This window comes from Vibrio sp. V38_P2S17PM301, from assembly GCF_009904845.1.
Classification (GTDB): Bacteria; Pseudomonadota; Gammaproteobacteria; order Enterobacterales; family Vibrionaceae; genus Vibrio; species Vibrio proteolyticus.
Window position 1 is genome coordinate 11204 of the sequence record NZ_WXWO01000019.1, and the last position, 57671, is coordinate 68874.

Genomic DNA, 57671 nt, shown 5'->3' on the forward strand with positions numbered 1-57671 from the left:
GTCTCGGGCGGAAATGGAAATGGCTTACTCATTGTCACCTCAATCCTTTGAAATAAGAAATCCATTGCGCAAAAAACATACCAACAAGTAAAGTCATTAAAATTCATACGGTTAAACAACAAACATTATCATCAAAGATCAACTTATTGTTCTTATTACCAATTTTTAATTAAATCGAACAAAAAATTAGCACAAAAAAAGCCAGCGTTTCCGCTGGCTAGATATCAGAGTCTATATTCACTTGATACTGGTGATCCGACTACTCCGCTCACCACTGGCAGACACTGAGCGAATAAAGACCTCTCCACTCACTTCTGGACGCTGTGAGTCGATGTAGGTCTGCCACTGCGTGCCGTCCAGAGAATATTGCAACTCAACCCCGGGAAATTGCACATTCATTGCCAGTTGCCCTTGCTCAATTCTCGCCCCCGGAACGGGCAGACGATAATCAATACCCGCCTTTTCCAGTTTCGCCAGTTCACGTTGCCCTAACAGGTTAGCAAACCGGTTGTAATCCTGATTTAAAGCCAGTTTATCGACAAGGTTGGTTTGCTGTGAATACTCCACACCCACCTTGTAGTCGTTCTCCCAACCGGCACGGTGCCAGGCACGTTCAGCCGCTGCGAGTACTCGAGGAAAAACCATGTACTGATACTGCTCGTCATTACGTACGGTTTCAGACCATAACTGAGCCGATAATCCATAAAATGGTTTAGCCTCGATCTCACCTTTTCCCGAGAAGCCATTGCCGTCTCTATCGAACGATGTTTCTGCGTTCTGCGGCAGGTTTTCCGGAGCAAAGCCGAACATCTTACGAGTGTCCGTTGCTCGCGTTGCCCAATAATAACCACGCTCTTTCGGATCCGCTTCATAGGGCATGTCCATGTAGACATAATCCGGGTTCGACACTATCACGTCATAACCCTTTTCAGCCCATTCATAGGCTGATGAGGTGCCGCCCCAATACAATACATCCCAGAAGTTGACGCGGGTTGTTTCCGTCGCAAATGAATCAGCACCAGCGTCACTGTACTTTAGCCCATCTTGCCAGGCCTGGAAGTGGGTAATGCCTTTTTCGGCCACCAGCTTGGATACCTGTTCAGCAAAATGGCTTGGCAGATGCGCGAAATCGCTGACTTCTCCGCTATTAATCAGGGTCTGACACTGAGGGGATTTGGCAAACGGTTTGTCCTGCTTTGACAAATCAATCGTTCCTTTCCAACTGACTTTGTCTTTTGCATTCAGATCCTGGAATCCCGCTCCCAGCTTAATATTCTTCGCTTCGTCACCGCCAAAATGCCAGGTTGTCAGTGGCATACCAGCTTGCTTATGCATCGCAGCGACTTCAGAGATGACCTTGTCAACAAAACGGGTGGAAGATTCCAGACATGGGTTAATGAAGCTTTGCTTATTGTAGAACTGAACCGTGGTGACATTGGACGTATCCTGCGGATCCATTAGGCGGAACTCATTCGCCAATGCTTCCTTACCTTCCGCCATCAGACGTGTATAACGCGCTTCCATTGCAACAACTGCTGCACGCGCATGCGCCGGCATGTCAATTTCCGGTATCACTTCAATATTGCGCGCTTTGGCGTATTTTAATATGGCAATGTAATCCGCCTTACTGAAATACCCACTACCAAAGTTATCGCTTGTCGGCCCAGAGCCTAACTGAGGTAGCAGACAACGTTGCTCATCAGTATCAAAACAGCGCTTTGAGCCAATCTCTGTTAGTTCAGGCAAGCCCGGAATTTCGATACGCCACCCTTCATCATCGGTCAAATGAAGATGCAATTTGTTCATCTTGTATGCAGCCATTTGGTCCAGAGTCGCCAGAATCGCCGCTTTGGAATGGAAGTTACGTGCAACATCCACCATGATCCCTCGATAGTCAAAACGAGGAGCATCTTGTATCGCCAGTTGCGGCAACGATGTCGGATTCTGGCTGTCCGTCAGGCCAAAAATCGATTGTACCGCGTAGAAAGCGCCGGCCTGGTCAAACACTTTGATTCTGATGCCATCACGCTTAATGTTCAGCGCATAGGCACCGGTTCGGGCAAATTCAGTCGAAAAATCATCCGGTTTAATTGAGATGGTCACGGGGAATGCGCCGTTGATGTTCAGGCCAAGCACATTCGCTCTCGCTTCAAGGGCAGCAAATTGATCCGCATTGAAGACCGACTTTGGCAATGCTATCCCCTGGGCAATGTCCACACTGCCCGAACCAACGTTCACTTGCTGCGGAGTGGGCAATAACGTGGCGGACACATCTTGAGGTGACAGATCGGTGTTGTTATCAAAACGCGACTCCGCCGTAGCAAACACATTGTTGTCATCCGGTGTGCGCTTGAGGTTGTCACCTGTCAGACCTGACACAAACGTGCCCACATCTTCACTGTCGAGCGATGCCATCACTTTCGGTTGCGCATTGGGCGCTGTGACAAACGCACCAGGCAGAAAGTCGGTTTCGAATAATTGCCAATACTCACCAATCAGCGGCAACACCACTTTTTCGCCGGGCGCAAAACCGTCGAATTTCTCAGTGGGCTCCAGTTTATGCAAATCCCCGGTCACTCGGGTTACTTTAAACTGATCGTTATCCACATCCAGAATCAGTCGGATACTGTGGAAGTAGATTGCCCAGTCAGTGGCGTTAATCGCATCTCCCTGATTGACCAGCGTCATATTCACCTGATTACAAGATGCCCATTCCGCTCCTAAATCCTGACACGCCAAACCTTGATTTGCACCGTGATTGGTGATGACCTGATACTGAATATCCAAATTGTCGGCCAGAGCATTTACAACCTGCTGCTCCGTACTTTGCATCGACGCACATCCTGCCAACATCGCAATCACTGAAGCCGCTACAACACTATGTTTCAACATCCTACTTCCCCCCAAACAGTGAAAAAACAGCCGCTAGCCCGGCTTTTCTTCACCATACAAGAAGTTATTTTTTAGCGTAAAATTATTCAGATTGAGACGTGATCCGTATCAAAATTAGCTTGGAACTAAAAAATAAAAAACATAAATATCAAAAGGTTATAGAATACGTTAAAAACGAAAAGAGTAAATTAACGAGATTACTGCGAACAATGTCACTTATTTGCTTACCACAGCAAGAGAAATGATGATCCACATCACTCTCATCATTAAGCAATGCATTGGTGCTATAACAAGCAGAGTGCCATTTTGTGAAATGACTCTCACTTAACAGTGCGTCAATTGCGATTAAATAGTCGCAAAATGACGTTTTTTCCGCACTGGCATTCGGACAAAAACAACAAGAAAGGATTATTGATATGTTGAGGCTACTCGCCATTACACTGACGTGCTTATGGAGCGCAAATCTATTTGCCCAGCCACTTTTCTGGTCTGCACAAAAAGGCGACCTCCACTACTTCATTCTCGGTTCGGTGCACGTTGGTGACGAAAGCATGTATCCATTACCAACAGCCATCACGCACTTTCTGGTCAAGAGTGACGGCTTGATTATCGAAACGGATGTACGCAAAACCGATGGCGCAGTCTACCCGCCAGCAACGTTACTCACGAAGCAGGTCACTTCTGAACAAGAAGCAAGCCAAATTGCCCGAATTGCAAAAGAAACCGGGCTCTCTTATGAAGTCCTGATGCAACTCCCGCCCTGGCAAACCGCCCTAAGTATCCAAATGGCACAATTTTCTCATCTTGGCTACAACCCGGGAGATGGGGTTGATATGAGATTAATGTCCAAAGCGACCATCAACAATGTTCCGGTGCTGAGCCTTGAACCTTTGCAGTTTCAGATTGACGTACTCACCGGCCAGCCGCAGGGAGGTAAAGAGCTACTGACCTCCATACTCAGTGACTATGATAAAGGAGAGCAACTAACGGATTGCCTGATCAACAGCTGGAAGGCTGGCGACGCGCAAAAGCTGGTCGAGTCTGCGGATCTGTCATCGGTCAGCGACACGTTCACGGAACAATTTCTCTATCAGCGTAATCGTGACTGGGCCACCAAGCTCGACAATGGCACGATATTGCCCAAGCCGGCTGGTCGCTATCTGGTTGTAGTCGGTGCGCTTCATTTGGTCGGTAAAGATAACCTGATCGACCTACTCACACAAAAAGGCTTTCAGATCGCTCAGCTTTCGGACAGCCAAATCGCACACTGCATGCTGTGAACAAGACGAAGACACCAATATAAGCCCCGACATCACTGTCGGGGCTAAGCAATATGGTCGCTGAAGAGGGATTCGATCGGACTGGCGCTCCAGCCCACGACCCGAGTCGCGGCCCTACTAAACCTAAACACCAAAAACGAAAAAGCCCCAGCATTTCTGCTGAGGCCTTAAATGTGGTCGGTGAAGAGGGATTCGAACCCCCGACCCTCTGGTCCCAAACCAGATGCGCTACCAAACTGCGCTATTCACCGAAAAAGTTGTTCAGGCTATTGCCCGTCAACGGATGCGTATATTACGGATTCTCATGTTGAACGCAAGTGATTTGGCTCAGTTTTTCTGAATTTCAGTTTGTTCGGCTAAAACATCATCAACGGGCCACAAATTGTGACAAAAAACACACCCGAAGAAACATATTATCAACCTATGCAACACAATTGATCCAGATCAGTGTCGCCGAGCCAAGCAAGCATTAACGTAAACCCCGTCTTCGCAACTTTGGAGGAAACATGGACTTTTGGCTTGATCTCCTATTTGGTAATGCAGTGGGGCTATCTTCAATGATAGTAATCTTTGGCGCTTTGGGTCTGATGCTGTTCTACGGCGGTTTCTTCATTTACAAGGTTATGAACGACAAATCTCCTCACTAGATCGCTTAGCACCTATTCGTAGAGTAGTGTGACGCTATGCACCGGATTAGATTGCTTGTCTAATCCGGTTTTTTATTGCCTTTAAGACTGAATTGAAAAGATAAGTGATCACTCACCTTTTTCGGTTGGTATAATCCTGTTATTGATCCCTACCAGTGAGATGCCATTATGTCTCATGACGATGATTTTGCCCTCTTCCATGAAATGATGGGAGACGTCAAACCGCTCAAAAACGATACCGCGGAACTGAAAAAAAGCCACAGCGTGACCGAAGCGCAACTGGCCAAACGTGAGGCCGCAATCTGGCTTACCGAAGATGACCCTGAGTATCTGTCGACCGAACATGCCAGTATGCTCAAGCCGCAAGACGTGATCGAGTTTAAGCGTGACGGTGTGCAGGAAGGCGTCTATCGCAAACTGAGGCTCGGGAAGTACCCGATTCAGGCTCGGCTGGATTTGCACCGAAAAACACTGAAAGAAGCCCGTGACGAAGTCATTTCCTTCTTGCGTCAATGCATCTCTATGGATATCCGCACGGTTGTGATCGTGCATGGTCGGGGGGAAAAATCCAACCCGCCAGCTCTGATGAAAAGCTATGTGGCAACCTGGCTGACACAAATACGCGACGTGCAGTGTGCTCACAGTGCACAGCGCTTCCACGGCGGCACCGGGGCGGTGTACGTCTTGCTCAGAAAGAGCAGCGACAAAAAAATGGAAAACCGGGAGCGCCACCAAAAACGCATGGGCTAACAGCACCATTAATGGTACACTCCGCGCAGATAGTGAGCAGCTTTAATAGCTGCTCTGTTTTTACCGATTGCCGTTGTGAAACGTAGAGAGAACAACATGTCACAAGATTCAGCAAAACGCCTCAATAAATACATCAGTGAGACAGGTTACTGCTCTCGTCGCGAAGCCGATAAACTGATCGAACAGGGTCGGGTAACCATCAATGGCACCGTTCCGGAAATGGGGACAAAAGTCCTTCCCGGAGATGATGTCTGCATCGACGGCAACCCGGTTAGCGCCAAAGAAAAGCCGATTTATATTGCGCTGAATAAGCCGACCGGTATTACCTGCACCACCGAACGCGATGTTCCGGGCAACATCGTCGACTTCATCGGGCATAAAAAGCGTATTTTTCCAATTGGCCGTCTCGATAAGCCGTCTGACGGTCTGATTTTCCTCACCAATGATGGTGATATCGTTAATAAAATTTTACGCGCCGGGAACAATCACGAGAAAGAGTACGTTGTTCGAGTCGACAAACCTGTCAGTGATGAATTCATTCGCCAAATGAGCGCAGGCGTCCAAATTCTCGATACCATCACCCTGCCATGCAAAGTGACGCGTGAAACCAAATTTTCTTTCCGTATCGTCCTGACACAAGGTCTTAACCGTCAGATTCGCCGGATGTGTGAAGCTTTGGGGTACGAAGTGTTTAAGCTGCGTCGGGTACGCATTATGAACATCACTCTGGACGGTATTCCTAACGGCCAGTGGCGCTACCTGAGTGACTCGGAAGTGAATGACATTCTGGCGATGTGTGAAGACTCCAGCAGCACCGAAGAAGCATCAAAAGTCGACAGCCAGGGTAAGCGCATTCGCAAAGCCACGGATGCTAAGCTCTTTGACAGCCGGGAAGAAAATCAAAACTCCAGTGCTCGCCGAAACCCAAAGAGCCGCACGTTTAAAGGCAACAATGCCGACGCATTCCGCCACGCGCCGAATTCGAAAAAAGGTCGCGGCCCACAAAAGCCAACATCCGAAAGTCACAAACCGTACCGAAAACCAGCAGCAGGTCACTCGGCGCCACGGCCAAGTGCGAAACCTCGTACCGGTGGTACTCTCAGCCTGAAAAAATAAATCACCAATAAAAAGGGGAGCGTCATGCTCCCCTTTTCTATTCAAGGTTATCGCGTGTTATTTCGTACCAAAAATCTTATCACCCGCGTCACCCAGTCCCGGAACAATGTAGCCTTTGTCGTTCAGCTTTTCGTCGATCGCAGCAGTGTACAGCTCAACATCCGGGTGTGCTTTTTCTAACGCTTCAATCCCTTCCGGCGCCGCCACCAGCACCAGCACTTTGATCTGATTACAGCCCTGCTCTTTCAGAAGGTCGATAGTGGCGATCATCGAACCACCAGTAGCCAACATCGGATCCACCACCAGCGCGATACGCTCACCGATGTTCGAAGCTAGCTTGTTGAAGTACGGAACTGGCTCCAGGGTTTCTTCGTCACGGTAGATACCGACCACACTGATACGTGCACTTGGCATGTGCTCCAGAACACCATCCATCATACCCAGACCTGCGCGCAGAATCGGTACAACAGTCACTTTCTTGCCTTTGATCTGATCGACTTCTACCGGGCCGTTCCAGCCATCAATGGTTACTTTCTCAGTTTCAAAGTCCGCGGTTGCTTCGTAAGTCAACAGACTACCTACTTCTGTTGCTAGCTCACGAAAACGCTTTGTGCTGATATCACCTTCTCGCATTAGACCGATCTTGTGCTTCACTAGAGGGTGTTTAACTTCAACAACTTTCATTTCCATCTCCGGCTTAGTATTGGCAATTTTTAAACAAACTTTCCGATTATAAACGATTTCCCTCTCAATATCTTGATCTGAGCTAAGATAAAAAACTAGCGCAAACGTTTGCTCTTTGTGTTTAAGCACTGGTAGAATAGCGCCGTTTTCATATCCAACTTAAGTTCGAGGACTTTCCCGTGAGCGGTAACAACTCTTCTCTTAGCTACAAAGACGCTGGTGTAGACATCGATGCAGGCAATGCGCTTGTTGACCGAATCAAAGGTGCAGTAAAACGTACTCGTCGTCCTGAAGTGATGGGCGGTATCGGCGGTTTTGGCGCTCTGTGCGAACTGCCAACGAAATACAAACAGCCGGTTTTGGTTTCCGGTACCGATGGCGTTGGCACGAAACTGCGTCTGGCTCTGGATATGAACAAACACGATACCATCGGTATTGACCTGGTTGCGATGTGTGTCAATGACCTGATTGTTCAAGGTGCTGAGCCGCTGTTTTTCCTAGATTACTACGCGACCGGCAAACTGGATGTCGATACCGCGGCCGACGTGGTCACCGGGATCGCCGATGGTTGTGTTCAGGCAGGTTGTGCCCTGATTGGTGGCGAGACCGCTGAAATGCCAGGCATGTACGAAGGCGAAGACTACGACGTTGCAGGTTTCTGCGTTGGTGTTGTTGAAAAAGAAGACATCATCGACGGTACAAAAATACAAGCCGGCGACGCACTGATCGCGGTTGGCTCAAGCGGCCCGCACTCAAATGGTTACTCGTTGATCCGCAAGATTCTGGAAGTCTCTTGCGCGGACAAAAACGAAGAGCTGGATGGTCGTACCATCGGTGAACACCTGCTGGAACCCACCAGAATTTACATCAAGTCAGCGCTGAAAATGATCGCCGAACACGACATTCACGCCATTTCTCACATCACTGGCGGCGGCTTCTGGGAAAACATTCCACGTGTATTACCACAAGGCACCAAAGCGGTGATTGATGGAAACAGCTGGGAATGGCCAGTCATTTTTAAATGGCTGCAAGAAAAAGGCAACGTCACGACACATGAAATGTATCGCACCTTCAACTGTGGTGTTGGCCTGATTGTCGCACTGCCAAAAGCGCACGCCGATGCTGCGGTTGCTCTGTTGCAGCAGGAAGGAGAAAACGCTTGGATCATCGGTGAAATCGCTGATGCTCAAGCTGGAGAAGAACAGGTAGAGATCAACTGAGCATGAAAAGTATTGTTGTTTTAGTTTCAGGAAATGGTTCCAACTTACAAGCGATTATCGATGCTTGTGAAACCAGCATTAATAATGGCAAAGTGACCGCTGTTTTTTCAAACAAAGCAACTGCTTATGCTTTAGAGCGTGCCAAGAAAGCCGGGGCAGCAGGTGTCTTTCTCGATCCAAAGTCATTCGATACCCGTGACGCTTTCGATCATGAACTGATGAAACAGATTGACGAGTACAGCCCGGATTTGATTGTTCTGGCTGGTTACATGCGCATCCTTAGTGGTGAATTCGTTCGCCATTACATGGGGCGCATGATCAACATTCACCCCTCACTGCTACCGAAATATCCGGGCTTAAATACCTATCAACGCGCCATTCATGCGGGTGATGAAGAGCATGGCACCAGCGTTCACTTCGTGACTGAGCAACTGGATGGCGGGCCGGTGATCCTCCAGGCAAAGGTGCCCATTTTCGATGACGATACCATCGACACGCTGACTGAGCGGGTTCAAACGCAAGAATACAAAATCTACCCACTGGTGGTGGAATGGTTTGTAAACGACCGCCTGGAAATGCGCGGCGGTAAAGCGTTTCTCGATGGCAAGCAGCTTGGTATTCATGGCTACGCCAGCGAGTAAAATACTCACGCGATCAAAAAAGGGTTGATGTCTTATCAACCCTTTTTTCTTTTCCTGGAATTATTCCAGAGGCTCAGTCGGCGCCTGATTCCCCGGCTTGGCCGCTGCAAACGGCACATCATGCAGCTGTGCCGCATTGCCATCGATCAATTCACCGAAATGAAACAGACCGTATTCGCCAGGCTTCATCCGATGCCAGTTTTCGTTATCGGTCAGTGGCTGGGTCGCGATCACCGAGACAATGTCATTCGGGGTGGTTTCTTCCTGAAAGTTGATGGTCACATCTTCATCAATCAGGGTCGCCTTGCCAAACGGAGCCCGGCGAGTAATCCAGTACAGATGATTGGTACAGTAGGCCATGACATATTCCCCGTCAGAAAGCAGCATGTTGAATACTCCTTTCTCTTTGAGGACGCCACAGCGCGCTGCCACGAACTGGAAAACACCAATCATGTCCTGAGGTGGCTCTGGGAACTTCTCTTCCATCTCGTTGAGCAGCCAGCAAAAAGCCAGCTCGCTGTCGGTCTGGCCCACCGGCCTAGTCCGACCGGTGTCCATGTCCAAATAACCTGACAACTGCCCATTGTGCGCAAATGTCCAGTAACGTCCCCAAAGCTCGCGAGTGAACGGATGGGTATTTTCCAGATTCACGCCCCCACGGTTCGCCTGTCGGATATGACTCACAACCGCGCAGCTTTTGATCGGATAGTTCTGCACCCATTCCGCGATCTTAGACTGGCAGCTCGGGTTAGGGTCTTTAAAGGTACGAAACCCTTTCCCTTCGTAAAAGGTGATCCCCCAGCCATCACGATGTGGCCCGGTTTTTCCTCCCCGCTGCATCAGTCCGGTAAAGCTGAAACAGATATCGGTGGGTACATTTGCGCTCATGCCGAGCAGTTCACACATGGTTTTTAAAACTCCCTGACCGCCCTATAAGGCTTATTCCATTTCTTTTTCAATCAATTGAATCACGATGTGGATGATCTTGATGTGCACTTCCTGAATACGATCTGCGTAACCAAAATGCGGTACCCGAATTTCCACATCCGCCAGACCAGCCATCTTGCCGCCGTCTTTGCCCGTCAGAGCTATGGTTTTCATCCCTTTGGCTTTAGCCGCTTCAATCGCTTTCAGAATATTGCCAGAGTTACCAGAAGTCGATAAACCGAACAGTACGTCCCCTTCAGAGCCGACCGCTTCGACATAACGAGAAAAGACGTAGTCGTAGCCAAAATCGTTACTGACGCAAGAAAGGTGGCTCGGATCGGAAATCGCAATACCAGGGTAACCCGGACGATTGTCACGGTAACGCCCCGTCAGCTCTTCAGCAAAGTGCATCGCATCGCAGTGAGAGCCGCCGTTGCCGCAAGACAACACTTTGCCGCCTTGTTTGAACGAATCCGCGATCACTTTGGCCGCAGCTTGAATCTGAGCGATATTGTGATCATCGCTCAGGAATTTATGCAGAACGTCGGCCGCTTCGTTTAATTCACTTCTAATCAGATCCTGGTACATAGGTTCATCTCTTATTTGTTATTTCGTTTACGCTCCGGGGAGAGCGCACGGTTAATCTGAGTTTACTCAAACAATTCTCACTGTCGATAGTGAAGCGGTAAGAATTCTGTCTTTCTCGCTATTTCTGTTACCTCAGGGTCTGCCACAGCTCACCTATTTAGAATATTCACTCTACTGAGATCACTTTTTGCACACTTTCATGTTTTACATTTCATTAATATTTTGATTACACTTATAACTGGTTAGACCACTTATAATACGTCACATATCCAAACAGCGGGTATGTTTCAGAAGGAACAATAATTATGGACATCTTGCTCTCTACACTTGGTTTCCTCGCGGTACTCTCTGCGTGCCTTTATCACAGGACGTCGATCGGCACCGCGCTGACCGTCCTGACGGTTACCATGGCGGCATTAACCATCTTTGGTAGTGTCGGCCCAATCAGCTGGGTGGTGTACCTTGCAGCGGTGGCACTGCTGGCCGTCCCATCAGTACGTCAAAAGCTGATCAGTGCGAAAGCCCTGTCACTGTTTAAGAAAGTCCTGCCAGCGATGTCACAGACAGAAAAAGAAGCTCTCGATGCAGGCACGGTATGGTGGGAAGCGGAGCTGTTCAAAGGCAAGCCAGAATGGAACAAACTGCATAACATTGCCGCCCCGACATTAAGCGCGGAAGAGCAGGCTTTCCTGGATGGCCCGGTCAACGAAGTGTGTGCCATGGTCAGTGACTATCAGGTCACGCATGAACTGGCCGATCTGCCTCCGGAAGTCTGGCAGTACCTGAAAGACCACAAATTCTTTGCCATGATCATTAAGAAAAAATATGGCGGCCTGGAGTTTTCAGCTTATGCCCAATCGCTGGTGCTGCAAAAACTGACTGGTGTTTCTGGCGTATTGTCTTCCACCGTCGGCGTTCCAAACTCTCTGGGTCCCGGTGAACTGCTGCAGCATTACGGCACTGAAGAGCAAAAGAACCATTACCTGCCGCGCCTGGCGGAGGGGAAAGAGATCCCCTGTTTTGCACTGACCAGTCCGGAAGCCGGCTCTGATGCTGGCGCCATTCCCGATTATGGTGTGGTGTGCAAAGGCGAATGGGAAGGCGAAGAAGTACTGGGTATGCGCCTGACCTGGAACAAGCGTTACATCACGCTGGCACCGGTAGCCACTGTGCTTGGCCTGGCATTCAAACTGCGCGATCCTGACGGCCTGCTGGGTGACAAAGAAGATCTGGGGATCACATGTGCCCTGATTCCGACTCACTTGAAAGGCGTCGAAATCGGTAACCGTCACTTCCCGCTGAACGTGCCATTCCAAAATGGTCCGACTCGCGCGAAAGACATCTTCGTGCCTCTTGATTTCATCATCGGTGGTCAGGAAATGGCAGGCCAAGGCTGGAGAATGTTGGTGGAGTGTCTGTCGGTCGGACGCGGCATCACCTTACCATCCAACTCTACCGGCGGTGTTAAAACGGCCGCTATGGCGACCGGTGCGTACGCCCGTATCCGTCGTCAGTTCAAACAGCCGATTGGTCACATGGAAGGCATCGAAGAGCCATTAGCGCGTCTGGCGGGTAACGCCTATGTGATGGATGCTGCCAGCAATCTGACGGTCGCTGGTATCGACTTGGGCGAAAAGCCGTCGGTTATCTCGGCTATTGTGAAATACCACTGTACCCACCGGGGCCAGCGCTCGATCATTGATGCGATGGACATCGTGGGCGGTAAAGGGATCTGTATGGGGCCGTCCAACTTCCTGGCCCGATCTTATCAGGGCGCACCGATCGCCGTGACGGTTGAAGGCGCGAACATCCTGACCCGTTCGATGATCATCTTTGGCCAGGGGGCGATTCGCTGCCATCCATATGTGTTAAAAGAAATGGATGCCGCTTACTCTGACGCCTCCGACGCAGTAGAACAGTTTGACAGCGCGCTCGCCGGCCATGTTAGTTTTACGATGAGTAACCTGATTCGCAGTGCGTGGCTTGGTCTGACGGATGGTCGTGGCTCTTCTGCCCCGACCAAAGACACTACTAAGCGCTACTATCAGCAACTCAACCGTTATAGCGCTAACCTTGCCCTGCTGGCCGATATTTCAATGGCCGTGCTTGGCGGCTCACTGAAGCGTAAAGAGCGCTTGTCTGCGCGCCTTGGTGATATTCTCAGTCAGCTGTACTTAAGCTCAGCCACACTCAAACGTTTTGAGCAGGACGGGCGATCAGCGGACGATCTGCCTCTGGTGCACTGGGGACTGCAAGACAGCCTGAAACAAGCGGAAGTCGCGATTGACGAGTTTCTGGCGAACTTCCCGAATAAAGTCATCGCAAAAGCCTTGCGGGTATTGATCCTGCCATTTGGCCGCGTACGTAAAGCGCCAAATGACAAACTGGACAACCAGGTTGCACAGATCCTACAAACACCGTGTGCGACACGCTCTCGTCTGGGCCGATTCCAATACCTGGAGCCAACCGAGCACAACCCGGCTGGTAAAATTGAGCAGGCACTGACAGTGGTTCTGGAAGCAGAGCCAGTCTTCAACAAACTGTGTAAAGCCCTCAACGAGCGTCGGCCGTTCATGAATCTGGACAGCCTGGCAGAAACAGGGCTGGAAAAAGGACTGATCAGTGAAGCGGAAGCTCAGCTACTGAAAGACGCCGAAACGCATCGCCTGTACACCATTAACGTGGACGACTTTGCCCCCCAAGCTTTGGCCGCAAAGCCACAGTATCCGGCCATGGATGACGTGGCATAACCAAATCACCGCCATGAAAAAGGGCTGCCCATGGCAGCCTTTTTTATTGCTCTGGTCTTCACTTTTTCGTTGGCATATCCAGTTGCATTTCAGGAATGGCCGCTCGCTTCATCCGAATTTTGCGCAGCACCAACCACACAATCAGGCCTAAAGCGATAGCCGCAATATTGCCGATAAGTATGATCATCGTGCTGCGTTGGCGCTGTGCTTCCCGCTCTTGCAACAAACGAATCTGTTCCAGCATCTCATCCCGCTTGGCTTGTTCTTCTTCCTGCAACCGACGCGTTTCCGCGATATTCACATCGTCCACTACGCTGTATGTTTTCTCCGTCAACGGGAACACTAACGGGCGACGCGTAGACAACTCTGACGCATACACTACCCCACTCCAGCGAAAATTACCCAGCTCATCGGCCTGCGGTACAATCAAGGTAACTTTCATCGCATCCTGGCTGGCCGCCTGTTCCACATCCAGTTTGTCACCCTGGGCGTTTTCATGTTCAATATGCGCGGCGATCGTGCCGGGCTCTATCATGCCCTGCTCTCCGGAGACGACGATCTGATGCGCCTGTTGTTTCTCACGAGCCTGAATAAAGGTAGCCTGAACTGGCGTTGGGTACACCAGCACTTCCTGCTCCTGAGCTCGGAGGAAGACTCCGTTTCCAGATGTAACCCGGACCCGATATTTGCCAGGTTGAGGGGAAATGGGCAGCGAGACCGTAAATATACCGTCACCCGGCCGCTCATCCAGACCGCGCCCATCGTCGGCAAATTCACCGATCACTTCCGGCACTGGACGGGCTTCGTTGGCCAGTGAATCTTCATTTTCAACAAACTTGGTAAAAGTGACTTTGAGTTTGACCCGGTCGAGAAAATCCCTCAGCACCACAGGTTTATCTTCTGAGGTCAAACGCGCGGTGAACTTGATCTGTTCACCATGAAACAAACGACTGGGGAAAGTATCTGTGGTCAACTTGAGATGCGAGAGCAGCTTGATTTTGTTTTTCGGCGTTACTTTGCCAATCGCCTGCCAGGGGCCTGGCATCGGATCGTCAATGGTTACGATGTCCATCGCCGACTCCTGATACCAGTTGACATTGTCCGGGCTTTTCCACGAATAGTACTTCTTACCGTCGGGACGCACCAACACCACAGGCTGGGAGCGCTCAGCCCGATAAATCACAAAAGTAATCTGCTTGATGGTCGGATCAACTCGAAAACGGTTATCGAGCAGTGACAGGGAGGATTCCTCACTCGCCAGACTGTGTGTCGCTAACAATGCCCCAACCAGGGCCAGAAAAATCCTCAACATCCTTTCTCCTATTGACGCCAGAGGCAGTTACCACTCTTCGCTACGATGTCTAATCGCTGTTGATGTGCTTCCATTTCATCGGCCGATGCACGTAGAACCTTTAGCGCTTTTCGGCCACTGCTGGCCCGTCGGATCGACTCACCGGCCCCGCCATCGCTGCTGCCGGCATTAAACTGGAGCGTCGTTTGACCGCCAGTCATCAGCAGATAAACATCCGCCAAAATTTCCGCATCGAGCAAGGCCCCGTGGAGCGTCCGGTGTGAATTATCAATGCCGTAACGGTCACACAAGACGTCGAGGTTGTTGCGTTTGCCCGGGAAGATCTTCTTCGCCATGGCCAACGTATCGGTCACCTTACAGAAATCATCTGTTTTACCGATGTCTGGACTCAACATACCGAACTCGTAATCCATAAAGCCCACGTCGAAGGGCGCATTATGGGCAACCAGTTCGGCGCCTTTGATAAACTCTAGAAATTCATCGTGGATTGCCCGGTAGTCGGGCTTATCGACCAGAAACTCATCGGTAATACCGTGAACCTCAATCGCCTCCGGCTGGATTTCCCGATCCGGTTTAATATAGACGTGAAAATGACGACCGGTCAGTTTGCGGTTGATGATCTCAACAGCACCGATTTCGATAATGCGGTGTCCCTGATAATGAGGGCCACCTTCGCGGTTCATACCTGTGGTTTCGGTATCGAGTACCACTATACGTCGCTGGCTGGAATTGTCGCTGGTATTCATAACAAAATGTGTGTCAGACTATGCAAATAATGTGCTTAAACCAAATAGTATCAAATCATGACGAAACAGGTGGAAATTTTCACTGATGGTTCCTGTCTTGGCAACCCCGGTCCCGGCGGTTATGGCATTGTATTACGCTACAAGCAGACCGAAAAAACCTTAGCCAAAGGCTACACACTGACCACCAATAACCGGATGGAAATGCTGGCCACTATTGTGGCACTGCGAACGTTAAAAGAGCCGTGCCACGTGATACTGACCACCGACAGCCAGTATGTTCGTCAGGGGATCACGCAATGGATTCACAATTGGAAAAAACGCGGCTGGAAAACCGCGGACAAAAAGCCGGTCAAAAATGCGGATTTGTGGCAGGAGCTCGATAAAGAAACTCAACGCCATCAGGTGGAGTGGCATTGGGTTAAAGGACATGCCGGCCACCGCGAAAATGAAATCTGTGATGAACTAGCCCGAGCCGCCGCTGAAAACCCAACGGAAGAAGACACTGGCTACGTCCCTAGCTGATCCGATGAATTCTGCCGTCTGAGCCGATAATTCACACTCACCGGTGACAGGCGGCGTTTAATGCGCCAGTGCGGTTTGATCGGTTTAAGCGGATACGTCCGTTTGCGTGCCACGATAAAATACAAACTACCAAACGGCGAAGCCCAATCACCAAACCCACCCTCCAGCCAGGTCCACATCGTGCGGTATTTTTGCATTGGAAACAACGCATAGCAGTCACAATGGATCACCTGATAGTTGAGCAGCCCCAGCCAGTCTTTGATGCGATTGGGAGTAAACATCCGTCCACTCCACGGCAAATTATTCTTGCGCCATGGCATCAGACTCGCGAGCCCCGTCAGACTAAGCGGGTTAAATCCAGTCACAATCAGATAACCATCGTCTATCATCACCCGGTCTACTTCTCGTAAGATGCGGTGAGGATCATTACAGTAGTCCAACTGATGAGCCAAAATAGCCGCGTCAAAACTTTTTTCTAAAAAGGGCAAATCGTAACCATCGGCGATCACATTATGCAACGGGTTATGGATATCGAGATTTACTTGGTGTTGAATGTTACAATTACCGCTGGAAAGCTCACAGCTCAACCCGCCCAGTTTGAGCATATGGTAGCCAAACAATTTGGGACACCACTCGTCCAAACGGGTTTGAATGGATTCACTCACCCATTGACCGTTCTTAAGCTGCGACCAAGAATGTGGCTTTTCTAGCTTTTTTTCACTGCGAGCTGGCTTCATCAAATAACCTGTTTCACCCTGGGTGACTGGAGATTTAACAATGTTACATATCAAAAGCATACCTGCATTTAACGATAATTACATCTGGCTGATTCAAAATGATGATCAGCGGTGTGCAGTGGTCGATCCGGGTGAGGCGCAACCAGTTCTCGATTACCTCAAACAACATGAACTGCAACTGGACGCCATTCTTATCACGCACCACCATCATGACCATATCGGTGGCGTACCAGACTTGGTTTATCACTTTCCAACCATTGACGTGGTTGGCCCCAAACAGGAACCAATCCCCACGCTGACTCACCCGGTGGAAGCAGGCGATCAAATCGAGCTGTTTGATGAGGTGTTTATGGTCTTAGGGTTGGAGGGGCATACGCTCGGACATATCGGCTATGTCGGCGACGGCAAATTGTTCTGTGGCGATACGCTGTTCTCTGCCGGTTGCGGACGGGTTTTCGAAGGAACCATGGAGCAAATGTTCGCCTCACTGAACAAGCTGGCTGCGCTGCCGGAAGAAACCGAGGTCTACTGCGCCCATGAATACACTGCGGCCAATGTCGCCTTTGCTATGGCCGTTGAACCTGAAAATGATCAGTTGCGCCAGTACCGTGATGAAGTGATTCGCCTGCGTGCGCAAGACAAGCCTACTCTACCAAGCACCATCCGCCGCGAAAAATGGATCAACCCTTTCCTGCGCTGCGATCAACCGGCGGTGATCAAGTCCGCTTCCAGTCGCACATCAAAAGCAGATCCAGTCGCCATTTTTACTGCGCTGCGTGAGTGGAAAAACGAATTTTAACGATTTGCTGCTTGCCACTTGACCAAAGTGGCAAGTATTATCAGCAGCCGTTCAAAAAAAGGGCTGTAGAATGCGAGTAAAGTACAGTTGGGCGTTGGCTCTGCTCTTAGCAGGCTGTCAACTGACCCAGCAAACACAGACAGACACAACGAAAGACACGAATAAACCCATAAAACCGACGCCAGAATCGGTCACAAAAACTCCAGCAAGTGTCCCTTCAGATAAACCCCTAGTCACGATCACTCCTCAGGATCAACAAGATGTATGGCAACGAATTGCAATGCAACTTGAGATGCGCGTACCTGATGAACAGAAGGTCAATTATTACCGGACCTGGTATCTGAAACACCCGAACCACTTAAAAGTGGTGTCCGAGCGTGCGAAGCCGTTTCTGTACCTGATCACGACCAAAATTGAACAACGTAATATGCCAATGGAACTGGCGCTTTTGCCAGTAGTAGAAAGCTCATTTGATGCATTTGCCTACTCGCATGGCAGCGCAGCCGGGCTTTGGCAGTTCGTTTCAGCCACGGGTAAAACCTATGGCCTGGAACAGAATTTCTGGTATGACGGACGTCGGGATGTGGATGCCGCCACAGATGCCGCACTGGACTATCTTGAAGCCCTGAACAAACGTTTTGACGGAAACTGGGAACACGCCATTGCAGCGTACAACAGTGGCGGCGGCCGGGTGTCCCGCGCCATTCGCAAGAATCAGAAGCTGGGCAAGCCAACGGATTTCTTCTCGCTGGATCTGCCGAAAGAGACCAGCAGCTACGTACCGAAATTGCTCGCGCTGGCAGACGTTATTGCTAATCAGAAAAAATACGGCATCGGTCTTCCAACTATCCCGAACAAACCTGTTGTACAACTGGTCGATCCAAAAGAGCAACTCGATCTGGCCATTGCCGCGAACTACGCGGGTATTTCGGTCAAAGAACTGCAAAGCCTGAACCCAGCCTACAATCAGTGGGCCACTTCTCCGAACGGACCACAGCAGTTACTGCTGCCGATCGACTCTGTGGCACACTTTACCGCAAACGTGAGCAAAAACCGCGGTAAAGGGATGAAACTGGTACGTTATAAAGTGAAATCGGGTGATACTCTCAGTGTCCTAGCAAATCAATATAACACCACCAGCAAAGTGATTCGAAAGGCCAATAACCTATCGAATAACAATATTCGTATCGGTCAGTATCTGATGATCCCGACCTCGACCAAAGATGAACAGGCGTACACCCTAAGTGCAGCTAACCGCCTCAAGCAGACTCAGCAACGCAGCCGTGGCCAGTTTAAACTGACACACACGGTTAAATCCGGGGAAAGTCTGTGGTCCATCGCCAAAGCCAATAAGGTGTCTTCCGGCGCCTTGGCTAAATGGAATGGCATGGGCCCGAGAGACACGCTACGCGTAGGGCAAAAGCTGGTCATTTGGAAGAATGCCAGCGACGGCGCAATCATCCGTACGGTGTTCTACTCGGTGCGTTCCGGTGACACCCTCAGCGGCATCGCGAAGAAATTCAAAGTACGCAGTCAGGATGTCGTGAAGTGGAACGGTCTGAGTGTCGGTCGCTACCTGCAACCCGGACAGAAGCTTAAACTGTACGTGGATGTGACCAAGGTAAGTGTATGACCCCGTCAAGTAATCCGTTGATCATGTTGGTGGATATTTTCCGCTCCCCATCGGCAGCGTTGGTCGCGCTTTATCAAAGAGGAATGTGGGGATGGCAACCGTATATCGTCTTACTGCTGACCCCTTTCCTGTTCTGGGGCGCGTATTTTGATATCGTCGATTTTGCCTGGCTGAAAGCCGCTCTGACGCAGCAGTTACCCAACGTCGACCCCAGCCAGTTGGAGCTACTGGATAAAAACACCCTGATGGCGAGTGAAATCATCAGTGATGTGTTTGGCCGCACCCTGACCATCGCCATGCTGGCGCTGTGGTTTAACCTTGCGACCAAAGCCAGCCAGCATCAACACGGATATTGGCGCTGGTTTGCTGCCAGTGCTGTTATCACGTTCCCGGCAGTACTTGGTGATTTGGCCAGCTACGTCAGCGTCCTGCTCAAACACGGTCAGGTAATGTCATACGCGGCGGATCTCAACAGCCTGAACGGGTTGATTAAACTGCCTCTGACCAGTGACTGGGCCCAGTTTGCCAGTGCATTTCCACTGCTCTTACCCTGGTACATCGCGCTGGGGTATGCCGCCGTCGGAACCTGGACCGAGTTCGAGCGCGGTCAGGCTCTGGTGATTGCTACGCTACCGTGGTTGGCATTTTATCTCATCTGGGCGTTGTATATTGTTCTGTTTTAAAGACTGAACTGAACCATCAGCGGATTGTGATCAGAGGCGTCAGTTGAAGGCGCCTCTGCCTTTTCAAACTTCAGACCTTTATAGAACACGTGATCGAGCGGCAGACCATTAATAAACTGCTTGCGGTGATCCGGTAAATAGCTCACTTCATGTACCCCAATCATCTCCAGTGTCTTTCGCATCACCTGCAGACGCTCTTTACTCCAGCTGTTGAAGTCTCCAGCAATGATCACAGGCCCCGGATGCTGCATCAGCGCCTCAGTCAGTGTGTTCAGTTGGCGTCGATACTCTTTAGTACCATAGGTAAAGTTAACCGCATGGATGTTAACGACGGCTAACTGCGCACCATTCGATAGCTGGTATGTGGCGTATAACGCCGATTTGGGTAAACGAATCCAGGGTTCCAATTCAGTGTACGCGCAGGCTTCCACCGGCAACTGCGGCGCCAGGTTCAACACTCCCGCCGTCTTATCAAACGCTTTAAATGCATCGACCTGATTGCCGTTCCACTTACCCTGATTGATCCAGGCTTTTAGCTCATCGCCCATGCTGGCTTCTTGCAACAGCACCAGTTGTTTATCGGCAGAAAATTTGTTCAATGCCCGGCGCCAGTTGGAGCGGTTCTGTTTGTAGATGTTCCATACCAGAATATTCAGCCGACCATTGTCATCTATGGCAACAGGTGCAGGGTTGTCATAGCAGCGCAACGCCAGCTCAACATCACTATTGGTAATGGTAGACAATTGAGGCTGTTCCGGAAGGGAAAATACGACCTGATAACCGATCGTCATGCCAGCCGCGACCACGGCCGGTACACCAAATAGTAGCTTTTTCTTCATATAGGGAGTCTTACCAATAACCAGTCACCATCAAGCTGGGTTGGCTGGTGTTAACATCGCTGGCCTTGGTAGAAAAAAGAGCCTTGCGGCTCTTTGGTAAAATCTGTTTAGATTGCGTCTTCGTCTTCTTCGCCAGTACGGATACGCACCACGCGTTCCACATCGGTAATGAAGATTTTACCATCGCCAATTTTGCCAGTTTGTGCTGTTTCAATGATCGTGTCTACACACTGATCCGCCACATCATCCGTAACGACAATTTCCAATTTCACTTTCGGCAGAAAGTCCACCATGTACTCTGCGCCGCGGTATAACTCCGTGTGACCTTTCTGGCGCCCAAATCCCTTTACTTCAGAGACTGTCATACCGGTAATCCCAACTTCGGCCAGCGCCTCACGAACATCATCCAGTTTGAACGGCTTGATAATCGCTTCGATCTTCTTCATGTTCATCCCTTAAACTTTGTTATTTTGGCTATTATCTGTTAGCTGACAACAACAATCAATAAAAAGCCCAAGCATCAGCCCGGGCTTTTCTCGACGATTGCACTGCAAAAATTATTTCAGGCTGGCGAAGTACGCAGCCACGTTTTCGATGTCTTCATCACTGAGCATCGCAGCCTGAGCTTGCATCACTGCCGCCAGACCGCCAGTACGTTCTTTATTTTTGTAGGCTTTAATCGAACTGACTAAGTATTGCTCACTTTGTCCCTTCAGGTTCGGATACCCCGGGATCACCGCAATACCATCCGCACCGTGACACGCAGCGCATACGGCCGCTTTCGCTTTCCCTGCTTCAATATCACCAGCAGCCATGGACTGAGAGGCCAACAAACTCATTCCAAGCACCATTCCTAGAGCGACTTTATTCATTGCTTTTCCTTATGTAATCGTGGTTTTTATGCGTTTTTATTGTACGATTTTGACACAAAAACGGTTTACTTGTCCCAAATCAGTTCACAATCTTGACCTTTAAATGCCCGGTCGACAAACACACCGGCCACACAAACAACCTGCTCCTGATACATCAGGATCGGCGTACGCCGTCTCAGCCAACTGGGCACTCCGTACTCCTGAAACAGTTTTTTCAGCTTCCGACTGTGGGAGCGCCCTGCCGGGTGCGCACTGAGCCCTGTTGGATCAAACGTCACCCAGAACTGACTCGGGTCGCAATGCGACAAGTTGAGATGCCCCTGGCCTTCGGTATGTATTATTCTTAACTGGCCCAGCCCTTGCGGTAAGCTTAAAGGCTGATCTGGTAAGATTGGATGTTGCCAACCAGACACATCGGCACAATGGGCCACCAGATATAAATGCCCGGCGAAACGACGAACTTCAACTTGGTCGATTTTGAGGCGAGGATTCGCATCCTGCTGTGCACACGCGACTTCCGACCAGATCAGCGCCAGATGAGCGTTGCCCGGCATACGTTGCTGGTGCACGGCGAACCACATCCGGAGAAGGCGGTTACGCATCACCGTACTGCATTCATCCAATGCAGAGATACTCAAGCTGTCGTCCTTCGCGCTGATCATCTGATACTTGTCGGCAAGCAATTCATCCAGCAACGCTTCCTGCTCTGCACACAAACGGGCGCTGCGCTGCACCGAGCGGCGAAAAACTGGCCAACGCTCCGTTAGTTGTGGCGTCAGTTGATGGCGAATAAAATTACGTTCAAAGCGGGTATCCTGATTGCTCTCATCCTCCACCCATTCCAACGATTCACTCAGGGCCAGAGCTTCGATCTGCTCACGAGTGACCTCCAGTAGCGGGCGAATCAACATGCCTTCACCAAAAGATGACACTGGCGCCATGCAAGCCAGCCCTTTCGGCCCACTGCCGCGCTTCAATGCCAGCAGAAAGGTCTCAACCTGATCATCGGCATGTTGGCCCGTCAACAGTAAATCGCCAGGGCGAATATGGCGGTGCAGCGCCTGATAGCGTCCGTCGCGGGCAATCTGCTCCAGACTCTCCCCGCCCTGACGCGCCAGTGTAATTCGCTCAACCACCAGCGCAATCCCGCTTTCCTCACACCAGTGCGCACACTGACAGGCCCAGTCGTCGGCATTGAGACTGAGTCCGTGATGCACGTGAACCGCCACACATGGCACCTGATGCTCTCGCCCATAACGCGCAGCCAGCGCCAACAACACTCGAGAGTCAACACCACCGCTTAGCCCCACCACAAGGCGTGATGAAGGTTGGCAGTAGGGTGTAACGGCAGCGCAAAAACGCGGATAAATATCTAGCATGGGGCTTGAGGGTCAGACAAACGATGAGTGCCATCTTACAACGCCAGTAACGGCTTGTCGCGCGCGGGTTCCGGGGAAATAAAAAAGGCCGGCAGAAGCCGGCCTTTCATGAAACCAAACCAATTATCAGCAGTAACCGTAGTTCATCAGACGCTGGTAGCGGCGCTCACGCAGCGAGTCCTGATCCAGCTGCTCCAGATCTTCCAACTGACGTAGCAGAGTGGCTTTCATGTTGGCCGCCATTTGTGCATGATCGCGATGTGCACCGCCGAGTGGCTCTTCGATGATTTCGTCGATCAATTCCAGCTCTTTCAGACGCGGCGCAATCAGCCCCATGGCTTCTGCTGCCTGAGGTGCTTTGTCAGAATCACGCCACAGAATCGACGCACAGCCTTCTGGTGAAATCACAGCATAAGTTGAGTATTGCAGCATGTTGACGTAATCACCGACACCGATCGCCAAAGCACCACCAGAACCGCCTTCACCCACGACGTTACAGATAACCGGCACTTTCAGGCCTGCCATCACTTTCAAGTTGGTCGCGATCGCTTCTGACTGACCACGCTCTTCCGCACCGACACCCGGGTAAGCACCCGCCGTATCAATAAACGTGATGATTGGCATACCGAAACGCTCTGCCGTTTCCATTAAACGCAACGCTTTACGGTAACCTTCCGGTTTTGGCATGCCGAAGTTACGTTTCACTTTCTCACGCGTTTCACGGCCTTTTTGATGACCGATGATCATCACCGGACGGCCATCCAAACGAGCGACACCACCCACAATCGCTTTATCGTCAGCGTACGCACGATCACCAGCCAGTTCATCAAACTCGGTAAAGACATGCTCAATGTAATCCAGTGTATACGGACGCAGCGGGTGACGGGCCAGTTGAGCGGTTTCCCAGGCACCCAAGTCACTGAAGATTTTTTTCTTCAGCTCCAGGCTTTTCTTTTCCAGTTGCTGGATTTCTTTCTCCAGATCGACGCCTGACTCACCACCGTGACGAGAAACATCACGAAGTGCTTCGATTTTGGCTTCAAGTTCGGCAATAGGTTTTTCAAATTCCAAAAAATTTAGGCTCATCTAGGGATCCTTTTCTACTCGACTCTTTCTGCTTCAGAATCGAATTTTAGTTAAATTCGAGTTCTACCTGGCTTTTGCCAAGTAACTGTTTTAATTCATCTAGCAATGTATCTGATGGCGTAATGCGCCATTCGGTACCCAGCGTCAAACGCGCCCGGGCATCGGCCTTTTGATAGTATACATTGACTGGGACAGTGCCTGCCCGGTGAGGCTCCAGGATCTGACTAAAGCGCTCAAAAAACTGATCGTCAATCTGCTTTGCATTGATCGATACGGACAAGGCACGAGCGTACTTTTCACGTGCGGCACCGAGATCCATAACCTCGCGCGCCGACATTTTAAGACCGCCATTGAAATCATCAAAGCTGACCTGTCCGGAAACGACCAAAATTCTATCTTTTTCCAGCAGCTCTGCATACCTTTCCAACGCATCAGAGAACAGCATCACTTCCATACGACCACTGCGGTCATCCAGGGTCATGATGCCAATTCGCGTACCGCGTTTCGTCGTCATCACTCGGGCCGCAATGACCAGCCCGGCCACGGTAACGCTTTGATCGCGCCGGGTCGGAGTGGCGTCTTTTAGTCGACAACTGGTGTACTTACCGAGTTCCTTGATATAGGCGTTAATTGGGTGCCCGGTCAAATACAGGCCCAGTGTATCACGCTCACCTTCCAGCCAAACTTTTTCCGGCCAAGGTGGCACTTTGGTGTACTTGTGCTCGACTTCTTCCGGTGCGTCGGTCAAAACACCGAACATATCGGTCTGACCAAAAGCCTCTGCCTGATGGTGCTGGCTGGCCGCTTTCACCGCATCATCCAGTGACGCCATCATCGCAGCACGGTGAGGGCCAAGGCGATCGAGGGCTCCGGCATAAATCAGTTTTTCTATCACTCGTTTATTGACTTTCTTCAGGTCGATGCGAGCACAGAAATCGAACAAATCTTTGAAATAGCCATCTTTGTTGCGCGCTTCAAGTATCGCTTCAATCGGACCTTCACCAACGCCCTTGATAGCCCCGATGCCGTAAACGATCGCGCCCGTTTCATCAACGTTAAACCGATACAGACCCGCGTTGATGTCCGGTGGCAGCACTTTTAGCTTCATGCGGATACATTCGTCAATCAGGCCAACCACTTTTTCGGTATTATCCATATCGGCCGTCATGACCGCCGCCATGAACTCGGCAGGATAATGCGCTTTGAGCCATAAGGTCTGGTACGACACCAAAGCATAGGCGGCGGAGTGCGATTTGTTAAAGCCGTAACCTGCAAATTTCTCTACCAGGTCAAAGATTTTCATCGCCAGTTCACCGTCGATGCCATTATTTTCGGCCCCTTCCTGGAACACCGCGCGCTGCTTGGCCATCTCCTCCGGTTTCTTTTTACCCATCGCACGGCGCAGCATGTCGGCGCCACCCAAGGTGTAACCGGCCAGCACCTGAGCGATCTGCATCACCTGCTCCTGATAGAGAATGATGCCGTAGGTTGGCTCCAGAATTTCTTTTAATGACTCATGTTGCCATTTTTCATCCGGATAGGAGATCGCTTCCCGGCCGTGCTTACGGTCGATAAAGTTATCCACCATACCAGACTGCAGCGGCCCCGGACGAAACAGGGCCACCAAAGCAATGATGTCTTCAAAACAGTCCGGTTGTAGACGTTTGATCAGCTCTTTCATCCCGCGAGATTCGAGCTGGAAAACCGCGGTGGTTTCGGAGTTTTGCAGCATCCGGAATGATGCCTCATCCACCAGCGGAATCGATTCGATCCGCACCGGTTCACGCCCTTCACTCTCCAGACGCGGGTTGATCAGGCCCAGCGCCCAGTCGATGATGGTCAAGGTTCTCAGGCCAAGAAAGTCAAACTTCACCAGCCCTGCCGTTTCGACATCGTTCTTATCAAACTGAGTCACCGGGAAGTGCCCTTCTGCATCTGCATAAATGGGCGCAAAGTCGGTGATGGTGGTCGGAGAGATCACCACGCCCCCGGCGTGTTTACCCGCGTTACGGGTACACCCTTCCAGGATCCGGCATTTGTCGATCAGTTCTTTAACTTCTTCATCGGCGTCGTACAGTTCCTGTAACGCCGGTTCCGCTTTGAACGCTTTCTCAAGCGTCATGCCCGGATCCGGTGGCACCAGTTTGGAAATCCGGTCAACAAAGCCAAAGGGATGTCCCAGCACCCGGCCAACGTCGCGAATGACCGCTTTGGCCGCCATGGTACCAAAAGTAATGATCTGAGATACCGCATCCCGGCCGTACATCTCGGCAACGTGATCAATTACCTTGTCCCGCTTGTCCATACAGAAGTCGACGTCGAAATCGGGCATCGACACCCGCTCCGGGTTAAGGAATCGTTCGAACAGCAGATCATATTCCAGCGGATCGAGATCGGTGATTTTCAGGGCATACGCCACCAGTGAGCCGGCGCCGGATCCCCGCCCGGGTCCTACCGGAATGTCATTGTCCTTCGACCACTGGATAAACTCCATTACGATCAGGAAGTAACCAGGAAATCCCATCTGGTTGATCACGTCCAGCTCAATCTGTAGGCGCTCGTCGTAAGCAGGACGTTGTTCTGCACGCACTTGCTCGTCAGGGAAAAGGAACTCAAGGCGCTCTTCCAGCCCCTCACGAGACTTCATTACCAGGAAGTCAGTCTCCGCCATCCCTTCGGTCGGGAACGCGGGCAGGAAATATTCGCCAAGCCGCACGGTCACATTACAACGTTTGGCAATTTCTACCGAGTTCTCCAGCGCTTCCGGAATGTCGGCAAACAGAGCGCACATTTCCTCTTCACTGCGCAGGTATTGCTGCGGACTGTAATTCTTCGGCCGGCGCGGATCTTCCAGAGTGTATCCATCATGAATTGCCACACGAATCTCATGCGCTTCGAACAGCTCCTGATCAAGGATCACCACATCGTTCGTCGCCACTACAGGCAATTCTGCCTGCTGTGCCAGCTCAAGAGCAAAATGCAGATAGCTCTCTTCGTCGGGGCGTCCGGTACGGGTCAGTTCAAGGTAAAACCGCTCAGGGAAATACTGCTGATAAAACGCCACGCAACGCTCAACCTGCGCCGTATTGCCTTTCAGCAACGCTCTGCCGACCTCACCGCTCTTACCGCCGGAAAGCAGGATCAGCCCCTCGGCGTGCTCTGCCAGCCACTCTTTATCGATCACCGGTTGATGTTGAATGTGACCACGTAAGTAGGCTTTCGAGATCAGCAGTGTCAGATTTTTATAGCCGACGTTGTCGGCCGCCAGCACTGTCAGACGAGTTAGATCGTCTCCAAACTCTGGCGACTGCATGGCAAAGTCAGCCCCGATGATCGGCTTGATCCCGCAGCTGTGTGCGGTGCCGTAAAACTTCACCAGACCACACAGGTTGGTAAAATCGGTGAGCGCCATCGCCGGCATGCCCATTTCGGCGACTTTTTTGACTAACGGCGGCACTTTGGACAGGCCGTCAATCATGGAGAAGTCGCTGTGAACACGCAGGTGGATAAACTTAGGGTCTGACATTAACGGTTTCCGGGGTAACTCAAATTTCCGAACATAATCAGGCTATTTTACGTGAATAGCCTGCAGAATAAAGCACTAGTCCAAGCCAAGTGCCTTTTTGACTGGCTTGAAACTCTTGCGGTGTTGATCGATCACACCGTGTTGCTCGATGGCCTCAAAATGGGCTTTGGTCGGATAACCTTTGTGCTGGGCAAAACCGAATTGCGGATAGAGCACATCCAGCGCTTCCATTTCCTGATCACGCACCACTTTGGCAAGAATCGAGGCCGCACTGATCTCAGCAACGCGCAGGTCCCCCTTGACCACCGCCTGAGCGGCCATGGGCAACTCTGGTGTACGATTACCATCAATCAATGCCATATCCGGCTGAATCGCCAGACCAGCAATCGCGCGTTGCATCGCCACCATCGTTGCCTGGAGAATGTTCAGTTGATCGATCTCCTGCGGTGAGCAGCGTCCGACTGACCATGCCAGCGCTTTTTGCTTAATTTCCGGCAATAAGGCCAGACGCTTTTTTTCTGAGAGTTTTTTGGAATCCGTCAGTCCTTCAATCGGGTTGTTCGGGTCCAGGATCACCGCCGCGGTCACCACATCTCCAACCAACGGTCCACGCCCGACTTCATCCACACCAGCAATAAGCTGGTAGCCTTGAGGGTATTCAAACGGAGGAAGCGGTTTTTTTTCTACTGCCATGGGTTACTTCTGCTTGTTAATGAGTGTCAGGACGGCATTCGCCGCTTGGGCATCCGCGTCTTTACGGATCCAGTGATGCATTTCGGTAAACTTATCCAGCATGATGCGGTTGTCGGACTCCAGTAAGGTGACCACTTCACGATAAAGGTTATCAGCGGTGCACTCCTCCTGTAGCAGTTCTTTGACCAATTCACTGTCAGAAAGAATGTTGGGCAGTGATACGTACTTGGTTTTGAGTAGCCGCTTGGCGAGAAACGCCGTCAGTGCGTTGACCCGGTACCCCACCACCATCGGACGTTTTAGTAGCATGCATTCCAGTGCAACCGTTCCGGACGCCAGCATCACCGCATCGGCCGCGGTAATCACGTTACGGGCCGTATCATCGACCAAGCGGAAATCCAACTCAGGTGCCAGCGCTTGCCACGCAGCTTCGAACTGTTCACGGCGTTTCGGATTGACCACAGCCACCACAAAACCAAGTTGCGGATACGTCTGATGTAGCTTTTTGCACGTGTCAATAAACGGCTCCGCCAGCATTTTCAGCTCGCTGCCTCGACTGCCTGGCAAGACCGCCAGCCATTTACGATCCTGATCTAGCCCCAGTAGTTCTCGGGCCGGCGCTTGCTCAGAGACCAGCGGAATCGCATCCGCCAGCGTATGGCCAATAAACTCACACGGCACATCAAACTGGTCGTAAAACGCCTTTTCGAACGGCAGGAATGCCAAGACCAGGTTAGTCGCGTCGGCTATCTTGTGAATGCGTTTTTGACGCCAGGCCCAGACTGACGGAGAGACATAGTGCACGGTTTTGATCCCGGCCTGTTTGAGATCTAGCTCAAGACGCAGGTTAAAATCCGGCGCATCAATGCCGATAAAAACATCCGGTGGATTGTCAGTGAAGTACTTCACCAGAGAAGCTTTGACGTTCAGCAAACGCGGCAAGCGCCCGAGGACTTCAACCAGTCCCATCACCGCCAACTCTTCCATATCAAACAAAGATTCGCAGCCTTGGGCGATCATTTTCGGACCGCCAATGCCGACAAACTCGGCATCCGGATAGTACTGTTTTACCGCTTTGATAAAGCCTTCACCCAACGTATCACCCGACAGCTCGCCGGCCACAATACCAATGCGTAATGGTTTGTTCATCTTCCGTTCCGTTTGTCCTGTTGTATTTTATGCCTAACGCTCAAACCTTAAGCGCTTGCCATAAAACACAAAAAGACCGCCATCGTGAAACGGCGATCTTTTGTGTGATATCAGTATCCGATGTTAGCGGATAATGCCACGCTCAGTGTTTTCCAGCATGTCAGAGAAACGGGCCACCGACGGCCACTCTTGTGCCATCTCTTTCAGCACCGGTTTGACTTCTTCCAGCGTTTTACCTGAGCGATAGATTTCCTTGTACGCTTTCTGCAACGCACGAATTTCCGCTTTTTCAAATCCGTTGCGTTTCAGGCCAACCAGATTCAGCCCAAATGGTGATGCGTGATTCCCTTGCGCCAGTACGTAAGCCGGTACATCCTGAACCACCGCAGAACATCCACCGATGTACGCGTAGGCTCCCACGGTGCAGAACGGATGGATCGCAGACAAGGCCATGACCCCCGCGTAATCGTCGACCGTAACGTGCCCACCCAAGATCGAGTTGTTGCCGATATGAGTGTGGCTCCCGACAATAACGTCGTGCGCAATATGGGCATTAACACAAAACAGGTTGTCATCGCCGACAACCGTTTCGCCTTTGTCTTGCGCTGTTCCCCGGTGGATCTGAACACTTTCACGAATCACGTTGCGATCGCCAATGATCACTTTGGTGTCTTCGCCGCCGTATTTCTTATCCTGGTTTTCTTCGCCAATCACCGCTTGTGGGAAAATACGGTTCTCTTTGCCGATCACTGTATTGCCCTTGATCACCACATGCGACATCACTTCGGTCCCTCCACCGATCGTCACACCCGAAGTGATATAAGTAAATGGCCCGACTTTCACATTGGCGCCAATGACGGCCCCGTCTTCGACCACCGCTGCCGGGTGGATTTGAGCAGTTTCATGAATCATATCAGAACTCTCGGCGTGCACACTTCAATTCAGCAGAACAAACAACGTCACCATCAACTTTCGCAACACCGTTAAATGCAGCGATGCCACGGCGCTCTTTCACAAATTCAACTTCGATCACCAGTTGATCACCGGGTGTCACTGGCTTGCGGAACTTGGCGTTATCGACGCTGGCAAAATAGTACAACTCGTTTTCAGATGGTGCGCCAAAGGATTTAAACGCCAGCAGGCCAGTGGCCTGTGCCATCGCTTCCAGGATCAAAACACCTGGAAAGACAGGAAATTGTGGGAAATGACCTGTAAATTGAGGTTCATTCACTGACACGTTCTTGATTGCCGTCAGGTATTTTTCTTCCTGAAAGTCGGTCACGCGGTCAATCAGCAGGAAAGGATAACGGTGAGGTAATAATTCCTGAATTTCAGTGATGTTCATTGTTTTGTTTTCAGTACTCAAAGTCATATTCCTAATTCAAATCTTCTAAGGATTGAGTGGCATTATAGATGAAAAAGACTCGCGGTTCGCGAGCCTTTTATGAGCGAGTCAGGAATCCTCACGATTCCTGTTTCGGCTCCAGCAGCTTCTCAACCGCTTTCAGGCGTTTGTTCATCTCATCAATACGATGAACCCGAGCTGCTGTTTTACGCCACTCTTTGTTTGGCTGTAGTGGAATACCAGATGAGTACATGCCTTTCTCTTCGATACTCCGCATTACCATACCCATACCAGTGATCGTTACGCCGTCTGCAATTTCAATGTGACCATTGATGACCGACGCACCACCAATAATGCAGTATTTACCAATTTTGGTACTGCCTGCGACAATAGTACCACCAGCCATGGCTGTACCATATCCGATGTGCACGTTATGGGCGATTTGCATTTGGTTATCGAGGATCACATTGTCTTCAATAACGGTGTCGTCCAGCGCACCACGGTCAATAGTGGTGCCGGCACCGATTTCAACTCGGTTGCCGATACGAACGGTGCCAATCTGAGGAATTTTGATCCACTCCCCTTTCTCATTGGCGTAACCAAAGCCATCGGAACCAATCACTGTGTTGGCTTGCACCAGACAATCAGACCCAATCATCACATCGTGATAAATCGACACATTCGCCCACAACTTGGTGTTGGCGCCGAGCGTGGCATTCTTACCGATAAAACAACCCGCTCCAATCACCACGTTATCACCTAGCGTGACCCCAGACTCAACGACCGCATTTGCTCCGATCGACACATTGCTCCCCAGCCTGACGTCCTCAGCGATGACCGCTGACGGTGCAATGTCACTGGCCGGAGACGGCGTGCTGTCAAGCGCTTGCGCGACTTTTGCAAACGCCACATACGGGTCATCCACTACCAACACATTGCCCTGGCAAAGCTCACGCTGAGCCGCTTTCACCATCACAACCGTTGCCTTGCAATCAGCCAGATGTTTGGCGTATTTCGGATTTGACAAGAAAGTCACGTGACCTTCAGCCGCCTTATCCATCGGAGCCACCGTCGACACAGTTGCCTCTGCGTCGCCGTGTAGCTCCCCCCCGGTAATAGTGGCCAAGTCGGCCAGAGTCAGAGTTGTCATATCGCTATTATTTTAGTGCTTTGATTACTTTTTCAGAGATGTTGTTTGCAGGTTTGGCGAAACGCACGGCTTGCATATCAATCACCATATCGTAGCCGTCTTGATTGGCCACTTTCTCAACCGCATCCTGAATCACTTTAAACAACTTTTGTGTCTCTTCTGCTTCACGTTTCTTAGACGCTTGATCCAGTGCTTGCGCTTTGATCTTGTATTCGCTGTCCAGACGGCCGATCTCGATACGCAGCTTTTCAACCTGATCCGCTGACATCAGCTCGCCATCACGCTTGAGCTTGTCGATTTTCGTCTTCGCCTGAGACTGAATTTTCTTCAGTTCATCGGCTTTGCCTTTAAAGTCTTTCTGCATTTTCTGCATCACAGCTTCACGTTGAGGCAGAGCCTGAAACACCTGAGCTGTGTTGATGTAGCCAATCTTCTGAGCAGCTTCTGCGGCATTAGCAAAGAATGAAGACGTAAGAACGATAAGGCTTACACCAGCCGCTTTAATCATTTTATTCAAAATATATTCCTCTGTTAGAAGGTTCTGCCGATAGTGAAAGTGAAGAATTCCTCATCGTCACCTTCGTAAATCTTAATAGGTTTCGCAAGTGAGAAGACCAGTGGTCCCATTGGTGACATCCATTGCAGGGCTACACCGTATGATGCGCGATAATTCGTTGGATCTGAGTAGTCATAGTAGTACTTGTCACCATAGTCTGCACCGCCACTGCGGTAATCAAACTCAGTATCCCAGACACTGGCAGCATCCAGGAACACGCTGGTACGGATCTGGTTACGCACTTCATCCGACGCAAATGGCGTAGGGACGATCAGCTCCAGACTGGCCAGTGCCACCGCGTTACCACCGACCGAATCATCCGTTGCTGTATCCGCACCGTTGTTCGAGCCGGAGTAATCTCGGTACACCGCTTTCGGGCCAGCGCTGTTCGAACCGAAACCACGCAGCGAGGTAAAGCCACCGGCATAGAAGTTTTCATAGAACGGGTACAAATTATCGTTGCCGTCGGTTTCGCCGTAACCATTGCCGTACCCCAAACGACCACGCATCAGAAGAGTAAACTCATGCTTTTTGGTCAGTGGGATATACTGACGGATATCGTACTGCAGCTTAAAGTACTGCGTGTCAGAGCCAGGTACGGTTACTTTTGCCGAGGCACGTTGGTAATTCCCTGCGGTCGGGAAATAGCCCCGGTTGAGGTTGTTGCGTGTCCACGACAAATTGATATCGAAATCATCGGTTTGCAGGCTGGTCGCATTACAATCGCCCATACTGCACAAGAACTGTTCAATCTGCAGATATGGGGTCAGGTTACCGATGTTGTTGTGCGTGTAGCCAACACCGAACTCAAAACGGTTCAGCTCATCAAACGGGAACCCCCACGTCAGGCTGGTACCATAACTTTCGTTGGTATAGTCGACGATACCGGCTTCTGAAGCTTCAAACTCGTTGTAGAAGATCTTGCCGCCCAGGCTGACCCCATCCAGGTTCCAGTACGGATCGCGATAGTCGAGACTAATGTTCTTCTGGTAATCGTTCATCATCGCGTTGATGCCGACCCGGTTACCACTGCCCAGGAAGTTGTCTTGTTGCAAGCCTACCTGGAAGCTGACACCCGACTCTGTACCATAACCGATACCAAAGTTAACACTGCCTGAGTTGGCCTCTTTGACCGTGTAAACCAGGTCAACCTGGTCTTCACTGCCCGGTACGCGCACCGTTTGCACGTCTACCGTTTCAAAGAACCCCAGACGGTTGAGACGGGTTTTACCGGTCTCGATCGATTTCGAGTTCAGCCAACTACCTTCCATCTGACGCATTTCGCGACGCAGCACTTCATCTTTGGTTGAGTTGTTCCCGACAAAGCGGATATCGCGCACGTAGATACGGTTGCCCGCTTCGACATTCACGATCAGAGACACTTCCTGGTTTTCATCATCAAACTCAGGAATGGTACGAACCTGGGGATACGCATAGCCCGCCTCACCCAACGCTTTCTTGACACTCTCTTCGAGCGCAGTGACTGACGAACCGTTGTAAACATCACCGTCTTCAAACGGCACCATACCTTGGAATTCTTTCTCTTTGCCGATCAGTTCCCCCCGGAACTGCACGTCTTTTACCTTGTACGGTTTGCCTTCATCCAGACCCAGAGTGATGTAGACGCCTTTTTTATCCGGTGAAATCGCCACCTGAGTCGAGGTTACCTGAAACTTGAGGTAACCGCGGTCAAGATAATACGATTTGAGCGCTTCAATGTCGCCGGCCAACACCTGTTTCTGATATTTGTCATCGGACAGGAAGTTCCACCATGAAACGTCCACATTGAGATTGAAGCGGCTAAGCAGCTCTTCGTCGGAAAAGACCTCGTTACCAATAAAGTTGATCTGCTGGATTTTGGCCGACACGCCTTCGGTGAAGACAAATTTCAGGTCAGCACGATTGCGTGGCAACGGCGTTACGACAGCTTTTACCGTCGCATTGTATTTACCAACGCTGTAGTAGAAGTCTTCCAGACCTTTTTCGATGTTAGATAACTTGGTGCGATCCAGCGCCTCACCCACCCGGATACCGGACGCTTCCAGGTTTTGAGTCAGTTGCTCTTCTTTGATCGCTTTATTTCCGGAGAAGGAAACGCTGGCAATTGTCGGACGCTCTTTGACCTGCACCACCAGCACATTGCCGTCGCGCAGGACTTTGACATCCTCGAAGTTGCCTGACGTGTACAGGGCCTTGATGATTTCCGCCACATCCTGACTATCGACGTTATCACCAATTCGAACGGGCATTTTCAACAATGCCGCACCCAGTGCCACACGTTGCAAACCTTCAATTTTAATATCCTGAACTACAAAGTTCTCTGCTCCGTTTGCGGAAACACTGGTCGCCAGTAACGTCGCAAACAGAATTTTTTTCATCGCCATACTTGTTTTAGTTATTCCTTACAACAACCCGATGCCCTGTTTAAAGGCGAGTAAAATCATTAAATATTGCCACAGCCATTAAAGAAAAAATAATCACGCCGCCGATTTTATATCCCATTTCCTGCACTTTCTCAGGTACGGGACGACGTATAATCGCTTCAATAGCAAAGAACAGCAGGTGGCCACCATCCAACATTGGCAGAGGGACTAAGTTGATAATTCCTAAGTTGACACTGATTAGCGCCAAAAAGCCTAAGAAGTACACCAAGCCATAATCCGCAGTGGTTCCAGCGCCTTTCGCAATCGAAATCGGGCCACTGAGATTATTTAAACCGACATCGCCAACGACGAGTTTTTTCAACATCGACATGGTCAAATCAATAACCTGACCCGTCTTTTCAACCGCTTTACCGATTGACTCAAATACACCATATTGCAGCTCAAAGCGATAACTTTGCGGCCATTCTGCGACTTCCGGAGCGATTCCTGCGAAGCCGATCGTCTGGCCTTGCGCCTGTTTACTCTCCGGTGTCAACGTCAGGGTGCGGGTTTCACCAGCGCGATCAATCGTCAGTGCCACAGGCACATTCGGACTCCCTTGAATCAGCTCGACCACCTGTTCCCATTCCGTGAGCGTTTGATCATTGGCCCGCAACAGCGTATCGCCACGTTCCAGGCCGGCTTTGGCTCCTGCGCCATTTTCCGACACGTTGCTGATGGTAAGCGAGATGGCCGGCGTAAACGGTTTAAAACCTAACGCTCCCATAGCAGACTCTTTTTCTGGATCAAAGTTCCACTCGGACAAATCCAGATTCAGTGTCTGCAGTGCGCCCAGCCCATCGACTGGTGCCACGGTCAGAGTCATGCGCGGATCACCGATGTGTGAGATCAACGCCATGTTCACTGATTCCCAGTCTGCGGTTTTGACGCCCGAGACCGCTTTAAGTTCCATATCCTGTTGCAAGCCCGCGTCTGCCGCAATGGAATACGGGGTCACTTCACCAACAACTGGCTTCACAGCCGGAATGCCAATCAGAAACACCAGCCAGTAGGCAAAAATGGCAAACAGGAAGTTAAACACGGGGCCTGCGGCCACAATCGCAGTGCGTTTCCACAACGCTTTGCGGTCAAACGCCAGATGCGCTTCGTCAGCACTAACCTCATCAACCCGGCTGTCGAGCATCTTGACGTAGCCGCCAAGAGGAATCACGCACAGCGCGTATTCTGTGCCGTCGTTCCCCTGCTTGGTCCAAATCGATTTACCGAAACCGATGGAGAAGCGCTCGACTTTCACGCCACAGCGACGTGCGACCCAGAAGTGACCAAACTCATGCACCGCCACCAGAATGCCCAGGGCGATAATAAAAGAAGCGAAGTTCCATAAAATACCGGTCATAGCGAACGCTCACGTACAATTTCCAGGGCTATACTGCGAGTCATTCTATCTAGCTCAATCAGGCTTTCCAAGTCGTAGCACTGTAACAAGCTATGAGTCGAACAAATTTTTGACATGGCTCTTTCATTTACCTCAGCAATGTCGGTAAAACGGATACGTTGATTGAGGAAGGCATCGACAGCCACTTCATTGGCGGCATTGAGTGAGGTCGTCGCATGCTGACCTTCATAACAGGCATCAATGGCCAGTTTAAGACACGGATAACGGTCGTAATCCGGTGCCATAAAAGTCAACTCACTTAACTGAGTAAAATCCAGGGGCTGAACGCCCGCCGGCACGCGCTCCGGATAAGCCATCGTCAGAGAGATAGGTGTTGCCATGTCCGGTTCGCCCATTTGAGCCAGTAGTGAACCATCACAATATTGCACCATGGAGTGAATCACCGATTGCGGATGGATCAGCACTTTCAGCTGATCACGTTCGGTGTTGAACAACCATTTGGCTTCAATGTATTCCAGACCTTTGTTCATCATGGTAGCGGAATCCACAGAGATCTTCGGTCCCATCGACCAGTTTGGATGGGCAATGGCCTGTTGCGGCGTCACCTCGGCCAGTGAGGCAATATCACTGTAGCGGAACGGACCGCCAGATCCGGTGAGCAGGATGTGCTGAATACCATTGGCTTTGAGGTCACTGCGCCCCAGGTTGACCTGAACGTCCGTTGGCAGACACTGGAATATCGCGTTGTGTTCACTGTCCACGGGCATGATTTCGGCACCGTACTTTTCAACGGCATCGATAAACAGTTGCCCAGACATCACCAGGGCTTCTTTGTTGGCCAGCAGTACACGTTTGCCCGCTTTGACTGCGGCCATCGTCGGCATCAGGCCGGCTGCGCCTACGATGGCTGCCATGACCGTATCGACTTCATCAAAGGAGGAGATGTGACACATGGCCTCGACGCCAGACAGTACTTCAGTGGTCAGCTTTAGCTCAGCCAATTGCTGTTTGAGTAACAGCGCTGCGTCGTCACAGGCCATCACGGCATATTTCGGTCGCCAGGTTTCGCACAACTGGCGCATTTTGTCTACGTTGGTTCCTGCCGCCAAAGCCACGACAGAGAACTGTTGTGGGTTCTGTGCGACCACTTTCAATGTACTGGCACCGATGGAGCCCGTTGCACCGAGGATTGTTAACTTACGCATAGCAAGAGACCATGAATTTTACAGGCAGGGATGCCCTGCCCGTAGAGATTAGAAGACGAAGTATAGAAGAGCAAAGACCGGGAAAGCCGCTGTCAGGCTGTCGATGCGATCGAGAATGCCACCATGCCCCGGGATGATATTACTGCTGTCTTTAATCCCGGATACACGCTTGAACATGCTTTCAACCAAATCGCCTAACACGGAGATCACCACAGTGATCAGCGTGATCACCAACATCACGACGTGATTGGTAAAAGTAATATCGAACCAGTCCGCTGCAACCCAGCCCACCACCAGAGCTGTGAGAATGCCGCCAATCAGGCCTTCAATGGTTTTATTTGGACTAACGTTCGGCGCCATTTTACGTTTGCCCAGCGATTTGCCGGCAAAATACGCCCCGCTGTCAGCCGCCCAGACCAATAAGCATACAAACAAGACCAGTTTGGCACCGTGATATGGATCGGAGTCAATGCCTTCAGCACGCAGCAGTAACACGCTCCAGAAAAATGGCAATAGCGTCAATATGCCAAACAAGTGACGCAATATCGTGGAATTTTGCCAGCCATCGCTGGATTTAGGGTACGTGATCGCCATCAAGCTGGAGATCACCCACCAAATTCCACCAATCGTCAAAATCGCGTAATGAGCGGGAGTCAACGTATTGAGACTCAGGACATCCGACTGGACGAAAAACAGGCTCGCCCCCCCCACCACAACCGCCGGGATCAACGCCAGAACACGGGAGCGGCAATCAACAAATTGTGTCCACTCCCAGAAGCCGACGAGAGTGACCGCTGCAATCGCCGCCATAAACCATGGTAGCGGCAGCATAAAAATGCCCAGAATAACCAGAGGAGCTAAAATCAGCGCCGTAATAATTCTTTGCTTCAAACTGATGAATCCTTTATGAGTTGTTCATCAATGCCTTGATTTGTTCACCGGTACAACCAAAGCGTCTTTCACGATTAACAAACCAAGTCACTGCATCTAATAAGTGCTCTTCTCCAAACTCAGGCCAATAAACCGGAGTAAAATACAGCTCAGCATACGCCAGCTGCCAAAGCATAAAGTTGCTGATCCGACATTCACCACTGGTGCGGATCAACAGGTCAACATCAGGCAGATCGGCCATAGTCAGATGTTGAGCGATCAGCTCTTCTGTCACATCTGACGCCTGAAGTTGCCCGTCCTGAATCTGCTGGCCCACCACTTTCATGGCCTCGGTGATGTCCCATTTGCCGCCATAGTTCGCCGCAATGTTGATCACCATGCCTGTGTTGCCAGCGGTCATCGCTTCCGCATCGGCAATTTTCGATTGCAAACGCTGGCTGAAACGGGTCTTGTCGCCAATAATGCGCAGACGCAGGTTATTTTTGTGTAATTTCTTCACTTCTGTCGACAATACGCTGATAAAAAGCTCCATCAGAACGCCAACTTCTTCTTCTGGTCGACGCCAGTTTTCGCTGCTAAACGCAAACAGAGTGACCGCTTTAATCCCCAACTTGGCGGCTGTCGAAATGGTTTTTCGTACCGCAGCCACTCCATTTTTATGCCCAAAAACTCGTGGTTTACCCTGAGCCTTTGCCCAACGGCCATTGCCGTCCATGATGATCGCGATGTGTTGAGGTAAAGAGTCAGGAGAGAGTTGTGAGTTCTGCATAAGGAGGTTATGTGGGTTATCAACGGGGCATAAGAGTAGCACAAAAAAACGCTGTGCTGCGAGCACAGCGTTTCCAGAAATGTCGAGTTTATAGGCGATTACACTTCCATCAACTCTTTTTCTTTTGCAGCCAGTGCTTCGTCAACTTTCTTAACAGCTGCATCGGTGAGTTTTTGAATCTCGTCTTGTGCTTTGCGATCTTCGTCTTCTGAAATTTCTTTGTCTTTCAGAAGTGCTTTCAGTTCGCTGTTAGAGTCACGACGGATGTTACGGATCGCCACACGACCACCTTCGGCTTCACCACGTACGATTTTCACCAGATCTTTACGACGCTCTTCCGTCAACGGCGGCAGCGGAACGCGGATCACAGTGCCTGCTGACATTGGGTTCAGGCCCAGGTCAGACTGCATGATCGCTTTTTCAATCTTAGGTGTCAGTTCTTTATCGAAAACCGTGATAGCCAGAGTACGTGCATCTTCAGCAACTACGTTTGCAACCTGGTTCAGAGGAGTTGGTGCACCGTAATACTCCACATTGATACCTGATAGCAGGCTTGGGTGAGCACGACCGGTACGAATTTTAGAAAGGTTATTTTTTAGCGCTTCAACGCTTTTGTCCATGCGCTCCTGAGCGCTTTTTTTGATTTCGTTAATCACAGTTTCACCTTAGATATGTCTTCTTTCTAAAAGAAAGCCTAATAGGGTTTAAGCAAAAGGCAACGCCATCGACCTGAGAGTGTCGATGGCAATTGAGTCTGTTATTCAGCGACGCTGATCAGCGTGCCTTCTGCTTCGCCCATCACCACGCGACGTAGGGCGCCTGGTTTATTCATGTTGAATACACGGATTGGCATTTTGTGGTCACGAGCCAGTGTGAACGCTGCCAAATCCATCACTTTCAGTTCTTTTTCCAGAACAGCGTTGTAAGACAACTTATCATACAGTTCTGCGTCCGGGTTTGCTACCGGGTCTGCGCTAAATACGCCATCGACTTTGGTCGCTTTAAGCACCACATCGGCTTCAATTTCAATACCACGCAGACACGCCGCAGAATCGGTTGTAAAGAATGGGTTGCCGGTACCTGCCGAGAAAATCACCACGCGGCCCTGACGCAGTTCACGGATGGCATCTGCCCAATTGTAGTCGTCACACACACCTTGCAGTGGAATTGCCGACATTACACGTGCGTTCACGTAAGCACGGTGCAAGGCATCACGCATCGCCAAGCCGTTCATTACCGTTGCCAGCATCCCCATGTGGTCACCCACAACACGGTTCATACCCGCTTCCGCCAGACCTGCACCGCGGAACAGGTTACCACCACCGATAACCACGCCCACCTGAACACCCAGTTCAACCAGTTCTTTGACCTCTTGCGCCATACGATCCAGTACCGCAGGATCAATACCAAAACCTTCATTGCCTTGCAGCGCTTCACCACTCAGTTTTAACAGAATTCGTTGATATGCCGGTTTAGGGTTCGTAGTCATGGAGTTTACCTTCCAAAAAAGAGAGTTATTGATTAACAGTCATGGATGAAGGCTCACTTAACCTGCATCCATCACGGCAAATCGGCCGCTACTCATAAAAAGACCGCAGCCATGGCCACGGTCTTTTTATTGTGCACGTCGCTAAGGATTAACCTTTCTGCGCCAGTGCGACTTCTTCAGCGAAGCTCAGGCCTTCTTGTTTCTCGATACCTTCACCTACTTCCAGGCGAACGAATGCAGAAACAGTAGCGCCTTTCTCTTTCAGGATTTCGCCAACAGATTTCTTAGGTTCCATAACGAATGGCTGACCAGTCAGAGAGATTTCGCCAGTGAATTTCTTCATACGGCCAACAACCATCTTCTCTGCGATCTCTGCAGGTTTACCTTCGTTCATCGCGATTTCAACTTGAACCGCTTTTTCTTTTTCTACTACGTCAGCAGGTACGTCTTCAGGGTTCAGGTACTCTGGACGAGAAGCAGCAACGTGCATAGCTACGTGCTTCAGAGTCTCAGCATCGCCTTCACCAGCAACAACTACACCGATTTTCTCACCGTGACGGTAAGAAGCGATAGCTGCGCCTTGAACGTATTGTACGCGACGAATAGTGATGTTTTCACCGATCTTAGCGACCAGAGCAACACGCTCTTCTTCGAATTTCGCTTGTAGTTCTTCAACAGAAGCTTTAGAAGCCAGCGCGTCAGCTGCAACTTTCTCAGCGAATGCAGCGAAGTTAGCATCTTTAGCAACGAAGTCAGTTTGGCAGTTAACTTCAAGAAGAACGGCAACGCCATCAGCGTCTTTGATGATGATCGCGCCTTCAGCTGCTAGGTTACCTGCTTTCTTAGCAGCTTTAGCAGCGCCTGATTTACGCATGTTTTCGATTGCTAGTTCGATGTCGCCGTTGGTTTCAACAAGCGCTTTCTTACATTCCATCATGCCTGCGCCAGTACGTTCGCGCAGTTCTTTAACTAGAGCAGCAGTAACAGCCATTCTCTATTCCTCAGTTGATTCTGGATATGGTAAAAATCAGGGGCCTACATTGTCGGCCCCTGATGCTAACTATAACTTAGTTTATGCGACAACTTGGTTTCACATAAAACTAAGTGTGACACAGAGCCGCTATTATTCAGCTTCTACGAAACCGTCTTTTTCAGCAGCTGCTGCAACGTCTTGGTTACGACCTTCAGACACAGCTTGAGCTGCAGCGTTCAGGTATAGCTGTACCGCACGGATCGCGTCGTCGTTACCTGGGATAACGTAGTCAACACCATCTGGGTTAGAGTTGGTATCAACAACAGCAAATACTGGAATACCTAGGTTGTTCGCTTCTTTAACTGCGATGTGCTCGTGATCAGCGTCGATTACGAACAGAGCGTCTGGTAGGCCGCCCATGTCTTTGATACCACCAAGAGATTTCTCTAGCTTCTCCATTTCGCGAGTACGCATCAGAGCTTCTTTCTTGGTCAGCTTGTCGAAAGTACCGTCTTGAGATTGAGTCTCAAGCTCTTTCAGACGCTTGATAGACTGACGAACAGTTTTGTAGTTAGTCAGCATGCCGCCCAACCAGCGGTTGTTTACGTAGAACTGGTTGCTTGCGATAGCAGCTTCTTTAACAGCTTCAGATGCAGCGCGCTTAGTACCTACGAAAAGAACTTTACCTTTTTTCTCGCCGATTTTAGCCAGCTCAGCCAGAGCGTCGTTGAACATCGGTACAGTTTTTTCTAGGTTGATGATGTGAACCTTGTTACGAGCACCAAAGATGAATGGCTTCATTTTTGGGTTCCAGTAACGAGTCTGGTGACCGAAGTGAACACCAGCTTTCAGCATATCGCGCATTGATACAGTTGCCATTTTAAAATCCTCTATGGGGTTAGGCCTCCACATCCCCCATGAATCCGACCCTGTCTATCAGACGGGCACCCCGGAACATGTGTCGGAATGTGTGTGATTTAAAGATAAAAGTATAGTCGGAAACGTAATCCGCTTCGCCTTTCGAAGAAAACGAACCAAGTTTCCGGCGCGCTTTATATCACAAAACCGCCACTCTTGACCAGAAAAAATTGCCCGTTACCAGGCTGGCAGACGCGCCGTAACTCGCCTTCAAACCACTCAAGCGCCACGGCAGAAATAAGACAAATACACATTCTCAACACATCCTGTTAGAATGCGACCACAAGCACATTCTGTGCTCCAGAATAAACAGAGAGAAGTCGATGTCTATCAAGATCAAAACTGCTGAAGAAATCGAGCGTATGCGCATCGCCGGAAAACTGGCTGCCGACGTTCTTGAAATGATTGAACCTCACATTAAAGAGGGTGTAACGACAGAGGAACTGAATCAGATCTGTCACGACTACGCTCTGGAGCGAGGCGCATACTCAGCACCGCTGAACTACCACGGCTTCCCGAAATCTATCTGTACATCGATCAACCACATCGTGTGTCACGGTATCCCTGCCACACAAGACGAAGTGGGCAGCAATGGTCAGGTAAAGCCAGCGGTACTGAAAAACGGTGACATTATTAACGTCGATATTACCGTGATCGTGCCCAATGATGAAAAGGCCGATCTGAGCGTACGCCCGGAAGGCTACCACGGAGATACGTCTAAAATGTTCCTGGTGGGCGAGGTGTCACCGGCAGACAAACGCCTGTGTATGGTGACGAAGGAAGCGCTCTACGTCGGTATGCGCACCGTCAAACCTGGCTCGACGGTTGGTGACATCGGCAGCGCCATCGAGAAATACATCAAAGACAACAACAAAAAGAACCCACGCAATAAGTTTTCTATCGTGAGAGATTTTTGTGGTCATGGCATCGGCAATGAATTCCATGAAGAACCGCAAGTGGTACATTACAAAAACAGCGACCGCCGTGTACTGAAAGAAGGTATGTGTTTCACCATCGAACCGATGATTAACGCGGGCAAATTTGGCGTAAGCGTCGACGCCGCGGACGACTGGACGGTGTACACCGGCGACGGCAAAAAATCGGCGCAATACGAACACACGATTGTCGTCACGAAAGAAGGCTGTGAGGTGATGACCCTGCGTAGCGATGACACCATCCCGCGTCATATGAACAACCTGTAAGCCTTGTGACCTCCTTTTGAATATCCCCGCCCTGCGGGGATATTTTTTTATTGGCTCCGTTTTGATAAATTGAATGATTATGGAGTTAACCGCATGGATTGCCGCGTATGCCTTACCAATCACCTCTGACTTTTTCTGAACAACAACTCAGCGTCAGTGAACTGAAAAATCAGCTGGACCTGTTTGCCGAGTATCAGAAGCAGGAATTCCTCAAACATCATCCGGTGACCGACTTGGTCCTCGGCCGGGCAGAGTACATTGACCTGCTGCTGTTCCGTTTGTGGCAACACTTTGGCTTTGACGCTCTGCCCAACATCAGTCTGGTGGCGGTGGGCGGTTATGGCCGAGGCGAACTGCACCCCTTATCAGACATAGATATTCTGGTGGTATCACGCAAGCCGTTACCGGAATCGATGGGCACTAAAGTCAGTGAGTTCATTACCTTACTGTGGGACTTGCGGCTGGAAGTCGGCCATGCCGTGCGCTCCGTGGACGAGTGTGCCGACATCGGCCGCCGCGATCTGACCGTGGCCACCAATTTACAGGAAGCGCGCCTGCTGTGTGGTTGTGAAGATACGTTTCATCAGCTCAAGATGGTTATTCATTCTGAATCGTTCTGGCCGAGTGAGACCTTCTACAAAGCGAAAGTACAAGAGCAGCGCGAACGCCACGCCCGCTACCACGACACAACCTACAATCTGGAACCGGACATCAAGTCGACACCGGGTGGGCTGCGCGATATTCACACCCTGGGCTGGATTGCCCGCCGCCACTTCGGCGCCACCTCTCTGTTTGAGATGAGCCGCTTTGGTTTTCTGACCGATGCCGAATACCGTGAACTGGTCGAGTGTCAGGACTTTCTCTGGCGGGTGCGCTTTGCGCTGCACATAGAACTCAAACGCTACGACAACCGGTTGACGTTCGCCCATCAGGTCAAAGTGGCCGAACACCTCGGTTTTGTCGGCGACGGCAACCGCGGAGTTGAGATGATGATGAAAGAGTTCTATCGCACACTGCGCCGGGTGGCAGAACTTAACAAAATGCTGCTCAAGATTTTCGACCAGGCCATCTTAGAAAACGGCATTGAGGCACCACCGCAAATCCTCAGTGATGATTTTCAGCGTCGCGGGCCGCTGATAGAAGCGCGCAAACCGGCGCTGTTTCAGGCCCGGCCAGAAACCATTCTGGACATGTTTATCCATATTGCTAACGATTCAAGCATCGAAGGCGTCGCTCCGCCGACGCTACGTCAACTGCGCACCGCCCGCCGTCGCCTGAACAAGTTTCTCCACACCATCCCGGAGGCTCGGGAAAAGTTCATGGAGCTGTGCCGCCACCCTAACGCATTACATAAAGCCTTCAGCTTGATGCACAAACTCGGAGTACTGGCCGCTTACCTGCCACAGTGGAGCCAGATTGTCGGCCAGATGCAATTTGACCTGTTTCACGTTTACACCGTCGACGAACACAGCATCCGTCTGCTCAAACACATCAATACCTTTAGCTACGCCAGTAATCACGACAAACACCCGATCTGCTGTGAGGTCTACCCTCGGCTGCAGAAAAAAGAGTTGCTGATTCTGGCCGCGATTTTCCATGACATCGGCAAAGGCCGCGGCGGGGATCATTCCGAAATCGGCGCAGAAGAGGCCTACAGTTTCTGTATCGAACATGGCCTGTCCAAACCCGAAGCCAAACTGGTGTCGTGGCTGGTGCTCAATCACCTGTTGATGTCCGTCACGGCGCAGCGTCGTGACATCTACGATCCGGACGTGATAGCCGAGTTTGCGAAAACGGTCCGCGACGAGGAATACCTGGAGTATCTGGTGTGTCTGACCGTGGCCGATATCTGCGCCACCAACCCGGAGTTGTGGAACAGTTGGAAACGCACCCTACTGGCTGAGCTGTTTTATTCAACCCAACGTGCGCTGCGCCGCGGGCTGGAAAATCCGGTCGACGTCCGTGATCGCATTCGTCACAACCAGCAATTGGCGTCGGCGCTGCTGCGCAAAGAAGGCTTTGCCGCACGGGAGATCGAGCTGCTATGGCAACGTTTTAAAGCCGACTACTTCTTACGTCACACTCACAAACAAATCGCCTGGCACTGCACCCACCTGCTGCGCCATGACGATCCGGATCAGCCCTTGATTCTGGTGAGCAAAAAAGCCACCCGTGGAGGCACCGAAGTATTTGTCTACAGCAAAGACCAACATGCGCTGTTCGCTACTGTAGTGGCCGAGCTTGACCGACGTAACTTCAATGTCCACGATGCACAGGTCATGACCAGCAAAGACGGTTACGTGCTGGATACCTTTATGGTGCTCGATCAATTCGGTAATGCGGTGGAGGAAAATCGCCACAATGCCATCATTAAGCACCTGACACACGTGCTGCAAGACAGCCGTCCGGTTAAAATCCGGCCGCGCCGGGTACCGCGTCAGCTCAAGCATTTTAAAGTCCGCACTCAGGTGGATTTTCTGCCAACCAAGAGCAAAAAACGCACCCTGATGGAATTTGTTGCTCTGGATACTCCCGGCCTGCTGGCCACCGTTGGGGCAACGTTTGCGGATCTTGGCATCAACCTGCATGCGGCGAAAATCACCACCATTGGCGAACGAGCCGAGGATTTATTTATTCTCACCAGTCACAATGGCGGCCGCCTGAGCGAAGACGAAGAGCAAGCCCTGCGGGCTTCACTCATCGACAATGTGGCTGAGCTGGCACCGAACTAGCGATCTCGCCCACAAGTTAGGCATTTGGTTTAAATATCAGCTATCTGACACATTTTTAGACTGCTACAGTAGGAAGGTGGTACTGTTTCAGAGACAAACATTAAGAGGTCACTTATGTATCCAAACCTCACCGGCTTAGGCATCCAGGATCCTAAACAGATAGAGCGCTACTCTCTACGCCAGGAAGCGCACAAAGACGTACTGAAGATCTATTTTCGTAAGCAGAAAGGCGAACTGTTTGCGAAGAGTGTCAAGTTCAAGTATCCGCGACAGGTGAAAAACGTCTTGGTCGACAGCGGCAGCCATCAATACAAGGAAGTCACTGAGATCAACCGAAACCTGACTCTGGTTATCGATGAACTGAACAAACTGACCAAGCCGGAAAAACACACTGAAACAGATATTAAGCAGAAGATCCTGTCGGATCTCAAACATCTGGAAAAAGTAGTGGCCAGCAAGATCGCTGAGATTGAAGCTGATTTAGACAAACTGAAATAAACACAAAAGGCTCCATTCGGAGCCTTTCTTTTCTAGAACACGGACAGCTAAGCTTTCAACTCAGCCAACCCGCAAAGTGTCCAACCAGATACAATGCAATCCCAGCCATGATCCCGGCAACAATGTCGTCCAGCATAATCCCGAAGCCACCGTGGACGGTTTTGTCCAGCCAACTGATCGGCCAGGGCTTGATCATGTCGAAAATTCGGAACAACACAAATCCTGTTAACAACCATTTCCAGTCGCTGAGCGGGATCTGAAACCAGGGCACCACCAGCATGGTGATCCAGAAGCCGGAAAATTCATCCCAAACAATCGAGCCGTGATCATGCACTCCCATGTCGTCGGACGTAACCTGGCAGATTTTGATCCCAATCAGACACGACGCCAGTACCGCAATGATGTACAACGGCAAAGGCAACTGCGCCAGCAACAGGAAGAACGGCACCGCCGCCAGTGTCCCCATGGTGCCCGGGACAATCGGAGACAATCCGCTGCCAAATCCGGTAGCGAGCAGGTGCCAGGGATTTTTCAAAGAAATCAAAGAAAGTGGATTGGTCATTTTCCTGCCTTAAAGTGGTCAAAACCGTGCAGTTGCCATTCTACCGGCTTGCCGCCCTGATGTAACTCGAACGTACCGGCCGGGCGAATCTGGCCGATACAGGTGATTTTCGTACCACAGTGCGCCAGCGCACTGTCCAACGTGCCCCGGTACTCTTGCGGGACGGTGAAACACAGCTCGTACTCTTCCCCACTGGTCAGCGCGTATTGCTGCGCTTGGGTGGTATCACCGAGAAACTGCAACAGTTCCGCCGACAATGGCAATTCCGCCACATCAATACTGGCACCGACCGATGAACGTTGCAGAATGTGGCCCAGATCGGCAATCAGACCATCTGATATATCGATAGCCGCGCTGGCAATATTCAACAGAGCCTGCCCGGCCAACACCCGAGGTGTAGAGATAAAATGGCGCTCTTCCAGTTTATCGGCAAACGGCAAAGACCGTTTGTTCGCATCCAGAATCACATCCAGTCCGGCGCGGCTATCACCGAGATCACCAGTCACGTATATCCAGTCGCCAACCTGAGCAGTGTGGCGAGTCAGGGCACGCTCTTTCGGGACGAACCCTTGCACCGTCAAGGTCAGACACAACGGCCCCTTGGTGGTATCCCCGCCGATTAGCTGAATACCAAAATAGTCGGCAAGCTGGAAAAAGGCGTCACAAAAAGGAGCCAGCCAAGCTTCGTCTGCCTGCGGCATGGTCAGAGCGAATGAGACCCATGCAGGCGTGGCTCCCATGGCGGCTAAATCACTGATGTTGGAAGCCAGCGCTTTGTGCGCCACCCAACCCGGGTTGGCTGATTTCAGAAAGTGAGTGCCTTCCACCAGCGTATCGGTGCTAATGGCCAGCGCCACATTGTCCGGCGGCTGAACCAGTGCACAATCATCGCCGGCCGCCAATAGCACATCTTTGCGCTGCGACTGGCGTCCCACAAAGTATTTTTCGATAAGGTTAAATTCCCCAGACATTGGCAGGTCCTGGTTCCTTATGACTGATTGGCATGCCGACCCGTCATGGTCAGCATGAGTTAATTATCACAAAAAAGGCCAGCGTGTGCTGACCTTTTTATTTACAGAAAACGTTTATTTCTTACGTACATGCGGTGCGGCTTTGTCCAGCACACCGTTAACAAACTTATGGCTGTCTTCTGCGGCGAACACTTTAGCCAGTTCGATCGCTTCGTTGATCACCACTTTGTAAGGTACATCTTCACGACGGGTCATTTCGTACATCGCCAGACGCAGCAGCGCCAGCTCCATCATGTCCAAGTCCTGCATCGGACGGGACGTGTATGGGCGGATCTTGCTGTCCAGCTCTTTGTGGCTCAGTACCACACCGGTCAGAAGATCACGGAAGTAAGCAACGTCAGTTTCTGGTGCAGCCAGAGCAGGCTCAGCGGCATGATGTTCTTCTTCATCATATTTGCCACCAGAAAGGAATTGTTCTTCGATAGTTGCTACGTTCTCATTGGTAATTTGCCATGAGTAGATAGCTTGTAGCGCAAATTGACGTGCATTACGACGTGCGGCTGGTTTCACACTGGCCCCCATTAGGAATCAATTTCAGACAGAACGTTAATCATCTCAAGTGCGCTCAGTGCAGCCTCTGCACCTTTGTTACCAGCCTTGGTTCCTGCGCGTTCAATAGCTTGATCGATAGTATCAACGGTCAAAACACCAAATGCCACAGGAATGCTAAACTCCATAGACACTTGCGCCAGACCTTTATTCATTTCACTGCAAACATAGTCAAAGTGTGGTGTGCCACCACGAATTACAGAACCTAGCGAAACGATAGCATCAAATTTACCGGTTTTTGCAACACGTTGTGCAACCAGTGGTAGCTCGACCGCACCCGGGCAGCGTACTACTGTGATGTTTTCGTCGCTCACTTGGCCGTGACGCTTTAAAGTGTCGATGGCACCAGACAACAGGCTTTCGTTAATGAAACTGTTGAAACGAGAAATCACAATCGCAACTTTTGCATTTGGTGCAGGGAAACCACCTTCGATCACTTTCATAAGCTTTCCTTTAACTTTGTTCATCAAGTGAGAATCGCCGGATTCTAGCATAGATTTGTGAGCAATATCTAATGGAAATTTGCCACGTCGGCTCCACCTTCTGAGTAGGCACAGCACCGAGCAACGCTTTCTTCATCAGCCCCAGCAGAAAAAAACACAGCCCGCATCGCGGGCTGTGTGACTGTCTCTGTCTGTCAGGTCAGAAGCGGGACTATTCGCACACGTATTCAGCAACGTTAAGGCCAAATCCCCCCAACGCATGGTACTTCTTATTGCTGGACGACAGGAGACGCATATCGTGCACGCCCAGGTCAGCCAGAATTTGCGACCCAACCCCCACACGGCGAGAGGTGCCCTGTTTCTTCGCCATGGTCGGAGCCTGTCCGTTGTCCTGAGCTTCAAACATTTTGACCCGGTGGATGAGCAGATCCGCCGATTCTTCATTCCCCAGGATCACCAGAACCCCACCTTCCTGGCCAATGCGTTTCATCGCTTTGTCCAGCGTCCAGCTGCGCTCAGCATTGCGATCACTGCGCAGCAGATCAGTAAAGGTATCCTGCAGATGCACGCGCACCAAAGGCGTATTTTCCAGGCTGCCTTTTTTCAACGCGTAGTGGATCTGATTGTCGATGGTGTCACGATAAGTCACCAGTTCAAATTCCCCAAACTCGGTCGGCAACTTGCATTGAGCAACGCGTTCTATCGTGGTTTCGGTGTTGTTGCGATACTCTATCAGATCCGCAATGGTGCCGAGTTTGATGCCGTGTTTATCGGCAAAAATTTCCAGATCCGGGCGGCGTGCCATGGTGCCATCATCATTGAGGATTTCAACGATCACGGACGCAGGCTCCAGCCCCGCCAGACGCGCCAGATCACACCCCGCTTCAGTGTGCCCTGCGCGGGTCAGTACTCCACCGTCCTGTGCCGCTAACGGGAAAATATGGCCCGGTTGAACCAGATCCGACGCTTTGGCCTCTTTCGCCACCGCCGCTTGAACCGTGCGTGCACGATCTGCCGCTGAAATGCCGGTTGTCACGCCCTCAGCCGCTTCAATGGAGACAGTAAAATTGGTGGTGTACTGCGCATTATTGTCCTGCACCATCGGCGGCAAGCCGAGAGACAAACAACGTTCTTTGGTCATGGTCAGGCAGATCAGGCCGCGTCCGTGGGTGGCCATGAAGTTGATCGCTTCCGGCGTAATGTGCTCGGCAGCCATGATCAGATCGCCCTCGTTTTCGCGATCTTCATCATCCATCAGGATCACCATTTTCCCCTGACGAATATCATCAATAATTTCCTGTGACGTACTAATCGGCATGATTTTATTCCTGTTGTTTTGGGCTATTCATCGGCCAGGCGGCCCGCCAAGTTAGGCAAAGCCGTTTTGTTGTAAGAATTCCATTGTCAGGCGAGACTGCGGCTCCTGGCTTTCATCAGCGCCCTGCAGCAGACGCTCCATATATCGGGCCATCACATCCACCTCGAGATTCACCCGGCGTCCGACCTGAAACTGGTCAATGGTGGTTTCCTGAGAGGTGTGCGGTACGATCGTCAGTTTGAATGCGTTTTTACGCAGGCCGTTGACCGTCAGGCTGATGCCATCCACCGTCACCGACCCTTTTTCAGCCACATAACGTGCAATCTCTTGCGGCATCGCGACCCACAACTCGATTGCCCGTCCAACCAACTGACGTTCAATAATCTCGCCCACGCCATCCACATGACCTGAAACAACATGGCCACCAAACCGCGTGGTTGGCAACATGGCTTTTTCCAGGTTGACTGTATCGCCAACCTTGTAGCCAGTGAAGCCGGTTTTGTTCATCGTCTCGACCGACAGGTCTGCCGTATACCGGCGTCCATCAAGGTGTGTTACCGTCAGGCAAACACCATTGGTGGCAATACTGTCACCCAATTTCACGTCGCTCATGTCCAGTTGACCGGCATCGACCGTCACACTGATGTCTTCCCCTTTTGGGGTGATGGCAGTCAGGGTACCGACCGCCTCAATAATTCCGGTAAACATATTCGTTAATCTTTGTGTTTTAACTTAGCCACGATACGAAGGTCATTTCCTACCGGGCGTACATCCTGAATATCCAGCTCGATCGCCTGGTCCATCGTGTCCAGTCCCAGTGCGCCGAACAGGCCTCGTCCATCACTGCCCATCAGTTTTGGCGCGAGATAAATCACCAGCTCATCCACCAAACGCTGTTTGAGCAGCGCGCTCGCCAATGTGGCGCCGGCTTCAACCCACAGGTGATGAATGTGATGCTCGTTGGCTAAAATAGCCAGTGTCGTCGCCAGATCAATGTGACCATCTTCAGCCAACTTAGTGGCGACATCCCCTTGCGGAGACACAACCAAGACCTCTCCAGCCGTATTAAACAGTTTAAGTGTTGGCAGCAGATTTTGCTGGCGATCGAGGATCACCCGCACAGGCTGGCGTACATCCTGGCGTGCGTAATGCGCCGTTACTCCAGCAGGAAGATCGTCGTAACGCACATTCAGAGAAGCGTCATCGTCAATTACCGTACGGCTAGTTGAAAGCACCGCGCCGGCCTGTGCACGGTATTTCTGGACATCCTGACGCGCGGCATCAGACGTGATCCACTGGCTCTGACCATTGGCCAGCGCCGTTTGACCATCGAGACTGGCCGCCATTTTCAGTTGCACGTACGGCATGCCAGTTTTCATCCGCTTAATAAAAGCAGGGTTGAGTGCCAGCGCATCTTGCTCCAGTAACCCCACCGCGACTTCGATCCCCGCTTCACGCAGCATAGTAATGCCTCGACCGGCCACTTTGGGGTTCGGATCTTCCATGGCGCAAATCACTTTGCTCACACCCGCCCGAATCAACCCCTCGGCGCAGGGCGGAGTTCGGCCATAGTGCGAACATGGCTCAAGCGTAACATACGCCACCGCGCCGCGAGCCCGCTCGCCCGCCATACGGAGTGCATGCACTTCCGCGTGTGGTTCGCCGGCACGGTAATGAAAGCCTTCACCGACAATGTTGCCATCGCACACGATGACACAGCCGACATTCGGATTGGGAGCCGTGGTGTAGACGCCCCGTCTGGCCAATTGAATGGCACGGGACATCATTTGATAATCAAGAGGAGTAAAAGTCGGCATGGTGTGCATCAATCTTCCAGCCTGGCGATCTCTTCACCAAACTCTTTAATGTCTTCAAAACTACGGTATACGGACGCAAATCGGATATAGGCCACTTTATCCAGTTCACGCAGCTGCTCCATCACCAGGTTACCAATCATTTCGCTCGGTACCTCGCGTTCACCGGTTGCCCGCAGCTTGGATTTGATCTGACTGATGGCCAGTTCCACCGAATCAGCACTGACCGGGCGTTTCTCCAGCGCACGCTGAATACCACCGACCATTTTGTCTTCATTGAACGGTTCACGATTGCCGTTCGACTTGATCACTTTCGGCATCACCAACTCGGCGCTCTCAAATGTGGTGAAGCGCTCACCACACGCCAGACACTGACGGCGACGCCTGACCTGATGACCATCCGCCACCAGACGAGAATCGATCACTTTAGTGTCGTTCTCAGAGCAAAAAGGACAATGCATATCACCTCCAAGTAATTGATTGGTAGTGTAGCGGAATTGCTTCGGTGAAGAAAACAAAAAGGGGCGTCAACGCCCCTTTTTACGGTGACTTTGCACCAGAATTGCTAGCTACGCGACAGGTAATCTGCCACGCCTACCCATTTGTAACTGGTCAGCTCTTCCAAGCCCATAGGCCCACGGGCGTGCAGTTTTTGTGTTGAGACGGCCACTTCCGCGCCCAGTCCAAACTGTGCACCATCGGTAAAGCGGGTCGAGGCATTAACATACACCGCCGCCGAGCCCGCCGAGTTAATAAACAACTCCGCATTTTTCAGGCTATTAGTTAAGATCGCATCCGAATGACTGGCATTGTGCTGTCGCATATGCTCGATCGCCTCCCGTACATCCGCCACCAGCTTCACCCCTAAGGTGTAACTCAGCCACTCCGTATCGAAGTCCCCGTGCACGGCCTCACGCATTTCAGCGGCACTCCCCAGCAGTGCTTTAGCCTCAGGTGTCGCGACGAAAGTCACACGGCCAGCCAGGCGAGCCGCCAGCTTTGGTAACAGTTGTGCCGCCACGTTTTCATGCACCAGCAAGGTATCGAGCGCGTTACACGCCGATGGACGCTGTACTTTCGCGTTTTCAATCACAGCCAGTGATTTGTCCAGCTCTGCACTGTCGTCAACAAACATATGACTGATGCCGAATCCGCCGATAATCACAGGGATCGTGCTGTTTTCTTTACACATTTTATGCAAACCAGCGCCGCCGCGAGGGATGATCATATCGACATAATCATCCAGCTTGAGCAGCTGGGTCACCAGCTCTCTATCCGGTTTTTCAATGTATTGCACGGCAGCCGCAGGAAGCTTCGCTTTTTCCAGCGCCGATTGAATCACCTTCACCAGCTCCATATTGGAGAAGAAAGTTTCTTTGCCACCGCGCAGAATGCTTGCATTCCCCGTTTTCAGACACAGCGCCGCAATATCGATGGTCACATTCGGCCGCGCTTCGTAAATCACCCCGACCACTCCCAATGGGACACGTCGGCGTGACAGCGACATGCCGTTTTCCAGCACTTTGCTGTCGATTTCGCTCCCCACCGGGTCATTGAGGCTAATCACATTGCGTACATCGTTGGCCATACTCTGCAGGCGCTCTGAGTTGAGCAGCAAGCGATCAAGCAATGCGTCACTCAGGCCAGCTTCACGACCGAGTTGAATGTCTTTGTCATTGGCCGCCAGAATGGTATCAGCGTTGGCTTCCAGCTCATCGGCAATCATGGCCAGAGCTCTGTTTTTCTGCGCCGTCGAGGCGGTTGCCAGGTGGAAAGCAGCCTCTTTGGCCGCCTTGCCCATGTTCATTAAATCCACGTGCTTTCCCTCTTAAGCGTTATTCCGTGATCACTACCATGTCGTCACGGTGAATGATTTCAGAGCCGTAGTCGTAGCCCAGAATAGCAAGAATGTCGTTACTGTGTTTACCGGCAATTTTGGCCAGATCCCGACTGGAGTAGCTGGTGATCCCCCGAGCGATCAAGTCGCCGTGTCGGTTGGTAATGCGCGCCACTTCGCCGCGAGCAAATTCACCACTGACTTTTACCACCCCTTTGGCCAGCAGGCTGCTGCCCTTGCCGACCACGGCATTAACCGCACCGTCATCGATAAAGATGTCGCCGCCCGCCGCCGGTCCGGCCAGGATCCAACGTTTACGATTTTCCAGCGCCTCAGAGCACGGCAGAAAACGGGTACCGTGTGGTTCATCACTGAGTGCGTCAAAAATCACGTTTGGCGCACTGCCGGCCGCAATGATGACTTCAATCCCGGCGCGGCGCGCGATGTCCGCCGCCTGCAGCTTGGTCGCCATCCCGCCGGTACCCAGCGTGGTCCCGGAACCGCCCGCAATTTTGCGCAGCGTGGCGTCGATGGTTTTGACTTCTTTGATCAACTCAGCGTCGGGATCTTTGCGCGGATCGGCCGTAAACAAGCCCTTCTGGTCGGTCAGCAGGAGCAGTTTGTCCGCACCACAGAGAATACCGACCAGTGCTGAAAGGTTGTCGTTGTCGCCCACTTTGATTTCACTGGTCGCCACCGCGTCGTTTTCGTTCACCACGGGAATAATGCCGTTGTCGACCAGCGCATTGATAGTGTCGCGCGCATTGAGAAAACGCTCCCGATCTTCCAGATCCGCGCGGGTCAGCAACATCTGACCGATTTTCAGCCCGTAAATGGCGAACAACGATTCCCACACCTGAATCAACTGACTCTGCCCCACCGCCGCCAACAACTGTTTGCTCGCCATCGAATTGGGCAGTGCGGGGTAACCTAAATGCTCACGGCCAGCTGCGATTGCACCTGACGATACCATGACCACTGAGTGGCCTTGTTTTTTTAACTCCGCACACTGACGGACCAGCTCTACCATATGAGCTCTGTCCAACGCCAGCGTGCCACCAGTCAGAACACTGGTACCAAGTTTTACGACAACCGTTTTGGGTTGCTGAGCGGTTACACTTTGTTGATTCGTTGTCATGATGTCTTTTGAAATGAAAAACGTACGAGAGGCTTTGTTTTAGCAATCCAGCACAGAATTAACAAGCAGAAAAGGTGCTAGAAAAGCACCTTTTTGTATTTCAGAAGGGGAAGATGGGGAAAATCAGACGAATTCAACCGATTCATCATGCAATTCGACACTGAGGCCAAACTTGTCATCCAGAGCGTTAACCAGCTTGAGGTGAAACTCTTCCTGAGTTTTGTTCACATCTTGAATGGCCGGTTGCGGCAGGTCGGTCACTACCCACTCGCCTTCCACGTTATAACGTCCAATGTGATACTTGGCCGCAAAGCCTTTTTCTTCCTGTTCTAACTCCATCCACCAGCCCCAAAACTCGCGCTTTTCCGGGGATTTCTGGTCATTCACGCAGACCGATAAACAGTCAAACAGGTAAAAGCCGTCTGCGCATTGTCCCTCGCGCAAATAAGGCCCAATTGCTTTCAGTGCCGTCAACAAACGATAATGAGTAGGACTTGTCTTCTCTGACATTGTGACTCTCCATTTTCATGTTAAGAATGCCCTTAAACTGGGTAATAATCATATGGTTATTTTCTACCCATAAGTTCACTGTTAACTAAATCCGCTGGAAAGTCATCTAAATAGTTCATCCTCTAACCAATTTATCGCCAAATCGAGGGATTGCTCATATCCTTTTGAAATTGTCTTGTTGCTGATTTTCTTCGCTTTACCGTAGTCGCTAAACAGCGCGACCAACTGGTTGTCCGATGGCGGAGACACAGGATCCCCCTCCATACTCATCGCCAGAATCGGCACCTTAGTTTTTCGGCTGGAGAGAAAACCTTGCACTTTGAGCGACCAAGCCATCATCTGGCCGGCCAGACTGTTGATGTCGACAGCCGATTTGCCCATGCGCGAAGCCAGCACATCCAAATACATTTTTGACATCATTTTCAGTTTATTCGGTGACGACAACACATCGTGAATCGGTGCCCCCAGCGAGACACACGCTTTGATTTTCTCTTGTTCGAGAAACGACAGACGCACCATGGCATTGCCGCCAAACCGGAAGCCAATGAGTCCGACGCGGCGATGATCGACCCAAGGCAGTTTAGGTAACTCATTTAAGACGGCCTGATGGAGGCAGGAGGAATCTTCACTCAACGGCCAGTGGCTGCTGTGCCCGATGGAGGGCATATCGACCGTCAACATCGCGATATCCCGCTTGGCAAAATGATCCCGAAACAGACGCCACATGTCGGTCTGTAAACTGTCCAGCCCGGCGCTGACCATCACCACAGGTTGTGGCTTTTCGGTGTTCGAGAGGTGCAGATTAGCGATGATGCGTTTATTTTTATACGGTACTTCAATCTGCTTGATGACGTACTTAGTTTTCTTCGCTGCATCGTTATAAGCGCTGTTGGCCAGCACCTGCGCCTGCAACGCCAGGTTGTCATTTTTCAGATGCGGATAACCGGCGATGCTAAAGCACAACGAAGCCGAGAACAGCTCATCAGCGGCTTTCTCACCCTGCATATCGTTGGCCCTTTTCTGATGCAGCATACCAAGCCGGGTCCACTCATACGTCCAGTTCCCGCCGTGGTAGCCCATCACCGTATCCAGCCACTCATCCCGGGTACGCGAATGTTTGGAAGACGCGATGCGCGCCAGCACGCTTTCCATCTCTATTGGATCAATGCCCTGCCAGACCCATTGCAGCCGGCGCAAGTTGCGATACCAGGAATGCAGCTCCTGCTGCTGCTTTTCCTCCAGCGCCACCTGACTGCTCGGCATATATTGCGTCAGTGCTGATGTCTCTTTGGCTTGTTTGTGTTTGACAAAAAGCGTTTCTGAGAGGTTCTTGCTGGTTGGTTCTGACATGACATCTTCCGGTTATTGCTTCTGTTCAGGTTATAGTAATAAAAAAAATGACCCATTAAAGGGTCATTTTTCAAAATATTATTTTTTAACCGTGCTTACTTCTGTTTACGGTTGATCGGCTCAATGTATTGAATCGCCAT

At 51.0% G+C, this 57671-nt stretch carries 55 protein-coding genes and 1 tRNA gene (1 of these 56 cut by a window edge); 14 read left to right on the plus strand and 42 right to left on the minus strand.

Translation table 11 applies throughout. The features are described 5' to 3' along the window. Nucleotides 1-237 precede the first annotated feature (237 nt). The gene (locus CAG64_RS03985; RefSeq protein ID WP_161489217.1) at nucleotides 238-2892 is read right to left on the minus strand and encodes a beta-N-acetylhexosaminidase; all 2655 of its coding nucleotides are present in this window, start codon (nucleotides 2890-2892) and stop codon (nucleotides 238-240) included. 416 nt (nucleotides 2893-3308) lie between these two features. On the opposite strand from CAG64_RS03985, the gene CAG64_RS03990 reads away from it, so the two are divergent. Then, nucleotides 3309-4172 carry a TraB/GumN family protein gene (locus CAG64_RS03990; RefSeq protein WP_161488296.1) on the plus strand — a complete coding sequence of 288 codons (864 nt, stop codon included), beginning with the start codon at nucleotides 3309-3311 and terminating at the stop codon, nucleotides 4170-4172. A 174-nt stretch (nucleotides 4173-4346) separates the two neighbouring features. On the opposite strand, the gene CAG64_RS03995 is transcribed toward CAG64_RS03990, so the two are convergent. After that, nucleotides 4347-4423 (minus strand) — tRNA-Pro (locus CAG64_RS03995). A gap of 255 nt (nucleotides 4424-4678) precedes the next feature. On the opposite strand from CAG64_RS03995, the gene CAG64_RS04000 reads away from it, so the two are divergent. The 3 genes from CAG64_RS04000 (at nucleotide 4679) to rluF (ending at nucleotide 6685) form a co-directional block, all read left to right on the plus strand. Further along, nucleotides 4679-4819 (plus strand): DUF3149 domain-containing protein, encoded by a 141-nt coding sequence (locus tag CAG64_RS04000; protein WP_039424584.1) that lies wholly within the window; start codon nucleotides 4679-4681, stop codon nucleotides 4817-4819. 168 nt (nucleotides 4820-4987) lie between these two features. Next, nucleotides 4988-5569 (plus strand): DNA endonuclease SmrA, encoded by a 582-nt coding sequence (smrA, locus tag CAG64_RS04005; protein WP_161488297.1) that lies wholly within the window; start codon nucleotides 4988-4990, stop codon nucleotides 5567-5569. 96 nt (nucleotides 5570-5665) lie between these two features. Further along, nucleotides 5666-6685 (plus strand): 23S rRNA pseudouridine(2604) synthase RluF, encoded by a 1020-nt coding sequence (gene rluF / locus CAG64_RS04010; protein WP_161488298.1) that lies wholly within the window; start codon nucleotides 5666-5668, stop codon nucleotides 6683-6685. 57 nt (nucleotides 6686-6742) lie between these two features. Here the strand turns inward: rluF and upp are convergent, their stop codons facing one another. Continuing rightward, a complete protein-coding gene (upp, locus tag CAG64_RS04015; RefSeq protein ID WP_021705812.1) occupies nucleotides 6743-7369 on the minus strand; it encodes a uracil phosphoribosyltransferase in 627 nt (208 codons plus the stop codon). 179 nt (nucleotides 7370-7548) lie between these two features. Here upp and purM point away from each other — a divergent pair, with 179 nt between their 5' ends. Continuing rightward, complete coding sequence (gene purM, locus CAG64_RS04020) at nucleotides 7549-8589, plus strand: phosphoribosylformylglycinamidine cyclo-ligase (RefSeq protein ID WP_161488299.1); 1041 nt, start codon at nucleotides 7549-7551, stop codon at nucleotides 8587-8589. 2 nt (nucleotides 8590-8591) lie between these two features. Then, nucleotides 8592-9230: a phosphoribosylglycinamide formyltransferase gene (purN, locus tag CAG64_RS04025; RefSeq protein ID WP_021705814.1), complete on the plus strand. Its 639-nt coding sequence runs from the start codon at nucleotides 8592-8594 to the stop codon at nucleotides 9228-9230. A gap of 60 nt (nucleotides 9231-9290) precedes the next feature. On the opposite strand, the gene CAG64_RS04030 is transcribed toward purN, so the two are convergent. Continuing rightward, nucleotides 9291-10136, minus strand: coding sequence for a class II glutamine amidotransferase (locus CAG64_RS04030; RefSeq protein WP_021705815.1), 846 nt, complete (start codon nucleotides 10134-10136; stop codon nucleotides 9291-9293). A 33-nt stretch (nucleotides 10137-10169) separates the two neighbouring features. Beyond that, the gene (gene lpcA / locus CAG64_RS04035) at nucleotides 10170-10745 is read right to left on the minus strand and encodes a D-sedoheptulose 7-phosphate isomerase (RefSeq protein WP_021705816.1); all 576 of its coding nucleotides are present in this window, start codon (nucleotides 10743-10745) and stop codon (nucleotides 10170-10172) included. Between the two features lie 305 nt (nucleotides 10746-11050). On the opposite strand from lpcA, the gene fadE reads away from it, so the two are divergent. Continuing rightward, complete coding sequence (gene fadE, locus CAG64_RS04040; RefSeq protein ID WP_161488300.1) at nucleotides 11051-13495, plus strand: acyl-CoA dehydrogenase FadE; 2445 nt, start codon at nucleotides 11051-11053, stop codon at nucleotides 13493-13495. A 58-nt stretch (nucleotides 13496-13553) separates the two neighbouring features. Here fadE and CAG64_RS04045 read toward each other — a convergent pair whose 3' ends face one another. Together CAG64_RS04045 and dnaQ are read right to left on the minus strand one after the other, a co-directional pair. Beyond that, complete coding sequence (locus tag CAG64_RS04045) at nucleotides 13554-14807, minus strand: TIGR03503 family protein (RefSeq protein ID WP_161454009.1); 1254 nt, start codon at nucleotides 14805-14807, stop codon at nucleotides 13554-13556. A gap of 8 nt (nucleotides 14808-14815) precedes the next feature. Further along, a complete protein-coding gene (dnaQ, locus tag CAG64_RS04050; RefSeq protein ID WP_021705819.1) occupies nucleotides 14816-15553 on the minus strand; it encodes a DNA polymerase III subunit epsilon in 738 nt (245 codons plus the stop codon). A gap of 57 nt (nucleotides 15554-15610) precedes the next feature. On the opposite strand from dnaQ, the gene rnhA reads away from it, so the two are divergent. Continuing rightward, nucleotides 15611-16075, plus strand: coding sequence for a ribonuclease HI (gene rnhA / locus CAG64_RS04055; RefSeq protein ID WP_021705820.1), 465 nt, complete (start codon nucleotides 15611-15613; stop codon nucleotides 16073-16075). On the opposite strand, the gene CAG64_RS04060 is transcribed toward rnhA, so the two are convergent. Further along, nucleotides 16060-16812 carry a methyltransferase domain-containing protein gene (locus tag CAG64_RS04060; RefSeq protein ID WP_161454010.1) on the minus strand — a complete coding sequence of 251 codons (753 nt, stop codon included), beginning with the start codon at nucleotides 16810-16812 and terminating at the stop codon, nucleotides 16060-16062. The two genes, rnhA and CAG64_RS04060, sit on opposite strands and share 16 nt — an antisense overlap. Before the next feature lie 40 nt (nucleotides 16813-16852). Here CAG64_RS04060 and gloB point away from each other — a divergent pair, with 40 nt between their 5' ends. The 3 genes from gloB to CAG64_RS04075 all read left to right on the plus strand — a co-directional run bounded on the left by gloB (nucleotide 16853) and on the right by CAG64_RS04075 (nucleotide 19927). After that, complete coding sequence (gloB, locus tag CAG64_RS04065) at nucleotides 16853-17611, plus strand: hydroxyacylglutathione hydrolase (RefSeq protein ID WP_021705822.1); 759 nt, start codon at nucleotides 16853-16855, stop codon at nucleotides 17609-17611. Nucleotides 17612-17681: 70 nt separating this feature from the next. Next, the gene (locus CAG64_RS04070; protein ID WP_161488301.1) at nucleotides 17682-19244 is read left to right on the plus strand and encodes a LysM peptidoglycan-binding domain-containing protein; all 1563 of its coding nucleotides are present in this window, start codon (nucleotides 17682-17684) and stop codon (nucleotides 19242-19244) included. Then, nucleotides 19241-19927: a YIP1 family protein gene (locus tag CAG64_RS04075; protein WP_161454012.1), complete on the plus strand. Its 687-nt coding sequence runs from the start codon at nucleotides 19241-19243 to the stop codon at nucleotides 19925-19927. The genes CAG64_RS04070 and CAG64_RS04075 overlap by 4 nt, the downstream gene beginning before the upstream one ends. On the opposite strand, the gene CAG64_RS04080 is transcribed toward CAG64_RS04075, so the two are convergent. The 21 genes from CAG64_RS04080 to rpsB all read right to left on the minus strand — a co-directional run bounded on the left by CAG64_RS04080 (nucleotide 19924) and on the right by rpsB (nucleotide 42508). After that, nucleotides 19924-20766, minus strand: coding sequence for an endonuclease/exonuclease/phosphatase family protein (locus CAG64_RS04080; protein WP_161488302.1), 843 nt, complete (start codon nucleotides 20764-20766; stop codon nucleotides 19924-19926). The genes CAG64_RS04075 and CAG64_RS04080 overlap by 4 nt on opposite strands. Nucleotides 20767-20873: 107 nt before the next feature. Then, entirely contained in the window at nucleotides 20874-21212 is a 339-nt protein-coding gene (gene glnB / locus CAG64_RS04085) for a nitrogen regulatory protein P-II (protein ID WP_038203435.1), read from the minus strand. A 111-nt stretch (nucleotides 21213-21323) separates the two neighbouring features. Beyond that, the gene (locus tag CAG64_RS04090; RefSeq protein ID WP_161488303.1) at nucleotides 21324-21638 is read right to left on the minus strand and encodes a c-type cytochrome; all 315 of its coding nucleotides are present in this window, start codon (nucleotides 21636-21638) and stop codon (nucleotides 21324-21326) included. 65 nt (nucleotides 21639-21703) lie between these two features. Further along, nucleotides 21704-23017 carry a tRNA lysidine(34) synthetase TilS gene (gene tilS, locus CAG64_RS04095; protein ID WP_161488304.1) on the minus strand — a complete coding sequence of 438 codons (1314 nt, stop codon included), beginning with the start codon at nucleotides 23015-23017 and terminating at the stop codon, nucleotides 21704-21706. A 126-nt stretch (nucleotides 23018-23143) separates the two neighbouring features. Continuing rightward, entirely contained in the window at nucleotides 23144-24103 is a 960-nt protein-coding gene (gene accA / locus CAG64_RS04100; RefSeq protein ID WP_021705829.1) for an acetyl-CoA carboxylase carboxyl transferase subunit alpha, read from the minus strand. Nucleotides 24104-24149: 46 nt separating this feature from the next. Then, entirely contained in the window at nucleotides 24150-27629 is a 3480-nt protein-coding gene (gene dnaE / locus CAG64_RS04105) for a DNA polymerase III subunit alpha (RefSeq protein ID WP_021705830.1), read from the minus strand. Nucleotides 27630-27704: 75 nt separating this feature from the next. Next, entirely contained in the window at nucleotides 27705-28322 is a 618-nt protein-coding gene (gene rnhB, locus CAG64_RS04110; protein WP_161488305.1) for a ribonuclease HII, read from the minus strand. Nucleotides 28323-28325: 3 nt separating this feature from the next. Beyond that, the gene (gene lpxB, locus CAG64_RS04115; protein WP_161488306.1) at nucleotides 28326-29471 is read right to left on the minus strand and encodes a lipid-A-disaccharide synthase; all 1146 of its coding nucleotides are present in this window, start codon (nucleotides 29469-29471) and stop codon (nucleotides 28326-28328) included. Between the two features lie 123 nt (nucleotides 29472-29594). Further along, nucleotides 29595-30383, minus strand: a complete 789-nt coding sequence (lpxA, locus tag CAG64_RS04120) for an acyl-ACP--UDP-N-acetylglucosamine O-acyltransferase (protein WP_161488307.1) — start codon at nucleotides 30381-30383, stop codon at nucleotides 29595-29597. Between the two features lies 1 nt (nucleotide 30384). After that, nucleotides 30385-30837: a 3-hydroxyacyl-ACP dehydratase FabZ gene (gene fabZ / locus CAG64_RS04125; RefSeq protein WP_021705834.1), complete on the minus strand. Its 453-nt coding sequence runs from the start codon at nucleotides 30835-30837 to the stop codon at nucleotides 30385-30387. A gap of 97 nt (nucleotides 30838-30934) precedes the next feature. Further along, a complete protein-coding gene (gene lpxD / locus CAG64_RS04130; protein ID WP_161488308.1) occupies nucleotides 30935-31966 on the minus strand; it encodes a UDP-3-O-(3-hydroxymyristoyl)glucosamine N-acyltransferase in 1032 nt (343 codons plus the stop codon). 7 nt (nucleotides 31967-31973) lie between these two features. Continuing rightward, nucleotides 31974-32483 (minus strand): OmpH family outer membrane protein, encoded by a 510-nt coding sequence (locus tag CAG64_RS04135; RefSeq protein ID WP_161488309.1) that lies wholly within the window; start codon nucleotides 32481-32483, stop codon nucleotides 31974-31976. A 14-nt stretch (nucleotides 32484-32497) separates the two neighbouring features. Further along, on the minus strand, nucleotides 32498-34906 hold the full coding sequence (gene bamA / locus CAG64_RS04140) for an outer membrane protein assembly factor BamA (RefSeq protein WP_021705837.1): 2409 nt from the start codon (nucleotides 34904-34906) through the stop codon (nucleotides 32498-32500). A 40-nt stretch (nucleotides 34907-34946) separates the two neighbouring features. Next, nucleotides 34947-36302: a sigma E protease regulator RseP gene (gene rseP, locus CAG64_RS04145; protein ID WP_161488310.1), complete on the minus strand. Its 1356-nt coding sequence runs from the start codon at nucleotides 36300-36302 to the stop codon at nucleotides 34947-34949. Next, nucleotides 36299-37507: a 1-deoxy-D-xylulose-5-phosphate reductoisomerase gene (gene ispC, locus CAG64_RS04150; RefSeq protein ID WP_021705839.1), complete on the minus strand. Its 1209-nt coding sequence runs from the start codon at nucleotides 37505-37507 to the stop codon at nucleotides 36299-36301. The genes rseP and ispC overlap by 4 nt, the downstream gene beginning before the upstream one ends. A 48-nt stretch (nucleotides 37508-37555) precedes the next feature. Beyond that, nucleotides 37556-38398 (minus strand): phosphatidate cytidylyltransferase, encoded by an 843-nt coding sequence (locus CAG64_RS04155; protein ID WP_161488311.1) that lies wholly within the window; start codon nucleotides 38396-38398, stop codon nucleotides 37556-37558. A gap of 13 nt (nucleotides 38399-38411) precedes the next feature. Continuing rightward, nucleotides 38412-39167 carry an isoprenyl transferase gene (locus tag CAG64_RS04160; RefSeq protein ID WP_021705841.1) on the minus strand — a complete coding sequence of 252 codons (756 nt, stop codon included), beginning with the start codon at nucleotides 39165-39167 and terminating at the stop codon, nucleotides 38412-38414. 98 nt (nucleotides 39168-39265) lie between these two features. Beyond that, complete coding sequence (frr, locus tag CAG64_RS04165; RefSeq protein ID WP_021705842.1) at nucleotides 39266-39823, minus strand: ribosome recycling factor; 558 nt, start codon at nucleotides 39821-39823, stop codon at nucleotides 39266-39268. Between the two features lie 101 nt (nucleotides 39824-39924). Next, the gene (pyrH, locus tag CAG64_RS04170; protein WP_021705843.1) at nucleotides 39925-40656 is read right to left on the minus strand and encodes a UMP kinase; all 732 of its coding nucleotides are present in this window, start codon (nucleotides 40654-40656) and stop codon (nucleotides 39925-39927) included. Between the two features lie 148 nt (nucleotides 40657-40804). Next, nucleotides 40805-41647: a translation elongation factor Ts gene (gene tsf / locus CAG64_RS04175; protein ID WP_021705844.1), complete on the minus strand. Its 843-nt coding sequence runs from the start codon at nucleotides 41645-41647 to the stop codon at nucleotides 40805-40807. Between the two features lie 132 nt (nucleotides 41648-41779). Next, nucleotides 41780-42508: a 30S ribosomal protein S2 gene (gene rpsB / locus CAG64_RS04180; RefSeq protein WP_021705845.1), complete on the minus strand. Its 729-nt coding sequence runs from the start codon at nucleotides 42506-42508 to the stop codon at nucleotides 41780-41782. A gap of 362 nt (nucleotides 42509-42870) precedes the next feature. Here rpsB and map point away from each other — a divergent pair, with 362 nt between their 5' ends. From map to CAG64_RS04195, 3 genes are all read left to right on the plus strand, one after another. Continuing rightward, nucleotides 42871-43749, plus strand: coding sequence for a type I methionyl aminopeptidase (map, locus tag CAG64_RS04185; RefSeq protein ID WP_021705846.1), 879 nt, complete (start codon nucleotides 42871-42873; stop codon nucleotides 43747-43749). Between the two features lie 107 nt (nucleotides 43750-43856). Continuing rightward, nucleotides 43857-46481 carry a bifunctional uridylyltransferase/uridylyl-removing protein GlnD gene (gene glnD / locus CAG64_RS04190; protein ID WP_021705847.1) on the plus strand — a complete coding sequence of 875 codons (2625 nt, stop codon included), beginning with the start codon at nucleotides 43857-43859 and terminating at the stop codon, nucleotides 46479-46481. Between the two features lie 114 nt (nucleotides 46482-46595). Continuing rightward, on the plus strand, nucleotides 46596-46979 hold the full coding sequence (locus CAG64_RS04195; RefSeq protein ID WP_021705848.1) for a DUF3461 family protein: 384 nt from the start codon (nucleotides 46596-46598) through the stop codon (nucleotides 46977-46979). 55 nt (nucleotides 46980-47034) lie between these two features. Here CAG64_RS04195 and pgpA read toward each other — a convergent pair whose 3' ends face one another. The 13 genes from pgpA to tet(34) all read right to left on the minus strand — a co-directional run. Further along, nucleotides 47035-47541: a phosphatidylglycerophosphatase A gene (gene pgpA / locus CAG64_RS04200; RefSeq protein WP_021705849.1), complete on the minus strand. Its 507-nt coding sequence runs from the start codon at nucleotides 47539-47541 to the stop codon at nucleotides 47035-47037. Continuing rightward, on the minus strand, nucleotides 47538-48512 hold the full coding sequence (gene thiL / locus CAG64_RS04205) for a thiamine-phosphate kinase (protein WP_021705850.1): 975 nt from the start codon (nucleotides 48510-48512) through the stop codon (nucleotides 47538-47540). Before thiL ends, pgpA begins: the two co-directional genes overlap by 4 nt. 114 nt (nucleotides 48513-48626) lie before the next feature. Further along, nucleotides 48627-49094, minus strand: coding sequence for a transcription antitermination factor NusB (nusB, locus tag CAG64_RS04210; protein ID WP_021705851.1), 468 nt, complete (start codon nucleotides 49092-49094; stop codon nucleotides 48627-48629). Next, nucleotides 49094-49564, minus strand: coding sequence for a 6,7-dimethyl-8-ribityllumazine synthase (gene ribH, locus CAG64_RS04215; RefSeq protein ID WP_021705852.1), 471 nt, complete (start codon nucleotides 49562-49564; stop codon nucleotides 49094-49096). The genes nusB and ribH overlap by 1 nt, the downstream gene beginning before the upstream one ends. 211 nt (nucleotides 49565-49775) lie before the next feature. Next, on the minus strand, nucleotides 49776-50882 hold the full coding sequence (ribBA, locus tag CAG64_RS04220; protein WP_161488312.1) for a bifunctional 3,4-dihydroxy-2-butanone-4-phosphate synthase/GTP cyclohydrolase II: 1107 nt from the start codon (nucleotides 50880-50882) through the stop codon (nucleotides 49776-49778). 51 nt (nucleotides 50883-50933) lie between these two features. Next, complete coding sequence (locus CAG64_RS04225) at nucleotides 50934-51590, minus strand: riboflavin synthase (protein ID WP_161488313.1); 657 nt, start codon at nucleotides 51588-51590, stop codon at nucleotides 50934-50936. A gap of 5 nt (nucleotides 51591-51595) precedes the next feature. Next, nucleotides 51596-52699 (minus strand): bifunctional diaminohydroxyphosphoribosylaminopyrimidine deaminase/5-amino-6-(5-phosphoribosylamino)uracil reductase RibD, encoded by a 1104-nt coding sequence (gene ribD / locus CAG64_RS04230; RefSeq protein WP_040902774.1) that lies wholly within the window; start codon nucleotides 52697-52699, stop codon nucleotides 51596-51598. Nucleotides 52700-52707: 8 nt separating this feature from the next. After that, entirely contained in the window at nucleotides 52708-53157 is a 450-nt protein-coding gene (nrdR, locus tag CAG64_RS04235; RefSeq protein ID WP_021705856.1) for a transcriptional regulator NrdR, read from the minus strand. Nucleotides 53158-53261: 104 nt separating this feature from the next. Next, complete coding sequence (locus tag CAG64_RS04240) at nucleotides 53262-54512, minus strand: glutamate-5-semialdehyde dehydrogenase (RefSeq protein WP_161488314.1); 1251 nt, start codon at nucleotides 54510-54512, stop codon at nucleotides 53262-53264. Nucleotides 54513-54531: 19 nt separating this feature from the next. Beyond that, on the minus strand, nucleotides 54532-55671 hold the full coding sequence (gene proB / locus CAG64_RS04245) for a glutamate 5-kinase (protein ID WP_021705858.1): 1140 nt from the start codon (nucleotides 55669-55671) through the stop codon (nucleotides 54532-54534). Between the two features lie 123 nt (nucleotides 55672-55794). Next, the gene (crl, locus tag CAG64_RS04250; RefSeq protein WP_021705859.1) at nucleotides 55795-56181 is read right to left on the minus strand and encodes a sigma factor-binding protein Crl; all 387 of its coding nucleotides are present in this window, start codon (nucleotides 56179-56181) and stop codon (nucleotides 55795-55797) included. A gap of 102 nt (nucleotides 56182-56283) precedes the next feature. Then, entirely contained in the window at nucleotides 56284-57531 is a 1248-nt protein-coding gene (gene frsA, locus CAG64_RS04255) for an esterase FrsA (RefSeq protein WP_161488315.1), read from the minus strand. 95 nt (nucleotides 57532-57626) lie between these two features. Next, nucleotides 57627-57671, minus strand: the end of a protein-coding gene (gene tet(34), locus CAG64_RS04260; protein WP_021705861.1) for an oxytetracycline resistance phosphoribosyltransferase domain-containing protein Tet(34). Its footprint extends 420 nt past the window's final position; 45 of the gene's 465 nt are visible here — the last part of the coding sequence; its start codon lies off the right edge, out of view — the gene reads right to left on this strand; the stop codon is at nucleotides 57627-57629.

Bases quoted from the DNA above. Each gene is read 5' to 3' on its own strand.
- nrdR (WP_021705856.1), bottom strand. From the start codon at position 53,157: ATGCATTGTCCTTTTTGCTCTGAGAACGACACTAAAGTGATCGATTCT.
- CAG64_RS04060 (WP_161454010.1), bottom strand. From the start codon at position 16,812: ATGAAGCCAGCTCGCAGTGAAAAAAAGCTAGAAAAGCCACATTCTTGG.
- CAG64_RS04225 (WP_161488313.1), bottom strand. From the start codon at position 51,590: ATGTTTACCGGAATTATTGAGGCGGTCGGTACCCTGACTGCCATCACC.
- CAG64_RS04195 (WP_021705848.1), top strand. From the start codon at position 46,596: ATGTATCCAAACCTCACCGGCTTAGGCATCCAGGATCCTAAACAGATA.
- CAG64_RS04160 (WP_021705841.1), bottom strand. From the start codon at position 39,167: ATGCAGAACTCACAACTCTCTCCTGACTCTTTACCTCAACACATCGCG.
- upp (WP_021705812.1), bottom strand. From the start codon at position 7,369: ATGAAAGTTGTTGAAGTTAAACACCCTCTAGTGAAGCACAAGATCGGT.
- lpcA (WP_021705816.1), bottom strand. From the start codon at position 10,745: ATGTACCAGGATCTGATTAGAAGTGAATTAAACGAAGCGGCCGACGTT.
- rseP (WP_161488310.1), bottom strand. From the start codon at position 36,302: ATGACCGGTATTTTATGGAACTTCGCTTCTTTTATTATCGCCCTGGGC.
- ispC (WP_021705839.1), bottom strand. From the start codon at position 37,507: ATGCGTAAGTTAACAATCCTCGGTGCAACGGGCTCCATCGGTGCCAGT.
- dnaQ (WP_021705819.1), bottom strand. From the start codon at position 15,553: ATGAATACCAGCGACAATTCCAGCCAGCGACGTATAGTGGTACTCGAT.
- CAG64_RS04070 (WP_161488301.1), top strand. From the start codon at position 17,682: ATGCGAGTAAAGTACAGTTGGGCGTTGGCTCTGCTCTTAGCAGGCTGT.
- CAG64_RS04030 (WP_021705815.1), bottom strand. From the start codon at position 10,136: ATGTGTGAACTGCTCGGCATGAGCGCAAATGTACCCACCGATATCTGT.
- CAG64_RS04080 (WP_161488302.1), bottom strand. From the start codon at position 20,766: ATGAAGAAAAAGCTACTATTTGGTGTACCGGCCGTGGTCGCGGCTGGC.
- lpxA (WP_161488307.1), bottom strand. From the start codon at position 30,383: ATGATTCATGAAACTGCTCAAATCCACCCGGCAGCGGTGGTCGAAGAC.
- smrA (WP_161488297.1), top strand. From the start codon at position 4,988: ATGTCTCATGACGATGATTTTGCCCTCTTCCATGAAATGATGGGAGAC.
- CAG64_RS04045 (WP_161454009.1), bottom strand. From the start codon at position 14,807: ATGTTGAGGATTTTTCTGGCCCTGGTTGGGGCATTGTTAGCGACACAC.
- ribH (WP_021705852.1), bottom strand. From the start codon at position 49,564: ATGAAAGTGATCGAAGGTGGTTTCCCTGCACCAAATGCAAAAGTTGCG.
- purN (WP_021705814.1), top strand. From the start codon at position 8,592: ATGAAAAGTATTGTTGTTTTAGTTTCAGGAAATGGTTCCAACTTACAA.
- proB (WP_021705858.1), bottom strand. From the start codon at position 55,671: ATGACAACGAATCAACAAAGTGTAACCGCTCAGCAACCCAAAACGGTT.
- nusB (WP_021705851.1), bottom strand. From the start codon at position 49,094: ATGGGGGCCAGTGTGAAACCAGCCGCACGTCGTAATGCACGTCAATTT.
- accA (WP_021705829.1), bottom strand. From the start codon at position 24,103: ATGAGCCTAAATTTTTTGGAATTTGAAAAACCTATTGCCGAACTTGAA.
- rnhB (WP_161488305.1), bottom strand. From the start codon at position 28,322: ATGGCAGTAGAAAAAAAACCGCTTCCTCCGTTTGAATACCCTCAAGGC.
- CAG64_RS04000 (WP_039424584.1), top strand. From the start codon at position 4,679: ATGGACTTTTGGCTTGATCTCCTATTTGGTAATGCAGTGGGGCTATCT.
- CAG64_RS04090 (WP_161488303.1), bottom strand. From the start codon at position 21,638: ATGAATAAAGTCGCTCTAGGAATGGTGCTTGGAATGAGTTTGTTGGCC.
- CAG64_RS03985 (WP_161489217.1), bottom strand. From the start codon at position 2,892: ATGTTGAAACATAGTGTTGTAGCGGCTTCAGTGATTGCGATGTTGGCA.
- crl (WP_021705859.1), bottom strand. From the start codon at position 56,181: ATGTCAGAGAAGACAAGTCCTACTCATTATCGTTTGTTGACGGCACTG.
- rnhA (WP_021705820.1), top strand. From the start codon at position 15,611: ATGACGAAACAGGTGGAAATTTTCACTGATGGTTCCTGTCTTGGCAAC.
- gloB (WP_021705822.1), top strand. From the start codon at position 16,853: ATGTTACATATCAAAAGCATACCTGCATTTAACGATAATTACATCTGG.
- ribD (WP_040902774.1), bottom strand. From the start codon at position 52,699: ATGCCGACTTTTACTCCTCTTGATTATCAAATGATGTCCCGTGCCATT.
- tsf (WP_021705844.1), bottom strand. From the start codon at position 41,647: ATGGCTGTTACTGCTGCTCTAGTTAAAGAACTGCGCGAACGTACTGGC.
- rpsB (WP_021705845.1), bottom strand. From the start codon at position 42,508: ATGGCAACTGTATCAATGCGCGATATGCTGAAAGCTGGTGTTCACTTC.
- glnD (WP_021705847.1), top strand. From the start codon at position 43,857: ATGCCTTACCAATCACCTCTGACTTTTTCTGAACAACAACTCAGCGTC.
- bamA (WP_021705837.1), bottom strand. From the start codon at position 34,906: ATGGCGATGAAAAAAATTCTGTTTGCGACGTTACTGGCGACCAGTGTT.
- map (WP_021705846.1), top strand. From the start codon at position 42,871: ATGTCTATCAAGATCAAAACTGCTGAAGAAATCGAGCGTATGCGCATC.
- pgpA (WP_021705849.1), bottom strand. From the start codon at position 47,541: ATGACCAATCCACTTTCTTTGATTTCTTTGAAAAATCCCTGGCACCTG.
- CAG64_RS03990 (WP_161488296.1), top strand. From the start codon at position 3,309: ATGTTGAGGCTACTCGCCATTACACTGACGTGCTTATGGAGCGCAAAT.
- ribBA (WP_161488312.1), bottom strand. From the start codon at position 50,882: ATGCCGATTAGTACGTCACAGGAAATTATTGATGATATTCGTCAGGGG.
- thiL (WP_021705850.1), bottom strand. From the start codon at position 48,512: ATGTCTGGGGAATTTAACCTTATCGAAAAATACTTTGTGGGACGCCAG.
- dnaE (WP_021705830.1), bottom strand. From the start codon at position 27,629: ATGTCAGACCCTAAGTTTATCCACCTGCGTGTTCACAGCGACTTCTCC.
- glnB (WP_038203435.1), bottom strand. From the start codon at position 21,212: ATGAAGAAGATCGAAGCGATTATCAAGCCGTTCAAACTGGATGATGTT.
- lpxB (WP_161488306.1), bottom strand. From the start codon at position 29,471: ATGAACAAACCATTACGCATTGGTATTGTGGCCGGCGAGCTGTCGGGT.
- tilS (WP_161488304.1), bottom strand. From the start codon at position 23,017: ATGCTAGATATTTATCCGCGTTTTTGCGCTGCCGTTACACCCTACTGC.
- CAG64_RS04075 (WP_161454012.1), top strand. From the start codon at position 19,241: ATGACCCCGTCAAGTAATCCGTTGATCATGTTGGTGGATATTTTCCGC.
- frsA (WP_161488315.1), bottom strand. From the start codon at position 57,531: ATGTCAGAACCAACCAGCAAGAACCTCTCAGAAACGCTTTTTGTCAAA.
- lpxD (WP_161488308.1), bottom strand. From the start codon at position 31,966: ATGACAACTCTGACTCTGGCCGACTTGGCCACTATTACCGGGGGGGAG.
- fadE (WP_161488300.1), top strand. From the start codon at position 11,051: ATGGACATCTTGCTCTCTACACTTGGTTTCCTCGCGGTACTCTCTGCG.
- rluF (WP_161488298.1), top strand. From the start codon at position 5,666: ATGTCACAAGATTCAGCAAAACGCCTCAATAAATACATCAGTGAGACA.
- pyrH (WP_021705843.1), bottom strand. From the start codon at position 40,656: ATGACTACGAACCCTAAACCGGCATATCAACGAATTCTGTTAAAACTG.